The organism is Kiloniella sp. EL199 (assembly GCF_900313065.1).
GTDB lineage: Bacteria > Pseudomonadota > Alphaproteobacteria > Kiloniellales > Kiloniellaceae > Kiloniella.
This window is the reverse complement of the sequence record NZ_OMPU01000006.1, coordinates 517,469-575,139: the sequence shown is the minus strand read 5'-3', so window position 1 is coordinate 575,139 and position 57,671 is coordinate 517,469. Positions and strand designations below refer to the sequence as shown.

Annotated in this window: 57 protein-coding genes (2 of these 57 running past the window's edge); 24 read left to right on the top strand and 33 right to left on the bottom strand. The window is 45.0% G+C overall.

Annotation, left to right across the window (positions count from 1 at the left end):
• The 3 genes from D9A03_RS06015 to argE all read right to left on the bottom strand — a co-directional run.
• A protein-coding gene (locus D9A03_RS06015; protein ID WP_120496285.1) for an ABC transporter substrate-binding protein crosses the window boundary here: on the bottom strand, positions 1-969 show its 5' portion. Its footprint begins 627 nt before the window's first position; only the first 969 of its 1,596 coding nucleotides appear in the window; the start codon lies at positions 967-969; its stop codon lies beyond the left edge, outside the window.
• 64 nt (positions 970-1,033) lie between these two features.
• A complete protein-coding gene (locus D9A03_RS06010) occupies positions 1,034-2,206 on the bottom strand; it encodes a M20 aminoacylase family protein (RefSeq protein WP_120496284.1) in 1,173 nt (390 codons plus the stop codon).
• A gap of 65 nt (positions 2,207-2,271) precedes the next feature.
• Entirely contained in the window at positions 2,272-3,435 is a 1,164-nt protein-coding gene (argE, locus tag D9A03_RS06005; protein ID WP_120496283.1) for an acetylornithine deacetylase, read from the bottom strand.
• 157 nt (positions 3,436-3,592) lie between these two features.
• Between argE and D9A03_RS06000 the strand changes: the two genes are divergently transcribed.
• Complete coding sequence (locus tag D9A03_RS06000; RefSeq protein WP_162937991.1) at positions 3,593-4,501, top strand: LysR family transcriptional regulator; 909 nt, start codon at positions 3,593-3,595, stop codon at positions 4,499-4,501.
• A 41-nt stretch (positions 4,502-4,542) separates the two neighbouring features.
• Here the strand turns inward: D9A03_RS06000 and D9A03_RS05995 are convergent, their stop codons facing one another.
• Positions 4,543-5,772 carry an ROK family transcriptional regulator gene (locus tag D9A03_RS05995; protein ID WP_120496281.1) on the bottom strand — a complete coding sequence of 410 codons (1,230 nt, stop codon included), beginning with the start codon at positions 5,770-5,772 and terminating at the stop codon, positions 4,543-4,545.
• Between the two features lie 141 nt (positions 5,773-5,913).
• Between D9A03_RS05995 and D9A03_RS05990 the strand changes: the two genes are divergently transcribed.
• Genes D9A03_RS05990 through D9A03_RS05970 form a run of 5 tightly spaced genes read left to right on the top strand, consistent with a single transcriptional unit; the run spans position 5,914 to position 11,006 of the window.
• Positions 5,914-7,158 carry an extracellular solute-binding protein gene (locus D9A03_RS05990; protein ID WP_120496280.1) on the top strand — a complete coding sequence of 415 codons (1,245 nt, stop codon included), beginning with the start codon at positions 5,914-5,916 and terminating at the stop codon, positions 7,156-7,158.
• 14 nt (positions 7,159-7,172) lie between these two features.
• Positions 7,173-8,060: a carbohydrate ABC transporter permease gene (locus tag D9A03_RS05985; RefSeq protein WP_254054978.1), complete on the top strand. Its 888-nt coding sequence runs from the start codon at positions 7,173-7,175 to the stop codon at positions 8,058-8,060.
• Entirely contained in the window at positions 8,057-8,908 is an 852-nt protein-coding gene (locus D9A03_RS05980) for a carbohydrate ABC transporter permease (RefSeq protein WP_120496279.1), read from the top strand. Before D9A03_RS05985 ends, D9A03_RS05980 begins: the two co-directional genes overlap by 4 nt.
• A complete protein-coding gene (locus D9A03_RS05975; protein WP_120496278.1) occupies positions 8,905-9,939 on the top strand; it encodes a carbohydrate kinase family protein in 1,035 nt (344 codons plus the stop codon). The genes D9A03_RS05980 and D9A03_RS05975 overlap by 4 nt, the downstream gene beginning before the upstream one ends.
• On the top strand, positions 9,936-11,006 hold the full coding sequence (locus D9A03_RS05970) for an ABC transporter ATP-binding protein (RefSeq protein WP_120496277.1): 1,071 nt from the start codon (positions 9,936-9,938) through the stop codon (positions 11,004-11,006). The genes D9A03_RS05975 and D9A03_RS05970 overlap by 4 nt, the downstream gene beginning before the upstream one ends.
• 164 nt (positions 11,007-11,170) lie before the next feature.
• On the opposite strand, the gene D9A03_RS05965 is transcribed toward D9A03_RS05970, so the two are convergent.
• From D9A03_RS05965 to D9A03_RS05935, 7 genes are all read right to left on the bottom strand, one after another.
• Positions 11,171-12,151, bottom strand: a complete 981-nt coding sequence (locus tag D9A03_RS05965; protein ID WP_120496276.1) for a peptide ABC transporter ATP-binding protein — start codon at positions 12,149-12,151, stop codon at positions 11,171-11,173.
• Positions 12,151-13,164 carry an ABC transporter ATP-binding protein gene (locus D9A03_RS05960; protein WP_120496275.1) on the bottom strand — a complete coding sequence of 338 codons (1,014 nt, stop codon included), beginning with the start codon at positions 13,162-13,164 and terminating at the stop codon, positions 12,151-12,153. Before D9A03_RS05960 ends, D9A03_RS05965 begins: the two co-directional genes overlap by 1 nt.
• A gap of 4 nt (positions 13,165-13,168) precedes the next feature.
• Positions 13,169-14,089, bottom strand: a complete 921-nt coding sequence (locus D9A03_RS05955) for an ABC transporter permease subunit (protein ID WP_120496274.1) — start codon at positions 14,087-14,089, stop codon at positions 13,169-13,171.
• Positions 14,090-14,091: 2 nt separating this feature from the next.
• A complete protein-coding gene (locus D9A03_RS05950) occupies positions 14,092-15,108 on the bottom strand; it encodes an ABC transporter permease subunit (RefSeq protein ID WP_120496273.1) in 1,017 nt (338 codons plus the stop codon).
• A gap of 81 nt (positions 15,109-15,189) precedes the next feature.
• Positions 15,190-16,785, bottom strand: a complete 1,596-nt coding sequence (locus tag D9A03_RS05945; protein WP_120496403.1) for an ABC transporter substrate-binding protein — start codon at positions 16,783-16,785, stop codon at positions 15,190-15,192.
• Between the two features lie 589 nt (positions 16,786-17,374).
• The gene (locus D9A03_RS05940; RefSeq protein WP_120496272.1) at positions 17,375-17,740 is read right to left on the bottom strand and encodes a PilZ domain-containing protein; all 366 of its coding nucleotides are present in this window, start codon (positions 17,738-17,740) and stop codon (positions 17,375-17,377) included.
• Positions 17,741-17,958: 218 nt separating this feature from the next.
• Positions 17,959-18,336 carry a hypothetical protein gene (locus tag D9A03_RS05935; RefSeq protein ID WP_120496271.1) on the bottom strand — a complete coding sequence of 126 codons (378 nt, stop codon included), beginning with the start codon at positions 18,334-18,336 and terminating at the stop codon, positions 17,959-17,961.
• 303 nt (positions 18,337-18,639) lie between these two features.
• Between D9A03_RS05935 and D9A03_RS05930 the strand changes: the two genes are divergently transcribed.
• The 3 genes from D9A03_RS05930 to D9A03_RS05920 are packed head-to-tail and all read left to right on the top strand — an operon-like array spanning position 18,640 to position 23,617.
• A complete protein-coding gene (locus tag D9A03_RS05930; RefSeq protein WP_120496270.1) occupies positions 18,640-19,248 on the top strand; it encodes a PadR family transcriptional regulator in 609 nt (202 codons plus the stop codon).
• Positions 19,245-20,402 (top strand): efflux RND transporter periplasmic adaptor subunit, encoded by a 1,158-nt coding sequence (locus D9A03_RS05925; protein ID WP_120496269.1) that lies wholly within the window; start codon positions 19,245-19,247, stop codon positions 20,400-20,402. Before D9A03_RS05930 ends, D9A03_RS05925 begins: the two co-directional genes overlap by 4 nt.
• The gene (locus D9A03_RS05920; protein ID WP_120496268.1) at positions 20,399-23,617 is read left to right on the top strand and encodes an efflux RND transporter permease subunit; all 3,219 of its coding nucleotides are present in this window, start codon (positions 20,399-20,401) and stop codon (positions 23,615-23,617) included. Before D9A03_RS05925 ends, D9A03_RS05920 begins: the two co-directional genes overlap by 4 nt.
• A 58-nt stretch (positions 23,618-23,675) precedes the next feature.
• On the opposite strand, the gene D9A03_RS05915 is transcribed toward D9A03_RS05920, so the two are convergent.
• The 4 genes from D9A03_RS05915 to D9A03_RS05900 all read right to left on the bottom strand — a co-directional run bounded on the left by D9A03_RS05915 (position 23,676) and on the right by D9A03_RS05900 (position 27,132).
• Positions 23,676-24,284 carry a CDP-alcohol phosphatidyltransferase family protein gene (locus tag D9A03_RS05915; RefSeq protein WP_120496267.1) on the bottom strand — a complete coding sequence of 203 codons (609 nt, stop codon included), beginning with the start codon at positions 24,282-24,284 and terminating at the stop codon, positions 23,676-23,678.
• Between the two features lie 14 nt (positions 24,285-24,298).
• Positions 24,299-25,123, bottom strand: coding sequence for a phosphatidylcholine/phosphatidylserine synthase (locus tag D9A03_RS05910; RefSeq protein ID WP_120496266.1), 825 nt, complete (start codon positions 25,121-25,123; stop codon positions 24,299-24,301).
• Positions 25,123-25,821 carry a phosphatidylserine decarboxylase gene (locus tag D9A03_RS05905; RefSeq protein WP_120496265.1) on the bottom strand — a complete coding sequence of 233 codons (699 nt, stop codon included), beginning with the start codon at positions 25,819-25,821 and terminating at the stop codon, positions 25,123-25,125. Before D9A03_RS05905 ends, D9A03_RS05910 begins: the two co-directional genes overlap by 1 nt.
• A 141-nt stretch (positions 25,822-25,962) precedes the next feature.
• Entirely contained in the window at positions 25,963-27,132 is a 1,170-nt protein-coding gene (locus D9A03_RS05900) for a LysM peptidoglycan-binding domain-containing protein (RefSeq protein WP_120496264.1), read from the bottom strand.
• Between the two features lie 325 nt (positions 27,133-27,457).
• Here D9A03_RS05900 and D9A03_RS05895 point away from each other — a divergent pair, with 325 nt between their 5' ends.
• The 6 genes from D9A03_RS05895 to D9A03_RS05870 all read left to right on the top strand — a co-directional run bounded on the left by D9A03_RS05895 (position 27,458) and on the right by D9A03_RS05870 (position 33,115).
• Positions 27,458-28,042: a TIGR00730 family Rossman fold protein gene (locus D9A03_RS05895; protein ID WP_120496263.1), complete on the top strand. Its 585-nt coding sequence runs from the start codon at positions 27,458-27,460 to the stop codon at positions 28,040-28,042.
• 106 nt (positions 28,043-28,148) lie between these two features.
• Positions 28,149-29,363 carry an NADP-dependent isocitrate dehydrogenase gene (locus D9A03_RS05890; RefSeq protein WP_120496262.1) on the top strand — a complete coding sequence of 405 codons (1,215 nt, stop codon included), beginning with the start codon at positions 28,149-28,151 and terminating at the stop codon, positions 29,361-29,363.
• 5 nt (positions 29,364-29,368) lie between these two features.
• Complete coding sequence (locus tag D9A03_RS05885) at positions 29,369-29,914, top strand: peptidylprolyl isomerase (protein WP_174233629.1); 546 nt, start codon at positions 29,369-29,371, stop codon at positions 29,912-29,914.
• 187 nt (positions 29,915-30,101) lie between these two features.
• Complete coding sequence (locus D9A03_RS05880; RefSeq protein ID WP_120496261.1) at positions 30,102-30,593, top strand: peptidylprolyl isomerase; 492 nt, start codon at positions 30,102-30,104, stop codon at positions 30,591-30,593.
• A gap of 162 nt (positions 30,594-30,755) precedes the next feature.
• Positions 30,756-31,598 carry a mechanosensitive ion channel family protein gene (locus tag D9A03_RS05875; RefSeq protein WP_254054977.1) on the top strand — a complete coding sequence of 281 codons (843 nt, stop codon included), beginning with the start codon at positions 30,756-30,758 and terminating at the stop codon, positions 31,596-31,598.
• A 311-nt stretch (positions 31,599-31,909) separates the two neighbouring features.
• Entirely contained in the window at positions 31,910-33,115 is a 1,206-nt protein-coding gene (locus D9A03_RS05870; RefSeq protein WP_120496260.1) for an MFS transporter, read from the top strand.
• A 79-nt stretch (positions 33,116-33,194) separates the two neighbouring features.
• Here the strand turns inward: D9A03_RS05870 and alaS are convergent, their stop codons facing one another.
• Positions 33,195-35,849, bottom strand: a complete 2,655-nt coding sequence (gene alaS / locus D9A03_RS05865; RefSeq protein WP_120496259.1) for an alanine--tRNA ligase — start codon at positions 35,847-35,849, stop codon at positions 33,195-33,197.
• A 261-nt stretch (positions 35,850-36,110) separates the two neighbouring features.
• Between alaS and D9A03_RS05860 the strand changes: the two genes are divergently transcribed.
• Positions 36,111-36,638, top strand: a complete 528-nt coding sequence (locus D9A03_RS05860; RefSeq protein ID WP_120496258.1) for an invasion associated locus B family protein — start codon at positions 36,111-36,113, stop codon at positions 36,636-36,638.
• 76 nt (positions 36,639-36,714) lie between these two features.
• Here the strand turns inward: D9A03_RS05860 and recA are convergent, their stop codons facing one another.
• From recA to D9A03_RS05820, 8 genes are all read right to left on the bottom strand, one after another.
• Complete coding sequence (gene recA, locus D9A03_RS05855) at positions 36,715-37,785, bottom strand: recombinase RecA (protein WP_120496257.1); 1,071 nt, start codon at positions 37,783-37,785, stop codon at positions 36,715-36,717.
• Positions 37,786-37,977: 192 nt separating this feature from the next.
• Positions 37,978-40,329 (bottom strand): PAS domain S-box protein, encoded by a 2,352-nt coding sequence (locus D9A03_RS05850; protein WP_162937990.1) that lies wholly within the window; start codon positions 40,327-40,329, stop codon positions 37,978-37,980.
• Positions 40,330-40,458: 129 nt separating this feature from the next.
• The gene (flhB, locus tag D9A03_RS05845) at positions 40,459-41,520 is read right to left on the bottom strand and encodes a flagellar biosynthesis protein FlhB (protein ID WP_120496255.1); all 1,062 of its coding nucleotides are present in this window, start codon (positions 41,518-41,520) and stop codon (positions 40,459-40,461) included.
• A 42-nt stretch (positions 41,521-41,562) separates the two neighbouring features.
• The gene (locus D9A03_RS05840; protein WP_120496254.1) at positions 41,563-42,321 is read right to left on the bottom strand and encodes a flagellar biosynthetic protein FliR; all 759 of its coding nucleotides are present in this window, start codon (positions 42,319-42,321) and stop codon (positions 41,563-41,565) included.
• Positions 42,322-42,324: 3 nt separating this feature from the next.
• Positions 42,325-42,591, bottom strand: a complete 267-nt coding sequence (gene fliQ, locus D9A03_RS05835; protein WP_120496253.1) for a flagellar biosynthesis protein FliQ — start codon at positions 42,589-42,591, stop codon at positions 42,325-42,327.
• Between the two features lie 61 nt (positions 42,592-42,652).
• Positions 42,653-42,961: a flagellar hook-basal body complex protein FliE gene (gene fliE, locus D9A03_RS05830; protein WP_120496252.1), complete on the bottom strand. Its 309-nt coding sequence runs from the start codon at positions 42,959-42,961 to the stop codon at positions 42,653-42,655.
• Between the two features lie 23 nt (positions 42,962-42,984).
• The gene (gene flgC, locus D9A03_RS05825) at positions 42,985-43,395 is read right to left on the bottom strand and encodes a flagellar basal body rod protein FlgC (RefSeq protein ID WP_120496251.1); all 411 of its coding nucleotides are present in this window, start codon (positions 43,393-43,395) and stop codon (positions 42,985-42,987) included.
• 58 nt (positions 43,396-43,453) lie between these two features.
• Positions 43,454-43,855 carry a hypothetical protein gene (locus tag D9A03_RS05820; protein ID WP_216825388.1) on the bottom strand — a complete coding sequence of 134 codons (402 nt, stop codon included), beginning with the start codon at positions 43,853-43,855 and terminating at the stop codon, positions 43,454-43,456.
• A gap of 231 nt (positions 43,856-44,086) precedes the next feature.
• On the opposite strand from D9A03_RS05820, the gene csrA reads away from it, so the two are divergent.
• The 5 genes from csrA (at position 44,087) to fliP (ending at position 46,224) form a co-directional block, all read left to right on the top strand.
• Entirely contained in the window at positions 44,087-44,320 is a 234-nt protein-coding gene (gene csrA / locus D9A03_RS05815) for a carbon storage regulator CsrA (protein ID WP_120496250.1), read from the top strand.
• 111 nt (positions 44,321-44,431) lie between these two features.
• Positions 44,432-44,806: an EscU/YscU/HrcU family type III secretion system export apparatus switch protein gene (locus D9A03_RS05810; RefSeq protein ID WP_120496249.1), complete on the top strand. Its 375-nt coding sequence runs from the start codon at positions 44,432-44,434 to the stop codon at positions 44,804-44,806.
• Positions 44,803-45,132, top strand: a complete 330-nt coding sequence (locus tag D9A03_RS05805) for a hypothetical protein (RefSeq protein ID WP_120496248.1) — start codon at positions 44,803-44,805, stop codon at positions 45,130-45,132. Before D9A03_RS05810 ends, D9A03_RS05805 begins: the two co-directional genes overlap by 4 nt.
• A gap of 4 nt (positions 45,133-45,136) precedes the next feature.
• Positions 45,137-45,475: a flagellar biosynthetic protein FliO gene (locus D9A03_RS05800; protein WP_120496247.1), complete on the top strand. Its 339-nt coding sequence runs from the start codon at positions 45,137-45,139 to the stop codon at positions 45,473-45,475.
• Positions 45,472-46,224 (top strand): flagellar type III secretion system pore protein FliP, encoded by a 753-nt coding sequence (fliP, locus tag D9A03_RS05795; RefSeq protein WP_120496246.1) that lies wholly within the window; start codon positions 45,472-45,474, stop codon positions 46,222-46,224. Before D9A03_RS05800 ends, fliP begins: the two co-directional genes overlap by 4 nt.
• Positions 46,225-46,284: 60 nt before the next feature.
• Here fliP and D9A03_RS05790 read toward each other — a convergent pair whose 3' ends face one another.
• The 9 genes from D9A03_RS05790 to D9A03_RS05750 all read right to left on the bottom strand — a co-directional run bounded on the left by D9A03_RS05790 (position 46,285) and on the right by D9A03_RS05750 (position 55,654).
• Positions 46,285-49,893 (bottom strand): lipopolysaccharide assembly protein LapB, encoded by a 3,609-nt coding sequence (locus tag D9A03_RS05790; protein ID WP_162937989.1) that lies wholly within the window; start codon positions 49,891-49,893, stop codon positions 46,285-46,287.
• A 41-nt stretch (positions 49,894-49,934) separates the two neighbouring features.
• The gene (locus tag D9A03_RS05785; protein ID WP_120496244.1) at positions 49,935-50,840 is read right to left on the bottom strand and encodes a flagellar motor protein MotB; all 906 of its coding nucleotides are present in this window, start codon (positions 50,838-50,840) and stop codon (positions 49,935-49,937) included.
• On the bottom strand, positions 50,840-51,529 hold the full coding sequence (locus tag D9A03_RS05780) for a flagellar motor protein MotB (RefSeq protein ID WP_120496243.1): 690 nt from the start codon (positions 51,527-51,529) through the stop codon (positions 50,840-50,842). The genes D9A03_RS05785 and D9A03_RS05780 overlap by 1 nt, the downstream gene beginning before the upstream one ends.
• A 5-nt stretch (positions 51,530-51,534) precedes the next feature.
• Complete coding sequence (locus D9A03_RS05775) at positions 51,535-52,185, bottom strand: protein phosphatase CheZ (RefSeq protein WP_120496242.1); 651 nt, start codon at positions 52,183-52,185, stop codon at positions 51,535-51,537.
• 12 nt (positions 52,186-52,197) lie between these two features.
• Positions 52,198-52,587: a response regulator gene (locus D9A03_RS05770; RefSeq protein WP_046507440.1), complete on the bottom strand. Its 390-nt coding sequence runs from the start codon at positions 52,585-52,587 to the stop codon at positions 52,198-52,200.
• 240 nt (positions 52,588-52,827) lie between these two features.
• Positions 52,828-53,526, bottom strand: coding sequence for a MotE family protein (locus D9A03_RS05765; protein WP_120496241.1), 699 nt, complete (start codon positions 53,524-53,526; stop codon positions 52,828-52,830).
• Positions 53,527-53,536: 10 nt separating this feature from the next.
• Positions 53,537-54,022 (bottom strand): DUF6468 domain-containing protein, encoded by a 486-nt coding sequence (locus D9A03_RS05760; protein ID WP_120496240.1) that lies wholly within the window; start codon positions 54,020-54,022, stop codon positions 53,537-53,539.
• 3 nt (positions 54,023-54,025) lie between these two features.
• Positions 54,026-55,114, bottom strand: coding sequence for a flagellar motor switch protein FliM (fliM, locus tag D9A03_RS05755; protein ID WP_120496239.1), 1,089 nt, complete (start codon positions 55,112-55,114; stop codon positions 54,026-54,028).
• 15 nt (positions 55,115-55,129) lie between these two features.
• Entirely contained in the window at positions 55,130-55,654 is a 525-nt protein-coding gene (locus tag D9A03_RS05750) for a flagellar basal body-associated FliL family protein (protein WP_120496238.1), read from the bottom strand.
• 453 nt (positions 55,655-56,107) lie between these two features.
• Here D9A03_RS05750 and flgF point away from each other — a divergent pair, with 453 nt between their 5' ends.
• The 3 genes in view from flgF to flgA are tightly spaced (at most 22 nt apart) and all read left to right on the top strand, a layout consistent with a single transcriptional unit that may run on beyond the window.
• Positions 56,108-56,836 carry a flagellar basal-body rod protein FlgF gene (gene flgF, locus D9A03_RS05745; protein ID WP_120496237.1) on the top strand — a complete coding sequence of 243 codons (729 nt, stop codon included), beginning with the start codon at positions 56,108-56,110 and terminating at the stop codon, positions 56,834-56,836.
• A 13-nt stretch (positions 56,837-56,849) separates the two neighbouring features.
• Positions 56,850-57,635 carry a flagellar basal-body rod protein FlgG gene (flgG, locus tag D9A03_RS05740; protein WP_120496236.1) on the top strand — a complete coding sequence of 262 codons (786 nt, stop codon included), beginning with the start codon at positions 56,850-56,852 and terminating at the stop codon, positions 57,633-57,635.
• Positions 57,636-57,657: 22 nt separating this feature from the next.
• On the top strand, positions 57,658-57,671 hold the 5' end (the start) of the coding sequence (gene flgA, locus D9A03_RS05735) for a flagellar basal body P-ring formation chaperone FlgA (protein WP_120496235.1). The gene runs 976 nt beyond the window's last position; 14 of the gene's 990 nt are visible here — the first part of the coding sequence; it begins with the start codon at positions 57,658-57,660; the stop codon falls past the right edge of the window.

Below are 57,671 nucleotides of genomic sequence, written 5' to 3'. Positions count from 1 at the left end.
AGCGGCGCCACGCATGATTTTCTTGTCAATTGCATTCAGGTCAATCGCATGCGCCATAGCAGCACGAACGCGTTTGTCTTTAAGTGGATTTTTGCCCTTGATGTTGGAGTAGAGCAACTCGTCACGCCACTGATCCATACCCAAGAAGATGGTACGTGCTTCAGGACCAGTCAAAGGACGGACACCATCGGCATCTTCCAGACGGTTCCAGTCCTGTACAGGAACCGGGTAAACCAGATCAAGCTCACCAGAAATAAGAGCGGCAACACGGGTTGCACCCTGCGCGATTGGTGTGAAGTGAACTTCTTTGACGTTTGTTGGAATATCTTTCCAGTAGCCGTCAAAACGCTTGAAGGTAGAACGGACGTCAGGTTGACGCTCAGCAAGGATGAATGGGCCTGTACCGTTTGCATTCTGAGCAGCAAAAGTAGCTGTGGAATCAGCTGCTTTCGGGCTAGTTGCTTCTGTCGCACCATTTGCTTCTGACCACTCTTTGTCCATCATGTAATAGAACACGAGTTCACGTGGCAGAATTGGGTTTGGAGCTGGTGTTTCAACTTCAATGGTGTAGTCATCAATTTTCTTGATATCTTTCATACGACCACCATAACCCTTCATGTCAGAGCCATCAGTAAGTGTACGCTTCCAAGAGAAGATCACATCATCTGCGTTGAAGTCGTTGCCGTTGTGGAACTTAACACCTTCACGAAGTTTGAAAATCCAGGTTGTTGGACCTGTATTTTCCCAACTGACAGCCAGACCAGGCTTGAGCTCAAGGTTATTATCGTAATAGGTCAGACCTTCATAGACATTCCCAAGATAACCTAATGTAAAGGTCTCATTCAAACCGTGCGGATCAAGTGACTGAACATCCCCCTGGAATGACCACTTGAAAGTTTCGGCATTCGCCACCCCTGCACCAAGAGCAAGTACACATGCACTTGCTGCGAGAAAAGTTTTAATCTTCATATTGATACTCCCTGTATTTTTACTCTACTAGTTTTTATAACTCTACTGCTGATCTTTTTTATTTTTAACGATTTATCGGCATCGCTGTTTCAACAAGTTTAGCCCAATAAGAACATCCTATGGGAATTATTTCGTCGTTAAAGTTGTATTTTGGGTGATGAACCGGGGCGGTATCCCCGTTGCCCAGGAAAATAAAGGATCCCGGACGCGCATTGAGCATAAAGGCAAAGTCCTCGCCCCCCATAGTCGGATTTGCATCCGTATCCACTTTGTCTTCGCCTGAAATGCCAGATGCAATATCCACAGCAAAAGCTGTTTCTTTCTCGTGGTTCATCACCACAGGATAGTTACGTGTGTAATCAAGAACAGCCGTCGCACCATGTGCCTTTGCAGTGTGCTCAACGATTTCCTGAATTCGTTTTTCAGTCTGATCACGAACAGACTCACTCAAAGTACGGACAGTACCATTCAGACTTGCCGTGTCCGGGATAACGTTGAAGGCCGTTCCGGCATTACAGGTTGTTACGGAAACAACCACAGACTCTATCGGATCCACATTGCGCGAAGCAATAGACTGCAAAGCCAGAATGATATGGCTGGCAATAACAATCGGATCAATGGTTTCATGAGGTTTTGCCGCATGACCACCAGAAGCCTGAATATCAATGGTAAAGATATCAGTTGCGGCCATCAGGGCGCCCGGGCGTGTTCCAAAACTTCCCACAGGAACACCCGGCCAGTTGTGCAAACCGTAAACTTCCTGAATATCAAAACGATCCATCATGCCATCATCAACCATTTCACGGCCGCCGCCGCCGCCTTCTTCAGCAGGTTGAAAGATAACAGCAACAGAACCGTCAAAATTTCTTGTCTCAGCTAGATACTTGGCAGCCCCCAGTAGCATTGCGGTATGACCATCATGACCACAAGCATGCATTTTACCATCTACTTTGGAAGCATACTCCAGACCTGTTTCTTCATGAATTGGCAAAGCATCCATATCGGCACGCAAGCCAATAACTTTACCAGATGCAGTCTGGTTACCTTTGATAATTCCGACAACACCAGTACGACCAATACCGGTAACAACTTCATCCAGCCCGAATTCTTTAAGCTTTTCAGTTACAAAGCTTGCAGTTTCTTCAACATCAAACAAAAGTTCAGGGTTCGAGTGGATCTCACGACGCCACCCCGTAATTTCATCATGAAGTTCAGCAAACCTGTTTATAATCGGCATTTATTATTCCTTAATTTGGTATCTCTACTGTACGTGCTTAAATTATTCTAATTTACTTCAATAGGCTAACTGGCCAGTCGCTCAATTAAACGGCGCTGAAAATCAACCCCGGCATTTAGTTGTTCAACGGACAGGTATTCATTGGCAGCATGCGCCTGAGCAATATCACCAGGACCGCAAACAATTGTCGAATAACCACCATCCTGAAATTGTCCAGCTTCCGTACCATATGATACAACGTGTTCCGCATTATCACCTGTTATCTGGCGGACCAGTCTTTCAGCTTGGCCATCATTTTCCCGACGGCAGCCCGGCACATTCCCTGTTATTTCGATCTCAATTCGTGCAGATGGGGCAACACGCTTCATCTCTGCTTCCAACTCTTCAGCATAGGCACGATAAGCATCCAGATAAGCCATCGGGTCTTCTTGAGGCAAAGCACGAATATCTGTCGTAAAAGAGCAATCTTTCGCAGTTATATTACTGGCGGTCCCGCCTTCTATGACACCACAGTGCAAAGTGGTATAGGCCGGATCAAACAAAGCATTCTCGGGTAGCTTTTCTGTTCGTGCTTTATTTTCCAGCATTTTTTTCTCGTGCCAGACAACAAGCTTAGCTGCAACAAGCACTGCGGATACACCAGTGTGAACAAGGCTGGAATGGACTTCAAACCCTCGGACTCGTGTTATCAGTCCCAAAGCACCTTTATGACCGGATACCACCTTCATCATCGTTGGTTCACCAACAATGACGGCTTCAGCTTTAACCTTTGGTGCCATATCAGCAATCATAAACGGCGCCCCAAGACACCCGACTTCCTCATCATAAGAAAGTGCAAGGTGTATCGGACGGTTCATTTTAGCCTCGATCATATCAGGTACCAGCGATAAGGCTATGGCCGAAAAAGCTTTCATATCAGCAGTTCCCCGACCATAGAGAAGACCATCTTTTTCAACGACCTCAAAGGGGTCAGTATCCCAAGGTTGTCCTTCGACAGGCACAACATCTGTATGCCCAGATAAAACCACGCCGCCATCTGTATCAGGGCCAATGGTTGCCCATAAATTGGTCTTGGAGCCATCAGCATTTGGAACGCGTTTGGAGGCAATACCGTGTGAGCTTAAATACTCTTCAACAAACTCTATAAGAGGAATATTGCTGTTTCGCGATACAGTATCAAACGAAACCAGCTTGGTAAGCATTTCTTTTGCCGAGTAATAATCAGCCACAGGCAACTCCCTCAAGCCACTTATGAGAATCATTTGAAAAGCAAGCAGCCAACAAAACGTATCTGTGCAGGTGGGTAAGAAGGCCACGATCCAGGAATTGAATCAACGTATAATGATGTATATAGGTATACAAAAAAAGCATAATGGATATTTACTCATGCGAATGCGACAACTTGAGGCTTTCCGGGCCACAATTCTGAATGGCACTATTTCTTCTGCTGCCAAAAGCTTGAAAACAACGCAGCCTACGATCAGCAGACTCCTCGCAGATCTGGAATACTCTCTTCAGCTAAATTTGCTACACCGCCGCAAAGGACGTGTTGTTCCAACGCCCGAAGGAATGGCTTTTTACCGTAAACTTGATGAAGTCTTTGATGCTTTCTCAAAACTCAAAACTGTAGCCGAAGATATCTCACGAGATAAACAACAGGAAATACGGATTATTTCACTTGGTGCCATCTCTGTCAGTGTCGTACCCGAGATCATCGAAGAGTTTACAGCAAATCATCCCGACATAAATATTACCCTTAACACAATGGATGTCGAAAGCTATTTCAAAACGCTTATGGACGACGATCTCGACATTGCCTTTGGCAACCAGATGGGGCAACAGCCAGGTGTCGAACAAGTCACCCTGGCCAAAGTTGATTATATCTGCGCACTCACCCCTCAACATCCTTTGCGCGAGAAGACGATTATTTACGAAGAAGATTTAATCGGCGAAAGGCTCATTGCACTGGACAGTGATGATGTTCTCGCCTTTCATCAGCATACCGACCTCTACAAACGGATAAAGCCTGTCACCCAGTTCAGTACCCGACATTCTGCAAATGCCTATTCACTTGTAAATAAAGGCCTGTGCTGCGGCGTGCTGGAACCCTTCTCTGCCCCGATCTGGGCAACAATGGGAGTAAACATCAGGCCCTTTAGACCCGTCATATCCTATAAATATTCCGCATACTTCAAGAAAGACAGAAAGCAAAGCTGGGTTGTCAGAGAGCTTTTGGAAATTGCAGGGCGCAAGTTCAAAAAATATGAAACAACGCCACAACAAAAAGTCGACTAAAATCAACAAGAAAAATAGAGGAGTATGAGCATTTTATACGTCTATTTCACAGATGCTTTCGACTGGCTGTAAAGCTCGGCATTAAATTCGTAGAAAATAGGCACACTTGCAGCACCGTGAGCTGGCGCGGACGGAGCACTAACACCCAAAAGTACACGTTGTTCAATTGGTTTCAACTGTGTCACAACAGATGGCAACAAAGGCATCATCTCTTCAAGTAAGGCTTCTGCAATTTTGGGCGGTAACAGCCCCCCGATAAAAATCACTTCAGGATCAAAAGAGCTTTCTAGCGCCAAAATGCCTACACGCAATTTTTCCGCTGCTTCTTTGAGCCAACTCATAAAAGCAGGGTTCCTTTGTTCATACAAATCCATCAGATGATCCGGCGAACTATGATCTGTATCTCCTTCGCCCAAAGCTTGATAGGCAGCGCGTAAAGAAACATATCGTTCGAAACAACCGCTGTTCCCACATTCGCATTGCTTCCCATCTGTCTCAACAAGAATATGACCTATTTCACCTGCAGCGCCCCTTGCGCCATGATAGACCTGACCATTTAAAAACAGGCCTGCGCCCAGTCCCATACCAATAAAAACATAGACAAAATTATCAAATCGCTTGCCAGCACCATGCAAGCGTTCAGCAATTGCCGCAGCATTTGCGTCATTCTCGACAATAACAGGCAAACCCAAGTGCGCAGATAACTTTTCTTCCAGTGGAAAATTCACCCACCCGGGGCCAACACCCGTTGGGCCACTGATATCAAAAGGCCCAGGAATAGCGACCCCGACACCAAATACCCGTTCTTTTTCAACCCCCGCGGTTTCGATTACCTGATCAACAAGTCTGGCCAGAATCTCTACGCCTTCTTCAGGTGATGGACGAGATACATCCTGTTGTATTCTGGCAATTTCTTCACCGGCAAGATTAACAACAATGGCCAGGGCAAGTTGATGATCCATCTGCATGCCAACAGAAAATCCCCCCTGAGAATTCAACCGATAGGGACGTGCAGGCTGCCCTCTTTTTGCTTTCTGTGGTTCACCCGCAATCAGCAATCCACGTTGCTCCAATTCGGCAACAAGATTTGAAATTGTCTGTACGGAAAGGGCCGTTACCCGGGTGATTTCTGCACGTGTTAATTCACCATGACGGCGCACTGCATCTATCACCGCCCTGAGATTATGCTCTTTGGCGTGCTCCAGATTCGTCCCCAAAACGCCGGACTTAACAGCATGATTTTCACCACTTTTATTTTTTTCCGTTGCCATATGACAATTCCATGCTAGATTAATTAAATCAAATTGAGTTAATAAATAACACTATCCACTCAAACTGCCACAGACAAATAAAAACTACAAACTTTTGCGTACCCGTCTTAGTGGCAATAACCTTGAAACAGGGAGGTTAATATGAAGAAAACTAAATTACTTATGGCCGCAGCTCTTGGTACATTTGTTGCTACATCTCCGGCTAGTGCGGAAAAAACCCAGCTAAGTGCCCTCTTCATGGCGCAAGCGGCGTATAGTGAACAAGACATTGAAAACATGACGGAAGCCTTTGAAAAGGTAAATCCAGGTGTTGATGTTAAGATGGAATTTGTCCCCTACGAGGCACTTCACGATAAAATCGTACTCTCTCATAATGCTTCCGAAGGTTATGACGTTGTTCTCTTCGATGTTATCTGGCCTGCTGAATTTGCGCAGTATGGGCTGTTGACTGACGTCAGTGACAAAATCAACTCTGCGACAAAAGAAGAAATCCTGGAAGGTGCCTGGACCACGGTTGAGTATGGTGGGAAATATTACGGTATGCCATGGATCGTAGATACCAAATACCTTTTTTATAATGAGAAGATGCTAAAAGAAGCTGGCATATCAAAACCGCCCGTTACCTGGTCAGAGCTCACCACTCAGGCGCAACTCATTAAAGACAAGGGTATCGTAGATTACCCCTTGGTTTGGAGTTGGTCCCAATCGGAGGCTGTAATTTGTGACTACGCGACTTTCTTGTCAGCTATGGGCGGCGAGTTCCTCGACACGGATGGCAAACCCGTCTTCCAACAGGGAGGTGGCCTCAAGGCTTTGGAGTACATGGTTGATACCATTAAACTTGGCCTGACGAACCCCAATTCACGTGAATATTCCGAAGAAGATGTGCGCCGTACTTTCTCTAGCGGGCAAGCAGCCTTCGCAGTGAACTGGACCTACATGTATAACCTTGCCAATGATCCAAAAGAATCATCTGTTGCCGGACATGTGGGCATTGCCCCAGCCCCCGGAGCAAAGGGAATCAGCACTGCATCCGCTGTTAATGGGTCCATGGGTCTTGGCATTACATCCAAAAGCAAGAACAAAGAACTGGCGTGGAAATATATTGAACATCTGACATCCAAGCCTGTTCAAGAAGACTTTGCAAAACTCAGCCTGCCCGTTTGGAAAGATTCCTATAATAATCCTGCGGTAACCAAAGGTCAGGAAGAGCTATTGAAAGCCGCAAAAGTCGGTTTGGCAGCAATGTATCCACGCCCGACAAAAGCGTCCTATCAGGAAATGTCTTCTGCACTGCAGGTAGCAATTCAGGAAGCTCTTCTGGGCTCAAAGGCCCCGGCAGAGGCGTTGAATGAAGCCGCTGATGTTGCTGCTGGTTTGGACTAGAGTAGTAAAATTCAATGGTGCGTTTTCCCAAAGCCACAACTGCGTGGCTCCTGCTGACCCCGATGATGACAATCATCATCGGGGTGGTCGGATACCCCCTGATAAAAACGGTTTATTACAGCTTTACCGCCGCCCATCTTGCATCCCCCGCCACAACAGACAGATGGGTTGGTTTTAAAAACTACCTAAAAGCACTCGGTAATACGAAGTTTTTGGATTCAATAGAAAACACAGCATATTTTGTGTCTGTTTCCGTCTCGGCTGAAATTGTCATCGGTGTCCTTGTCGCTTTGCTGTTAAATCAGGCTTTCAAGGGAAGAACTCTGTTAAGAGCGCTTTTGATACTGCCATTGGCCCTGCCGACTGTGGTCAACGCAATGATGTGGCGACTTATCTATGGCCCCGATTTTGGTGCATTGAATGCTCTTCTCAGTCAACTTGGTCTCATGGCAGAATATCAAAGCTGGTTAGGCGACCCTGATCTTGCGCTTTGGATGGTCGCAATAGCTGATATCTGGAAGAACTTCCCTCTGGTCGCTCTCATTACCCTTGCGGCTTTACAAACAATTTCGAAAGACTTGATCGAAGCAGCAACCCTGGATGGGGCAAATGCTTGGCAACGCTTTTGGGCAGTTGTTTTCCCCGCTATTATCGCCCCCGTTTCTGTTGCCCTCGTCCTGCGTACGATCGAAGCATTTAAAGTCTTTGACATTATTTATGTCATGACCCGTGGCGGCCCGGCAGATAGTACAAAAACAGTCAGTTTTCATGTCTATCAAGAAGCCTTCGCCTATATGCGCATAGGCTCTGGTGCCTCTTATGCACTCATCGTCGTTCTTATAAGCGCCCTTCTGATAGCCACCTATCTATGGCTTATCAAAAAACAGGGGAATACAGCATGATTCAACGTAGTAAAACACAGACAGTCATCGTTTATAGTTCAGCGATTATACTCGGCCTTATTCTTCTCTGTCCTGTATTATGGCTGTTTATTATGAGTGTCAGCTCTACCAAAGATCTGACCACACTCCCTTTACAATGGACACCCGAAGACATTTCTTTTGAAAACTATATCAACCTGATTGGTGACGTTGACAGTACGAGCGCAGAATCCTTCCTCTATGCCCTCCGTAATAGTTTGATTGTCGCTCTATCCGCAACCTTCCTGTCCCTTTGCGCTGCGATACCAGCAGCATACAGCCTTTCCAGACTGCCAGGTAAACGCAGGAAGAGTCTGTTATTTATAGCCATTGCAACCTTTATGATGCCGCCTGTCGCTCTTGTCTTGCCTCTCTATTCTGCCATGGCATCTTTCGGGCTTCTCAACACCCATGTTGCCCTGATTGCTATATATTGCGGCATTCTTGTTCCCTTCACCACATGGCTACTGAAAAGTAACTTTGATGCAATCCCGATAGATCTGGACGAGGCCCCTCTCATAGATGGCGCTAATCGTCTTCAGATTATTTGGCACATCACCCTTCCCGTCGCCAAACCGGCACTAGGTGCAGCTGCGTTAATGGCTGTATTAATGGCGTGGGATGAATTCTTCTATGCCCTTTTGTTCACAAACGATGTCCGGGCCAAAACCCTTCCAGTTACCATCGCAGACTTTGCCGCCGGGCGTGTTGCAGACTATGGCCTTATCTCTGCCGCAGGAATCTTGGCCACTATTCCACCAGTATCAATGGCTTATTTTCTACAAAAATCGCTCGTATCCGGGTTAATGAGCGGGAGTGTTAAAGGATGATAGAAGCTCCTAATCCAAAAGATAAACTAAAGAACCCAGAGATTATTACAGTCGGAACAGTGAATGTTGATTTGATCATGGGACCACAAGCTCCCTGGCCAACACCTGGGACCGAAGTTATCTTGCCTGATGCAAATCTACGCGAAGGTGGTGGGGCAGGTATAACAGCCAAAGCACTCACTGCATTGGGTATTCGCCACCGCATGGTCGTCAATATTGGCAACGATCTCTTTGGTGATTGGCTTATGAAGCAGTATCCAGATCTCGTCGATGACTGGATTATAGACAGTGTGGATACAGCCTTGACCGTAGGCATTACCCACCCTGATGGAGAGCGAACTTTTTTCAGTACACCGGGCCACGTCGCCCAGTTTCAGCCGCTCGAACTACAAAACAGACTTGCCGGGATGGATCTCAATAATGTTGTTGTTCTATTCGTCGGCACATCTCTGATGCCAACAATTCGCCCCGCTCTGACAAAAATATTTAAATTTGTTAAATCCAAAGGTGGCTTAATTGCATTAGATACAGCGTGGCCAACAAATGGATGGACGAACAGTATACGTGCTGAAGTCCTAAGCTGGCTCCTCTATACAGATATTGTTTTACTCAATGAAGCAGAAGCTCGGGGTCTTTTAGCTACTGAAAGATCACAACAGTCAGAAAAAACCGAGCTTGATTATCAATCTATCTTAAAGCAAATGCCCCAAAATTCCTTGTTTGTTACCAAGCTTGGAAAGCAAGGCGCAAGAGTGGACAGGTTTGGTTCTCCTGCTTTGGTAAAAAGATCAACAGAAACCATCGTCAAAGATACAATCGGGGCTGGCGATTCCTTTAATGCAGGGTTTCTTGCAGCTTACGCAAGATCTCAATCCATAGAAACATGCCTCAAAATCGCTATTGATACGGCAAGGCACGCTATTTCTTCACATCCAAGGTCTTACCCAAACAATCAAGATGTCGGTTTAAAAGAATGCCCCGATCAACGATCAGCACAAAAGATCTTCAAGAAAAGGAAGCAGGCAATATGACCGCTCTTTCACTTAAAAACATTGATAAAAATTTCGACGACATCCAGGTAATCCGCAATATAAATCTTGATATCCAGCCCGGCGAGTTTGTTGTTTTTGTCGGCCCTTCGGGCTGTGGGAAATCCACTCTGCTACGCATGGTTGCAGGTCTGGAAGAAATCAGTTCAGGAGAATTCTGGATCGGTGATCGGCGTGCAGATCAACTGCCCGCTTCTGAACGGGACATCGCAATGGTTTTTCAATCATATGCACTTTATCCCCACATGACGCTTGCTGAAAACATTGGCTTTCCGCTTCGCTTGGGAAAACAACCAAAAGAAATAATAGACAAAAAGGTACAGGATATTGCCTCTATCCTTCGCCTTGAGCAGCTCCTCGACAGGAAACCCGGGCAAATTTCTGGTGGGCAACGTCAACGTGTTGCCATAGGGCGCGCACTTGCCCGGGATCCAAAGGTTATTTTACTGGATGAACCTCTTTCCAATCTGGATGCGGCTCTACGATTAGAAATGCGTATAGAACTGGCGAAACTGCACAAGCAACTTGAAGCCACAATGATTTACGTTACTCATGATCAAGTTGAAGCAATGACCTTGGCTGATCGAATTGTTATCCTCAATAACGGGGAAATTGTACAGATTGGTTCGCCACTCGACCTCTACACAAAACCGGTGAATACCTTTGTTGCCGAGTTTATTGGTTCGCCAAAAATGAATCTGTTTCCAGCAATGGTCGCCGACAATCTAACCAACGGAACCAAGATCAATTTAATTGGATCATCCGACAAGTTGATGATCAACACAGCGGTCAATTCCAATCAGGGGTTACAGCTGGGTATTCGCCCGGAACACATGACGCCCTCAAACGAAGGGGCAATAAAAGGTATTGTTACAAGCGCCGAACAACTTGGATCAGATACTTATATTTATTTCAATTCAGAGGCCAAAGATCAAGCTGTTGCAAGGCTCGACGGCATATCAGCAGTGCGAACGGGGGAAAACATTTCGTTCAATGCCTCGCAAGACCATTATCACCTATTTACCTCTGAAGGGAACCGAATTAATTGAAGGTGAAATACTTCTGAACAAGAGGGTTAGCATTCGCTTGCCGCGTAGAAATATCATCAGAATAATTAGGTACAAGGGCAATATTAAGTAGTCTCAAGTTTGTATAGAAAAATGCGCCCAACAGAGTTGAGCGCATTTGCAACTATAACAAATCAAAGCCAGATTCAACTTCGTCCTTCTTCAACAGCATGACATGAAACAAGAGCACTGCTTGTAGATGTCAAAACAGGGCGCTCTGCTTTGCAGCGATCATTTGCGAGAGGACAGCGAGGATGGAAAGAGCAACCCGATGGCGGGTTTAATGGAGACGGAAGCTCCCCGACCAGCTTGATACGCTCTTTCTTTCTGTTCGGATCAGCAACAGGTGTCGCAGACAACAATGCACGTGTATAGGGATGTTGCGGGTTACTGAAGATTTCATCCCGTGTTCCGTGCTCGACGGGCTGCCCCAAATACATCACCAGAACGTCATCCGCGATGTGCTTAACGACTGACAAATCATGCGAAATGAAGAGATAGGCCAAGTCCATTTCTTCTTGTAGATCTGTCAGCAAGTTCAGCACTTGCGCCTGAATGGAAACATCCAACGCAGAAACAGGTTCATCCAAGATGACAATCTTTGGGCGTAACATCAGCGCGCGAGCAACAGCAATACGCTGACGCTGTCCGCCAGAGAACATATGCGGATAGCGATCAGCCTGTTCAGGACGAAGGCCAACACGTGACATCATAGAAAGCACTTCTTCGCGTCTTTCAGATGCTGACATCTTTGTATTGATTTTCAAAGGCTCGGCCAGAATATCACTGATTTTCTGGCGCGGGTTCAAAGAACCATAGGGATCCTGAAAAACAATCTGCACCATTTGGCGCAGCGTAATCATATCTTCTTTGCTATGGACAGATGCAATATCCATCCCGCCAAGAAGAAGTTCACCTTGTGTTGGCTTTTCAATCAACGTCACCAAACGCGCAAGTGTGGACTTACCACAACCTGATTCACCAACCACTGCCAGTGTTTTGCCCGCCTCCAACTGAAAAGTAGCTCCGTCAAGCGCCTTGACAGTGCCGCCTTTGGAGAACATGCCCCCTTTAACCTCGTAATAACGCTTGAGATTATCGGCTTTTAATACGGTCTCAACACCCATTATGCAGCTCCCCCTGAAACAGCGACATCCGAAGTAGCAACACCTGGATGATTGTTTGTTGGCTTGCCATCAACCAAAGGATAGTGACACAAAACCTTGTTGGCATGATCCGGTGCTTCTTTTCTGCATTTATCCGTGGCAAACTGACAACGCGGATTGAAAAGACACCCCGTTGGTCTATCCAGTAGTCCGGGAACAACGCCGGGAATTGATGGTAGACGTTTACTTGTTGCTCGTTCTGGCAAAGCATTAAGCAAGGCATAGGTATAGGGGTGTTGCGGCTTGTCAAACAAACCAACCACATCCTGACGCTCAACTTGTTGACCTGCATACTGAACATTCACGACTTCAGCAGTTTCGGCAACAACACCCATATCATGAGTAATAAGAACCAAGGCCATGCCTTGTTCTTTCTGTAACTCGCCCAGAAGCTCAAGAATTTGCGCCTGAATTGTCACATCCAAAGCCGTTGTTGGTTCATCAGCAATCAGCAAGCGCGGATTACAGGCAATCATCATCGCAATCATTACACGCTGGTTCATGCCACCAGACATTTGGTGCGGAAAAGCGCGCAATCTTGTTTCCGGAGCAGGAATACCAACCATTCCCAGAAGTTCGATTGCTCTTTTTTCCAGCTCTTTCCTTGTGCCACCCAAATGCTCTTTGATCACTTCCATGATCTGATAACCAACGGTAAAGCAGGGATTCAAGCTGGTCATCGGCTCCTGAAAAATCATGGAAATATCTTTACCAATGATTTGACGACGTTCTTTTTTTGAAATTGACAATAGATCGATGCCATCGAAAAACATCCGATCAGCCGTGATGTTAGCCGTCCAGGGAAGTAAGCCCATCAACGCCAGCATGGAAACAGATTTACCTGATCCGGATTCACCCACGATCGCGACCATTTCACCCTGATCAATTTCCAAATCAACTCCATCAACAGCACGGAACAAACCATGCGCCGTCTGGAACTCGACAGAGAGATTTTTAATATCCAATAAACTCATGGGATCAAGACCTCTTCATCTTAGGATCAAGGGCATCGCGCAGACCATCACCCATCAGGTTGATAGCGAGAACGGTCAAGAGAATAGCAATACCCGGGAAGGTAACAACCCACCATGCACTGAGAATAAATTCACGTGCTTCGGCCAACATTGTTCCCCACTCTGATGCAGGCGGCTGCGCGCCCATACCAAGGAACCCAAGTGCTGCTGTATCCAGAATAGCAGTAGAGAAACTTAACGAAGCCTGAACAATCAATGGTGCCATACAGTTTGGCAAGATTGTTACAAGCATTAGCCTCATAGTACCTGCCCCAGCAACTTTACTCGCAGTCACATAATCTCTGGCAGATTCAGCAACAGCAGAAGCACGCGCGAGACGCACATAATGCGGCAGATAAGTAATGGAAATCGCGATCATCGCATTCCTGAGACCAGGGCCAAGCATAGCAACAAGAACCAACGCCATCAGAAGGCTTGGGATGGACAGGATCACATCCATGATCCGCATTACAATAACTTCATAGAAGCCTCTGAAATATCCGGCAGACAAACCGAGCAAAACACCAAATGTCAAACTGATGACAATCACAATACATCCGGCAAACAGAGAAAAGCGTGATCCATGCATAAGGCGAGACAAAAGATCACGACCAACAGCATCGGTGCCCAACAAGAACTCAATGCTACCGCCATCCTGCCAAAACGGCGGGATCAGAATAAAATCGCGGTTTTGTTGATCTGGCGAATGTGGTGCAATCACATCAGCAAAAAGAGCAACAAAAACGACAAACAGGAAGAAAAACAGGCCAACGACGGCACCTTTGTTTTCCGAAAAATAGAACCAGAACTCTCTGAACTGTTGACGCAGAGGACTGATCTGTTCAGGTGCCGAAGACTGTTCGGCTGTATTTTGAACTTGGCTCATCATTACCTCCGATGCAGAATTCTTGGATTGATCAGACCGTACATGAAGTCAACCAACAGGTTCACCATCATGACAATCGATGCAATCAGGACAATACCACCCTGAACCGCGAAATAATCACGTCTAGAAATGGAATCAATCATCCACTTACCAATGCCGGGCCAAGAGAAAATTGTTTCCGTCAGGATAGCACCGGCCAAAAGAACACCGACCTGCAGACCGATCACGGTAACGACAGTGATCAGAGCATTACGAAGAGCGTGAACGCCCACAATACGCATGGGAGAAAGCCCCTTGGCTCTGGCGGTACGAACATAATCTTCACCAAGAACTTCCAGCATCGCAGAACGTGTCTGACGTGCGATGATGGCCATCGGTATGGTTCCCAAAACAATCGTCGGCAAAATAAGATGCGAAACCGCTGACTTAAACGCGCCTTTTTCATCACTGACAAAAGCATCGATCAGCATGAATCCTGTATCCTGATCGATCCAGAACAATGCCGACAGACGACCAGAAACTGGCGTCAACCCAAGCATATCAGGGCTGGAGAACAAGATAATCAAGAGAAGTCCCCACCAGAAAATCGGCATGGAATACCCGGTCAGCGAAATACCCATCAAGGTATGATCAAAAGCTGATCCACGTTTTACAGCAGCGATGATACCAGCTGGTAAACCGATCAGCGCAGCAAAAATAATTGCGCACCCAGCGAGCTCAACCGTCGCAGGAAACCGCGTCAGGAACTCTTCTAGAACTGGTGTACGACTGGTAAAGGAGACACCAAAGTCCCCCTGTAAAATTCCCCAAAGGAATGAAAAATACTGTTCCCAAATCGGGCGATCAAATCCGAGATCTGCCATAAGCTGGGCATGCCGTTCTGCGGAAACACCGCGTTCCCCGGCGAGTAGCTCAATTGGGTCTCCTGGTAACATCCTGATGAAACTGAATGCAATCAGAGTAACACCAAGAAACGTTGGGATAAGCACTCCCAACTTTGATAAAATAAAGCGTAACATCGCGATCCTGACTTCGCTTATAAGAAAAGCGGGGAAGGTTTACACCCTCCCCGTTTCATATTTAGCTATAAGATTTATCTCTTATTCTTCTAAATCAACGCCGTAGAATACATGACCACCAAGTGGATCAATACGGAAATCAACAACTTTGTTGCTCATAGCTTTGTGAACAACAGAGTGAGCAACAGTTACCCAAGGAGCTTCTTCTTTGAAGACAGCCTGAGCCTGTTCATAAAGTTGAGTACGCTTATCCGGGTCAGATACTTTCACAGCTTCCTGGAAAAGATCGTCAAATTCTTTGTGACACCAGCGCGCACGGTTACCACCGGACTTGGCAGATGCACAGTTCAGAAGTGACAGGAAGTTATCCGGATCCGGATAATCCGCAGTCCAACCTAGAAGTACCGTGTCGTGATCGCCTTTCTGTGAACGGGAAAGATACTCACCCCATTCCATGGAAACGATCTCGGCATTCACACCAACGTTTGCCCAGTCAGCCTGAATAAGCTCAGCCATACGACGAGCATTCGGGTTGTATGGACGTTTCACAGGCATTGCCCAGATGTTTGTGCTTAGGTCTGTTACACCAGCTTCAGCCAAGAGAGCTTTTGCTTTTGCAGGATCGTAAGGATAATCCTGGATCTCTTCGTTATAGCCCCAAAGTGTTGGTGGAAGCGGGTTTTTAGCCGCATTACCAGCGCCTTGGAAAACAGCTTTGATGATAGACTCTTTGTTCATGGCATAGTTAAGAGCCTGACGAACACGCTTGTCATCAAATGGTTTTTTCTCGGTGTTGAACGCAAGGTAACCAACGTTCATGCCTTCCTGACTATCCACAGTCAGATCTTTGTTTGCTTCAATCGCAGCAAGATCAGCCTGATTTGGATAAGGAACAAGATGGCACTCGCCAGCAGCTAGCTTCTGATACGCAACTTGCGCGTCAGGTGTAATCGCAAACACGAGCTTGTCTAGTGGTGCACGACCAGACCAGTAGGTTTCATTAGCCTGATAGCGAATGAAAGCATCTTTCTGATAAGACACGAACTGGAAAGGACCTGTACCGATTGGCTCTTGGTCAAATTTCTCAGGTGTACCAGCATCCATCATCTGCTGAGCGTATTCTGCAGAGTGAATAGAAGCAAAATCGATAGCGATTTTGGAAATGAAAGCAGCATCTGGCTTCTGCAGAGTAAACTTGACTGTTAGGTCGTCAACTTTCTCGATTGTTTGCAGAATGTCAGGGAAACTAACATAACCGGTGAAGTATTCATAAGTACCACCAGATACTTTGTGATACGGATGATCTGCTTTCCACTGACGGTTAAAGCTGAAGAGTACATCATCAGCATTCAATTCACGTGATGGTGTGAAATATTTTGTCGTGTGGAACTTAACACCTGGACGTAGTTTAAAGGTGTAAGAAAGACCATCTTCGGAAACTTCCCAGGATTCAGCCAAACCAGGTTGCATGATGGTTGAGCCTCTTTCGAACTCTACAAGACGGTTGTAGATGTTACGAGAGCTGGCATCGAATGAAGTACCTGATGTATACAGAGCAGGTGTGAAACCTTCCGGGCTACCTTCAGAACAGTAAACAAAAGTTTTTGCTTCTGCTGTTACAGCACCCATTGAAAGCATACTGGCGAAAGCCGCAGTAGCTAAAAGTCCTCTTTTAATCACGATATCCTCCCAAATGTCGCAAATAAGCGCAGGATGCGCCTCTTTTTATTAATTAGTGTTGTAGTTACCTAATCAAATAAGGATGGTTTTAAGCTATCCATCTGGAGTTGCATAGTCAATTTACAGTTGGATAGTACAATAAAATTGTATACAAAGTTCGCGCCTTATTGAAGATAAGAATCATACAAGAACATTACAGAATTATATATTTAAATTCAATTGGATAAAATTATTTTCCTTAGCATTTCACCAACACGGAAGCAACATTATCAAACACTAAAGCGCCTAAAAAAGCAATAAAATTTCACACCTTTTCCAAAGAAGTAATAGCATAAAGCACATGACCCACCTCCCTAAACAACCCAAAGATGAGAACAATTGAAGATTCGTGTTCACAAAATACAAAAGTTAAAAATACAAACAATCATTTAAAGAACTTAGCCTCACCTCTCATTGTAGAAGCACACTCCTTATAGAAACGATGTCCCTTACAAAAAATGAATAGCAATAAAAAAGGCGCTCAAAAACCAGAGCACCTTAATAAACTATCCATGAACCAGACATATGAACAGAAATTGCGTTTGTGCTACGCAAACTCCAAACACTTCCTTGGCAAAACCCCGGCCATGATACTGGCAAGTTTATTCGGATTATCCCTAAATCGCAGCCCAACAGTTTGGCCCCGGGACCAGACCACTTCTATCATTAACTGAACCCCGCCAGCAATTTTCAAAACAAACTGCGTTCCAATTTCAAGAGCCTGATCAAATTTTGCCCGGACCCCATTTACTGAAACATCAAAAATAACACATTGCTGTTCCGCCCCTTGGTCATCTGCATACTCGCCTGACCAAAGAACCGAAACCCGCTGGAAACGACGTTTGTCATCGCTTACTTCGGCATGATTATCTTCTATCGTGTGTTTTTTAACAGTTAGTTTTTTTTCAGACATAGGACTTCAGAGTACTCAACCATCACACGGAAAGGACTAAATATTTCCGTATTTAATTCATATTAAACTGGCAACAGGTACAAAGATTGCCGAATAAATCTTACTAAATTATGAATAGAATTTAGTCAAAACCACAATCAAAAAACCATGAAACAGCTAACAAATTACAATAATTTATTTTTTATGGTTAATGACTGCAATAGGGCTCCATTACTATTTTAGTCCTTAATCGTATCAAGGAGCGTCTCATCCAGTTCAGTAAAGGTTTTAATCACAGCCGCATTTGCCTTATAAGCAACAGAAGCCAGTTTTTGATCAACCAATTCTCTCTCTATATTTACGCCCGTTGCAGAAAAAACCTCTGCAAAACCAGCACTCTGCCCAGGCTCAGACAAAGGTGCATTTGGTCCCAGCTGCTGTAAACTTCCAGATACACCAGGTTCACGGCTTACCGCATCCAATCTGCTTGGCGCAAAAGGAACACGCTCTGGCAAGCGCGAAGAATCAAGTGATCCCGCGTTTACAATATTATTTGCAGACACTGAAATACGCTGTGCCTGATACTGTAGTCCCGACAGAGGGATAGAATAGTCCATATAATAAATCCTTTTCCCTATAATACTCTATCTCAAACTCGATTACAATTTCGGGTATTTTAGATAAATCCCATTTAAATGACCTTTAAAGCAATCATTTAAAGCACTCATTCAAAATCTCTTTTATTCACTGCATCTCTTTGTCAGAAATAAATAATATATATCGACTTGATATATATTGAATTGATGTATATCTGTCCTACATAAGTCAATGACTCCTCTATGAGATACAAAAGCTGCGAGATACAAAAGATCAAATCTTTTGATCTTCAATGAGAAAACGAATTCAGGTAATTATTAATTATGGATGTCAGAACACTATGCCTTGCAGTCCTGTACCAAGGAGAAGCAAGCGGATATGAAATCAAAAAAGCGTTCAAAGAAGGAGCCTTCAGCCACTTTCAGGACGCGAGTTTTGGTTCTATCTACCCAGCTCTTGGGCGGCTTTCTTCAGAAGGTCTTGTTGAATGCACTCAGATGGCCCAGGAAAAAAGGCCCGATAAAAAGGTGTATAAACTGACGCAAAGCGGCGAAGACACACTTATCACAAGTCTTTTGACACCTCCCACACCAGATAGATTTACATCTGACTTTTTCTTTGTTCTTTATTTTGCTGAACTCTTGCCTTTACCACAGGTCATAAAACTACTGGATCAAAGAATTTCTTTTTACCAAGAAACCATTGAGCGCATGACACAGTGTGACCCAGCTCTGTTACCCACCGGGCGGCGACTTTGCCACGGTTTGGGATTAACAGTTTATCAAAATTCCCTCACCTACCTGGAAGAAAACAAAGAACGTTTCATTGCTGAACTTCGCTCTCAGCACGAAGCAACTTCTTCTTCTACATCGAAGACAAATACCCAAGATACAAATCTCAAGCAGATAGATACAAGCAGGCACGCATCATGAAAGTTTCCTATTTACTCGCATTCGTACTCGCCGTCGGAACTGCTGGCTGGGTTATGTCTGGGCAATTGTCAGATAGCTCTGAAGCAGGTGAGACCGGACAGCCAGAAATCAAGAAACCTCCGGTCAACCTTTCACGCGAAACCAAGATCCCCTCAGTTCGCGTACAGACTCAAGCCGCGGTTCCTTACACTCGCTACCTGACAGTACGTGGGAGAACAGAAGCACTACGCACTGTGGAAATAAAAAGCGAAGCCAGTGGAAAGATCATTGAGTTGGCGATCAATAAAGGTGATGCCGTTGAATCTGGAAAGCTAATTGCCAAGCTTGACGTCAATGAACGCTCAGCCAAGGTACAGGAATTCAAAGCTTTGAAAGAACAACGCGCTATTGAATATAAAGCTGCAAAACGCCTTTCACAAAAAGGCTTTAAAGCTGAAACAAAACTTGCCGCCAGTAAAGCAGCCCTCGAATCAGCACAGGCAGAATTAAGACGTGCACAGGTTGCTCTTTCCAACACACTCATTCCTGCCCCCTTTACAGGCGTATTGAACAGTCGCGCTGTTGAAATTGGTGAGTATGTCGATGTTGGTGACAAGATCGGAACGATCGTTGATCTATCAACAATCCTTGTTGTGTCAGACGTTAGTGAAAGACTGGTTCCCTTCATATCAGTCGGGCACACTGCCAAGGTTCGTTTGATCACAGGCCAAACGGTCGAAGGCAAGGTTAAGTATATTGCTTCAATGGCTGATGCTGGCACCCGTACCTTTCGCATTGAAGTCGCAGTCCCTAACCCGGATATGAAAATTGCTGATGGTATCACAGCCGAAACAGTTCTCACCCTTAATGACATGCAGGCTCATAAAGTTTCACCCGGAATTCTGACGATTGATGCCAACGGCACTATTGGTGTGAAAACACTCGGCGAAAACAACAGGATTGAATTTAAAGAAGCCAGCATTCTTGAGAACACAACTGACGGCCTATGGCTTGGTGGTTTACCAAAAGAAGTAACCTTTGTTGTTATCGGCCAAGAATTGATCAAAGACGGGCAAGAAGTGAAGGCAATTGATGCTGACACTTTAAAAGAACTGAATCCGGACGTTCCTGCTGGGGAAACACAAGAAACAACATCGGGAGCACCTCAGTCATGACAAATATCATCTCAGGTGCTCTTGGACGCTCACGTACCGTAATACTTGGATTAATCCTTATTCTCATTGCCGGTGCGGTGTCTTACGTCACCATCCCCAAAGAAGATAACCCGGACATCACCATACCGATCATTTACGTCAGTATGCACCACGAAGGAATTTCCCCGGTTGATGCCGAACGCCTGTTACTAAAACCGATGGAAAAAGAACTTCGAAGCATTGAAGGCGTGAAAGAAATGAGCTCCAGTTCATTTCTTGGCGGTGGCAACGTCGTCATGGAATTCGATGCTGGTTCAGACATTGATCTCGCGTTGACAGATGTCAGGGAAAAGGTCGATATCGCCAAAGCCGAGCTGCCTGATGATGCGGATGAGCCAACAGTACATGAGGTTAACCTCAGCCTGTTCCCTATTCTTGTCGTTAACCTGTCCGGTGATGTTCCGGAAAGAGCTCTGCTTGCCATTGCAAAGGACCTTCAAAATAAACTGGAGGCCATTCCCAACGTTCTGGAAGCCAAGCTGGTTGGTGACAGGGACGAGTTGATCGAGATTGTCGTCGATCCTCTTATTCTGGAAAGCTATAGCCTTGATGCCAACGATATTATCACTGCTGTTGGCAAATCAAATCTTGTCGTTGCCGCAGGATCTTTGGATACAGGCCAAGGACGTTTTGCAATTCAGGTTCCCGGCCTGTTCGAAGATACAACAGACATTTTGAACATGCCGGTTAAAGTCAATGGCGATGCTGTTGTTCGCGTAAAAGATATCGGAATTTTGCGCAAAACCTTTAAAGACACAACAGAGTATGCCCGCGTAAACAATAAACCCGCCTTAACCATGGAGATATCCAAACGAACAGGCACAAACATTATTGAAACAATTGAACAGGTACGTGCAGTCGTCAGTCAACAACAGATCCTCTGGCCCGATGCAATTGACGTTTCCTATAGTCAGGATCAGTCAACAGGTATTCGTACCATGCTCCAAGATCTGCAAAACAATGTTCTGTCAGCTATCATTCTGGTGATGATTGTCGTAGTTGCCGCCCTGGGCTTTAGATCTTCCATCCTTGTGGGCATTGCAATACCGGGTTCTTTCCTTGCCTCCATTATGATCCTGCACGCCGCAGGATTAACAGTAAACGTTGTTGTTCTCTTTAGCTTGATTCTGTCTGTCGGTATGCTCGTGGACGGTGCCATTGTCGTTACTGAATTCGCAGATCGAAAAATGAGCGAAGGCCTGCACAGAAGAGAAGCTTACAAACAAGCAAGTCTTCGTATGGCCTGGCCGATCATTGCGTCAACCGCGACCACACTGGCGGCTTTTGCTCCCCTGATCTTCTGGCCCGGTATTATGGGTGAATTCATGAAGTTCATGCCTATTACCCTTATCGCGACACTAAGTGCCTCACTTGTCATGGCTTTGATTGTGGTTCCAACAATTGGGGGCCTGATCGGGAAAGCTGGCGGTGCTGCAGATAAAAAATCGATGGAAAATCTGGCCGCATCAGAGACCGGTGATCTAAGGGCCGTTACAGGCTTTACAGGCCTTTACATCAAGCTGATGCATGTGGTTCTGAAAATCCCGGGAACTATCGCCACCCTGACCTTTGCTTCTCTCATCGGCGTTATCATGCTCTACAGTAATTTTGGTAGAGGCGTTGAATTTTTCCCGGATATTGAGCCTGACAATGCAGTTCTGCAAGTACGTGCACAAGGTAACATGTCTATTGATGAACGCGATCATCTTGTCAGACAGGTAGAACAGATTGTTCTTGATCTCCAGAATGAAAAGCATGAACTGCATAACATCTATGTCAGTACAAATGCAGAGAGTACAACAAACAAGGATCAGCCTGAAGACGTGATCGGTAACATTCAGATGGAATTTACTGACTGGTTCAATCGTCGTCCGGCTGATGAAATTCTTACTGAAATTCGTGAAAGAACAGCAGTTCTGGGCGGTATTTCAGTCGAACCGAGGAAAGAGGATAAGGGGCCATCATCCGGTAAACCCATTCAAATAGAGATTGCGTCCGTTGAACCCAGCCTTGTTTATCCTTGGGCAACAAAAGTTGCCAACCATCTGAGAGAGGCAAACGGTTTTGTCGATATCGAAGATGGTTTACCCGTCCCCGGCATAGAATGGCGTATTGATGTTGATCGTGCCCAAGCGGCAAAATTCGGTGCTGACATTGCCCTGATCGGCAGTTACATTAGAATGATCACAAACGGCATGAAGCTGGGCAGCTATCGTCCCGACGATAGCGATGAAGAAATTGATCTTGTTGTCCGTCTTCCCCGAAGCAACCGAAATATTGAGCACCTTGATCAAATCAAAATTCAAACCAATGTTGGCTTGATCCCCATATCCAACTTCATCACACGAACAGCGGCCCCGAAGGTTGGTGTTATCAACCGTGTTGATGGGCAGCGTGTTGCAACAGTGAAATCCGACATCGCCCCGGGCATTCTCGCAGATGATAAAGTCAAGGAACTGACGGAATGGATGTCATCTCAGGAACTTGACCCGAGGGTTACAATTCAATTCAAAGGAGAAAACGAAGATCAGAAGGAATCTCAGGACTTCCTTGTAAAAGCCTTTGGCGTCGCTCTCTTTATGATCGCGATAATTCTGGTCACCCAGTTCAACAGTTTTTACAGTGCATTCCTGATCCTGTCCGCTGTAATCATGTCAACAATCGGGGTTTTGATTGGTCTTCTTATTACAGATCAACCCTTTGGTATTGTGATGTCCGGGATCGGTGTCATTGCGCTGGCTGGTATTGTTGTGAACAACAACATCGTTCTGATAGATACCTTTGATTATGTTTCAACAAAGTTCAAAGATCAGAAAGAGGCAATTATCCGGACAGGTGCGCAACGCCTAAGACCCGTGATGCTAACAACAATCACGACCATCCTCGGTTTGATGCCTATGGTTCTGGCGACCAATATTGATTTGATCAACAGAACCATTCAGGTTGGTGCCCCCTCTACTCAATGGTGGACACAACTTGCCACGGCGATTGCATTTGGTCTTTGCTTTGCGACCATACTCACACTTGTGATTACCCCCTGCTCTTTAATGGTAAGGGTAAACAGTCGCAATCTTGTTAAGCGGATAAAAGCAAGATTTAAAAAAGATGACACACCATCTGAACCACCATCATCTGACCCCGTACAAGATGATGAAAAGGTTATACCAGCCGAATAAAAGGGATGAGTATTTATCTTATGAAGAAGTCGGCATTTTCTGTTGCCGGCTTTTTTATTTAATCGTCAAAAAGACTCAACGCAGCGTGTATTCTGAAACTAGTGGTCAACCAGCACAGGGCACCGAAAACCCAAGCCATTAAAGCAAATTTATCAGGCCAAAGACATAGCGCGAGGAAAAGCAGAATAGTCTCTGTTCCCTCGGTCAAACCACCAAGGTAATAAATGCTTTTTTTACCGCGAATTTCAGTAGATATATTTTTTTTGGCCGCAACAATTGCAAAAGATAAAAACGACGCCCCGGTTCCCATAAACGAGAAAATCAGAAAGGCTGCCGCCAAACTATTTTCTTCAGGCATTGCCAAGGCAAAACCAAAAACAACTGCAGAATAAAAGATAAAATCGAGCGTGATATCAAGGTACCCGCCCAGATCAGTAATACCTCTCTTTCTGGCAACAGCACCGTCCAGACCATCACATAACCGATTAAAGGCTATCGCAGCAATAGCAAGGTAATAAGACTGAGTCGCTAACGCAGGAACAACGAACATCCCACCGATAAATCCCGCCCAGGTTATCTGGTTAGCACTCAATCCAGATCGCGAAAGAACCTCCCCTATTTTATCGAGAGGAGGATCAATTTTTGTTCTCATCCAGGCATCAAACATAACGTGCCTGAAACTTATTCTTTTTCAGATGTCGTATCGTCAACAGGCATGTTTGCAGTCTCGGCTTCCTTGCCTTCCTGAACCAGCATCTTCTTACGCGTTGCCTGATAAGAAAACTGAGCCAGAATAATAGAAACCAGATATCCGATACCTGCAACACTCAGGGAAACCCAAGGCGTGCTGTACAGAAGCATAATGCAAACAGCAAAGCCCAGAAGTACGAGACCAACATAACGTCTTGGGATACGAATACGTTTGGATGAATAGGTCGGGATCGTGCTGACAAAAAGTCCCCCAACGACAACCAGCATAACGCCATTCAAAATAGAAGAGCGAAGGATATCATCGCCCAGTTCAAATGACAGAACAACAGGGATAAGTACTAACCCGGCACCACAGGGTGCAGGAATACCGGTAAAAAATTTAGATGCCCAGGGAGGCGGATTTTCATCAAGTAAGCTGGTGTTAAACCGAGCAAGACGCATACCGCAACAGATTGCAAAGAAAAGTGATACAGCCCACGCCAAACCACCTGTGCCATCCATTGCCCAGAGATAAATCACCAGTGAAGGAACAACACCAAAGTTTACAAAATCAGCCAGTGAATCAAGCTGCGCACCAAACTCACTTGTCCCTTTCATCAAGCGGGCAACCGGACCATCCAAACCATCAAGGATCATCGCAACAACGATGCCAATAACAGCTAGCTTCCAGTTACTTTCAAGCGCCGCACGGATTGCAGACAAGCCTGAACACAACGCCATCAACGTAATGGCATTTGGTATCAGACGATTTACAGAAAAACCGTGAAGTCGGCGGCGGCGCTTGAAACCTGGCATTACCGTACCTCTGTTTCGCGTTGTGCTTCATCAGACAGAAGATCAGCGATCACAGTCTCGCCACCAACCATTTGCTGTCCAACAGCGACGAGAGGAGCAACACCATTTGGCAGATAAATATCTGTACGACTACCAAAGCGGATCAGACCAAAGCGTTCGCCGGTTTTAACTTCCTGATCCAGTGTGAGATTGCAAATGATACGACGGGCAATTAAACCTGCGATCTGAACGAACGCAATTTCTTTACCGTCATTTGTTTCCATTTTAACGGACATACGTTCGTTTAACTCGGAAGCTTTATCAAGAGCAGCGTTCAGAAAAGCACCATGATGATATGCCAGTTCAGTAATCTTACCTGTCGCAGGAACGCGATTTACGTGCACATCAAAGACACTCAAGAAAACGGAAACCCGCATCAGAGGTTCTGTGCCCATATTCAATTCTGCTGGTGGTACAGCAGTTTCAACTGCACTGATATGACCATCTGCCGGACTAACAACAAGTCCTTCCCGTAGAGGTGTTTGTCTTTCCGGATCGCGGAAAAAATAAGTACAGAAGGCTGCAATGATTAGTCCAACAATCGCCAGTGGCTTCCATATCAGCGCAAACCCGACACTCAGCGCAAGTGCGCCACCGACAAAAGGCCAACCAGCTTTATTAATAGGCACCAGAATGTGCTTCAGCACTGCCGTCTCCATTCAATAATTTTGACAATCAATGGCATAGCTCAACAATTAATGTCATGAACTATGTATAACATGTGGGCTGTAATACTGTATTACAAAGATCAATGTAAGGTATTTTCCACAAAAATCTTAATTTAACATCAGAACAATTGCTTAATTATTCTTGGGCAACACAAAAATTTGCCCGGGATAAATCAAATCCGGGTTTCTGATTTGATCTTTGTTTCGGTCAAATATGACTGCATAACGCGCCCCCTCACCATAAATGGCACGGGAAATTCGCCATAAACTGTTTCCCGGTTGCACGGTTACAACTCGCTCATCAGGCCGGGATTCTATTTTACCAGACCTGGAGAAAGGAATTTCAACACGTGCAATAACCTTTCCCTTATCATCTACCTGATCGATACGCAATTGATGCAGGCCTTCTTCTACCTTGTCTTCCGCTTCAACCGTCCAGCGTCCGGCATCATCTGTCACGCCCTGCCCTATGAATTCGTTGTTCAGATACCCCACGACCTTTTGCCCCGGTTGCGATGTTCCCCCGATCACGGTTTGTCCGGCATCATCATAATCAACACTATCAAGCGCCAGTTCCCCATCTTTTATGCCGTGATCTTCAACCTTTTCGGGGCGTTGAATAATCTTTGAAGAACCGCCGACATCGTCGGGGACCAAAACGGCAAGGGCAGATTGATTCCCGACCGGGACATCAACAATTGCAACGTCTTTTGACTTTAATTTCACACCGTCTTCTTTATTGATTAGCAACCCCAGTTCGTGCGTGCCTGGTTCCAGAGGCGTTTCCAAAACATATGCCCATTGACCATTTTGATCCGCTTCGACACTTCCCAACAGCGTTGTACCATCAACAATACGCACATCACTCCCTGCCGGTGCTCTGCCTGCAAGCACAGTATCCCCGGTTTTCTCAACTCTGATCACATCAAATGAAAGGGATGGCTCAACAATAAAAGAAGCCTTCTGTTCATCATCTGAAACCTGCTCTTCAGCACTGACAGCTTCACCTTCAACATTTTGCTCGGCAGAGCTTTGACTTTGTTCTGAAACAACAGGAGCAGAAGGGTCAACTTCATCCTTCTGTTCCGCTATATTCGACGCCTCTTCATTCTCGGATGTTTCTGCTCTTGTATCCGAACTTTTCCCGTTAAGTTTCTTCACAATCGTCTTAGGAGCATTCGTTGAAGAGCTTGAATTATCAGCCACAACAACAGAATCATCGTCCAAGGCATACCAAACCGAGACGCTTCCACCAATCAGGATGAGCACAGCGAGAAGAGAAAGAATGAGGGTACGGCTCAAAAATGCCTCCTTAGGGCTTTATAGTGGCTGACAGGTTTATAGCGTCCACGTTTCTATTGTCGAGGCAGCTGGGAAATTATTCCCGCAGACTAACATTCTTATGACTCTAGGTTAAGTCCTTATGGGAAAAGAACAAGAGTTATGACAAATTTTAGGTGAGAAAAATTCCTGGGTAATTCATGCTCTTCTATTTATTCCTGATTATTGCCATTATCCGAGCTAAAGATATAATAAGGTCGTCGGCACGTTGGATAGGGGTCAAATCTCGCTATCTGCGTGCCGTTTTGCAAATTTGCACAAAAACAATAATAAAAGGAATTCAACAATGACCAAAATTAAATCCATCTGTATTTACTGTGGTTCTTCCAATGCGGTTAGTGAAAAACATTTGGCAAGCGCCAATCAACTCGGAAAATTAGCCGCAGAAAACAACATAGAAGTTATATATGGCGGCGGCCGGGTTGGGTCCATGGGACAGGTTGCCGACGGGGCACTGGCTCATAACGGAAAGGTAACTGGTATTATACCAGAGTATCTCGATAAATTTGAAGTTGGTCACAAAGAAGTTAATGAACTTATCGTTGTTGATTCCATGCACACACGAAAAATGGCGATGTTTGAACGCTCTGATGCATTTTGTATTCTTCCCGGCGGTCTTGGAACACTGGACGAATTTTTCGAAATTGCGACCTGGAAACAATTGGGGATGCATGACAAACCCATTATTATTATCAATCTGGAAAATTTTTGGACCCCGCTTCTGGAGCTGATAAACCATCAAATATCAGCCGGGTATTTAAGACAAAACCCCGATGATATATACAGCATTGTCAACAACATAGATGACGTATTCACCCGGATTCAAAGCATGCCTGAATCACATATCAAAGCAGACATCAAACTGCTTTGATATCAATTGTTACCCCGAGTTATCTTGCACTGCAGCGAAAGACTGTTATTTTCCTCTGTGAGTTTCCCAAATTATATTAAACAAGCCGACAAACAAGGAGGCGAACATGTCCAAAATTAAGGTTAAAAATCCAGTTGTCGAACTAGATGGCGATGAGATGACTCGCATCATCTGGGAAAAAATCAAACAAAAATTCATTCTTCCCTATCTTGATGTTGATTTGAAATACTTTGATCTTTCTATCGAAAGCCGTGATGCAACAGATGATCAAATCACTATTGATGCCGCCAACGCAATCAAAGAACATCGCGTTGGCGTCAAGTGTGCGACGATCACGCCTGATGAAGCACGTGTTGAAGAGTTTGATCTGAAAAAAATGTGGCGTTCGCCAAACGGAACTATTCGTAACATTCTTGGTGGTACAGTTTTCCGCCAACCAATTATTATGGAAAATGTTCCACGGCTTGTTCCTGGCTGGACACAACCTATTGTTATTGGCCGTCACGCTTTCGGCGATCAGTATAAAGCAACTGATTTCCTTGTCCCCGGCGCAGGTAAACTGACCATGACCTTCCAGCCGGAAGATGGTGGAGAGCCAATTACCCGTGAGATCTTTGAATTTCCGGAAGCTGGTGTCGCAATGGGCATGTATAATCTGGATGAATCAATTCGCGGTTTCGCCCGTGCCTGTATGAACTACGGTCTTGATCTTGGCTGGCCTGTATACCTATCAACAAAAAACACTATCCTGAAAGCTTACGATGGTCGCTTTAAAGATCTATTCGAAGAAGTTTATCAGACTGAGTTCGCCGACAAGTTTGCTGCCAAAGGTATTTCATATGAGCATCGTCTAATTGATGACATGGTTGCTGCAGCTATGAAATGGTCCGGTGGTTTTGTTTGGGCTTGTAAAAACTATGATGGCGATGTTCAGTCAGATACTGTTGCACAGGGCTTTGGCTCTCTCGGTCTGATGACATCTGTTCTGATGACACCCGATGGACAGACCGTAGAAGCAGAAGCAGCACACGGTACAGTAACACGTCATTATCGTCTGCATCAGCAAGGTAAAGACACATCAACAAACCCAATTGCCTCTATTTTTGCATGGTCACGCGGCCTCAAATTCCGCGGACAATTTGACGAAACTCCAGAAGTTGTCAAGTTCGCAGAAACACTTGAAAAAGTATGTATTGATACAGTTGAATCCGGTCAAATGACAAAAGATCTGGCGCTCCTGATCAGTCCAAATCAGGACTGGTTGACTACAGATCAATTCCTCGATGCAATTGATGCAAATCTACAGAAAGCAATGGGCTAATAAAGATGCCAAAGATCCTACGTAATTTACTCGCTGGCCTACTTGCCCTGACCTTCGCATCAGCCAGTTCACAGGCTGCTGACCCTGAAAACACACTGGTGATTGAGCTTAAAACCGGCAAAGTCTTCATTGAGATGCTTCCCAATCTTGCCCCTAACCACGTGGCAAGGATAAAAGAACTGACCCGCGATGGCTTTTATGACGGGATTGTTTTCCATCGGGTGATTGACGGGTTTATGGCACAGACAGGTGATCCCAAAGGCCTTGGTACAGGTGGATCAGGCAAAAAACTGAAGGCTGAGTTTTCTCGCGAACCTTATGCACGCGGTACAGTTGGCATGGCACGTTCCCAGAATATCAATTCCGGGGACAGCCAGTTCTTTATCATGTTCAAAAGAACACCGTCACTAGATGGTCAATACACTGTATGGGGTAAAGTCATTCAAGGTATGGAACATGTTGATGCCATTAAAAAGGGTCAGCCCAGCAGCGGTAAAGTTAGCAATCCAGATAAAATGATTTCTGTACGCGTTCTTGCTGATATCCAGTAAAACACGGTAAGCAGGATATAGAAAAGGCGCTGTACTCTTTTGAATTACGGCGCCTTTTCTTTTTTTGGAAACAACCATCACACGAAGCTTTCCAAAATTTCCGACTTCTCACAGATGCCGCCTTGCAAAAACACATTCCGATACTTATTTTGCTGATAGTTTATCACACTGATTTAAGGCCTAAGCCATGACAGAAGAAACAACACCCGATCTGGAAAACACCCTCGTTATCGAGTTGGAAACCGGAAAAGTGACGATTGAAATGCTACCAGATCTGGCCCCGACACATGTTGCACGCATTAAAGAACTCACACGTGAAGGCTTTTACGATGGTATAGTATTCCACCGTGTTATTGACGGCTTCATGGCTCAAACAGGTGACCCAACAGGAACAGGCACAAGCGGTTCAGGCAAAAAGCTACGGGCTGAATTTACCCAGGAACCATTTGTTCGTGGTGTCGTAGGTATGGCACGTGCGCAAAATCCGCATTCTGGTGACAGCCAGTTCTTTATCATGTTCGACAGTGCACCATCACTCAATGGTCAATACACCGTTTGGGGACGTGTCACGGATGGTATGGATTTGGTTGATGGTATAAAAAAAGGTGCCCCGGGTAGCGGTGCTGTTGACGATCCTGATCGTATGGTATCAGTTAAAGTTCTTGCTGATATAGACTAGTTTGATCACGAATTCTCCATACCGAATATCACGTTGAATAAGGTTGGTATTATTACTAGGTGATTTTTTATAGCCCTCGCTGTATTATCTGCAGCGGGGGTTTTGTCCAATGAGGGTTTATCCGGGGGACAGCCTGTAACCTAAAAAAGAGGAACTTTGGTTGTGACAATCACCGAAGAATATACACAGCTTGTAGAGCAACTGACACAGACGGCGCTGGATTTCTCGTTGGAAATTCTGGCTGCGCTGGCCATTCTTATTGTCGGTATTTTTATCGCAGGACGTATTGCGAAATATACTGACAAACTACTCACCAATTCCGGCAAAATAGATTCAACATTGAAGCCTGTTATCGTTAAGATCGTCCGCTATACGATTATGGTTTTCGTGCTCATTGCAGTTCTGGCACGTTTTGGTGTTGAAACCACAAGCATCATAGCCGTTCTTGGTGCTGCCGGTCTGGCCATCGGCCTTGCCTTGCAAGGGACAATGCAAAATATTGCCGCCGGCTTCATGCTTTTGTTTCTCCGCCCCTTGAAAGTTGGTGAGTTTGTTGATGCAGACGGTATTTCAGGTACTGTTGAAGAAATCAGCCTGTTTATCACACATATGACAACAGTTGATGGTCTGTACCTTTCCGTACCCAATTCCAAGCTATGGTCTGCAACAGTCACGAATTACAGCAGAAACAACACACGACGGACTGATCTGGCTATTGGTATCGGCTATGGGGATGACATTGCAAAAGCAGAGAAAGTCGCACTCGCCGTTCTCTCTGGCGACGCACGTATCCATAAAGATCCTGCCGCACAGGTAATCACCAATGGATTGGGTGAAAGCTCTGTAGATCTGAATATCCGCTATTGGACTGACAGCGGTGATTACTGGCCTGCGCTGAGTGATAATCGTCGGGCAATAAAAGAAGCCTTTGACAAAGAAGGCATTTCTATCCCATTCCCACAACGTGATTTACATATTATCTCTGACGTAAAAGCAAAAACTTGATATCAGCGCATACAGCACAACAAGGAAAGGCCGCAAAAAAATGCGGCCTTATACATTGAGAGGCAGAAAGATTTGTTATGATCTTTCTGCCTCTTTTGTTTGTATTTAGAGATTGTCAAAATTCAAGTCTCTTCATGAATAATGAAGCGTTTAATGAATACATACTGAGACATCATATTCAGTAACGCCCCCTATCTGATCTAAACACGAGATCGTGATTTTTCAGATCAAATTCCTATTCGACAAATCCTGATCTGCTCCATACCTTGTAAATCATTCTTCTTGCATCGCATCAGAGCAATACGACGTCTATGTATGATAAATGGCTTTCTTTGAGTATACTGGCGCTTTGTCAGGTCGCAGCTATGGCACTCTGGTTCTCGGCCTCAGCAGTTTTGCCATCCCTTATCTCTGAGTACGGCCTGAACTCTTTCCAACAAGCCCTGTTTACCTCGACCGTTCAGATTGGCTTTGTTATCGGTAGTCTGTCCTCTGCACTGTTCGGATTTGCGGATCGCTTGCCACCGAAATTATTTTTCCTAAGTTCAGCGATCATTGCAGCTATAGCCAACGCCCTGTTACTCGTCATTGAACCAACCGATGTGATTGTCCCCATACTTCGTTTTATCACCGGCGTTTGCATGGCTGGTATATATCCAGTGGGCATGCGAATGGCTGCAACGTGGGCAAAAGGTGACATGGGACTGCTTGTTGGTATTCTGGTCGGCGCTCTAACTCTGGGGTCGGCTTCTCCACACTTTTTTAACGCAATCGGTGGCATTGACTGGCGCTTTACAATTGCAACGGCATCTATTTGTGCCATTGCTGCAGCTATCGGTATCCTCTTTTTTAAAATAGGCCCTGCTTATACAAAGGCACCGAAGTTTCACCCCCTCCACATTCTCTCTGCCTGGAAAATCAAATCTGTCCGTCTGGCAAATCTTGGCTATCTGGGACATATGTGGGAACTGTACGCTATGTGGGCCTGGATTGGCATATTCCTGACAGCCAGCTTTTCGCTATCTATGCAAAGCTCCGAAGCAAATGATTTTGCCAAGCTGGCAACCTTTGCAACAATGGCCGCGGGTGCCATTGGCTGTTTGGCAGCTGGTTATCTCGCAGATAAACTTGGCAGGACCACCTTAACCATCATCGCAATGTTGACGAGTGGTATCTGTGCCTTGTCAGTAGGTTTTCTATTTGGCGCGTCACCTCTGTGGCTGACATTACTTTGTATTTTGTGGGGCATCAGCATCATTGCTGATTCTGCTCAATTTTCAGCATCCGTCGCTGAACTATCCCCGCCTGGAATTGTCGGAACAATGCTAACATTACAAACGTCATTAGGCTTTACACTCACCCTAATAACTATTCACTTGATGCCATACGCTGTTGATCTTTTGAGTTGGCACTATGCTTTTGCGCCCCTGGCCATTGGTCCGTTCCTTGGCGTTTGGGCCATGACAAAATTACGAAAGCACCCCGACGCACGAAAACTTGCCAACGGTAAAAGATAATTCTTGAAAATATCACCTTCACAAAAAAGCTCCGCAGTTTTCATAAACGCGGAGCTTTTTATCTTTGATCAAATGTTAATCAGCCAAGCAAAGCTTCGATTGCCTCGATTGCCTCTTGGGCTTTCGAAGCATCTGGACCACCTGCCTGTGCCATATCCGGGCGCCCACCGCCGCCCTTTCCACCAAGTGCTGCGGAACCAGCACGAACAAGGTCAACTGCTGAGATCTTGGCAGTAAGATCATCCGTCACAGCAACAACAATAGAAGCTTTGCCATCGGTATCTGCGATTAGAACAATCACGCCCGTGCCGATCTGTTTCTTCAATTCATCTGCCGTTGGCTTCAGATCTTTTGGTAAAACACCTTCGAGAACCCGAGCAGCAACTTTAATCCCGTTTACATCCTTGAATTCGGCCTCACCAGTTGTACCGCCACCGCCAGCAGCCAGTTTACGACGCGCATCAGTCAAATCACGCTCCAGTCGTTTTCTTTCTTCCAGAAGCGATGTAACCCTTGCTTCCAACTCAGCAGGCGATGCCTTCATTGCCGCTGCTGCTGCTGCCAGTTGATTTTCCTGTACCGATACGTATTCCAGTGCAGCTTGGCCTGTAACAGCTTCAACACGACGAACGCCAGAAGCAAGTGCCGCTTCGGACACAATCTTAAAGAAACCGATATCTCCGGTTCTTCTGACATGGGTGCCACCACACAACTCTGTCGAATAATAGCCGCTTCCCGTAGAGCTATCTGAGCCGCCCATGGAGACAACGCGGACTTCTTCTCCGTACTTCTCACCAAAGAGAGCCATCGCCCCTTCTTTGATTGCCTCATCCGGAGTCATCAAACGCGTTATAACCGGATCATTGCGACGAATGTATTCATTTACCTCACGTTCAACAGCCACAATATCATCTGCTTCCAAAGGTTTTGGCTGACTGATGTCAAAACGAAGACGTTCCTTCGCCACCAAAGAGCCTTTTTGGGTTACATGTGTTCCCAAACGCCGACGAAGGGCTTCGTGCAACAGATGTGTGGCAGAGTGATGGGCACGCAGAGCAGATCGACGAGACACATCGACCTTCATTTCCAGTGCAAGATCAACCGCGATCTCACCACGGGTAACTTCACCTATATGAACAAACAAATTGCCTAGCTTTTTTTGCGTATCCTTAACCGTAACTTCTGCACCTTCGGCTGAGAACAACAAACCATGATCGCCTTGTTGACCACCACTTTCGCCGTAAAATGGCGTCTGATTGGTGATAATCATCACCTGATCACCAGCCTTTGCAGCAGAAACTTCGTCTCCGTCTTTCAAAATTGCCAGAATTTGACCTTCGGCTGTCTCGGTATCGTAGCCAAGAAATTCTGTCCCTCCGACACGTTCTTGGATTTCAAACCAAACTTTTTCCGTTGCTGCATCTCCGGACCCACTCCATGCTTTACGCGCAGCAGCACGCTGCTGTTCCATGGCTGCATTGAAACCTTCAGTATCAACAGATTGTCCCTGCCCACGCAAAACATCTTGCGTCAAATCAAGCGGGAAGCCATAGGTATCATAAAGCTTAAAGGCAACTTCACCATTAAGCGTTCCCTTGTCGCCCAACTTGTCCGTTTCCGCTGAAAGTAATTTCATACCGCGATCCAGTGTTTGGCCGAACCGATTTTCTTCCAGTTTGAGAGTTTCCGTGATGAGAGCTTCAGCACGAGACAACTCTGGGAAGGCAGTTCCCATCATCCCCACCAAAGAAGGAACCAGCTTGTAAATCGCCGGATCTTTCACACCAAGTTTGTGAACATGGCGCATGGCACGTCGCATAATACGACGCAGAACATAACCACGTCCTTCGTTAGACGGTAAAACACCATCAGCAATCAAGAATGCAGTCGAACGAAGATGATCGGCAATAACACGGTGAGAAACCGCATGATCCCCGTCTGCATCAACACCTGTTTCGTGTGCTGAAGCTTCAATGATCGTGCGAAGCAAATCAACATCGTAGTTATCGTGTTTTCCTTGAAGCACTGCGGTAATACGCTCCAGGCCCATTCCGGTGTCAATTGATGGCTTGGGCAGGTCGACCCGTGTCTGTGCATCAATTTGCTCATATTGCATAAACACGAGATTCCAGATTTCAATAAATCTGTCGCCATCTTCATCCGGACTTCCCGGAGGACCCCCAAAGATATGATCTCCGTGATCGTAAAAAATTTCGGAACAAGGTCCACAAGGTCCCGTCGGCCCCATTGACCAGAAATTATCACTCGTGGAAATCCGGATGATACGATCATCACTAAGGCCAGCAATTTTACGCCAGAGAGCAGCAGCTTCTTCGTCTTTGGAATAGACTGTAACCAATAGCTTCTCTTCTGGAACACCATATTCTTTTGTGATCAGGTTCCAGGCATGTTCAATAGCCACATCCTTGAAATAATCTCCAAAGGAAAAGTTTCCCATCATTTCAAAGAATGTGTGATGCCTTGCTGTATAGCCGACGTTTTCCAGATCGTTATGCTTACCACCTGCACGTACACATTTCTGCGAGGTTGCCGCTCGGTTATAGGGACGTGTTTCGTTACCAGTAAAAACGTTTTTAAATTGCACCATCCCCGCATTGGTAAACATCAACGTCGGGTCATTTCGCGGCACCAGCGGCGAAGATTCTACGGTTTGATGACCATGTTTTGCAAAATAGTCGAGAAAGACCCTACGGATCTCATTACCGGTAATCATTTTAATCACTTACCCTAAAACTTGGACAGGACGCATTCTTTTCACAACAGAATACGGGAAATCTTATCTGCGGTTTTAACGTGCTGCCAAGGCTCTGTCTAGACTTCGCTTACAGCATTACGATTTACCCGCCCCACCCTTAACACAGCGCTTGTGATAACTTGCCTTTAATTTTCCACGATTATTCGATATAGCTAGAAGCCATATCTTATAAATCAACGTTCACGTCCATCTATTTACTAAACTGACAAGCTTGAAATCATGGCCTTTATAAATCTCCTAAATATTTTTAAATTTGTTGCGAGTTGTAGTCTGTTTCTCATTGCAATGTCTTCAATTGCAACAGCACAGCAACAACCGCCACAAAGATCAACAGAACGTTTTGGAGATTGGTCAGCATTATGCACTGTTAACGAGCCTCTGAGTTGTCATATAAAGCACCAAATACTCCTCGGAAACAGCTCTAAACCAGCTTTGGAAATAAACATTGGCAGACCAAATACAAATCCTTCAAATGTGATCATGATTGTGACCTTACCATTGGGAATTAGATTACCCGAAGGTTTCAGGATTCAGGTAGGAGATAAAATAGATCGGCAATACCCCTTCATTCGATGCATCCATTCAGGATGCCAATCAGAGTTAAGTTTTGATGAAGAACTTCTCGATAGCTTTAAAAAAGGAAATGAAGGTCGCATCATTATCTCTGATGCAATAAATAAAAAAGTTGCTATCCCCTTTTCTCTTAAAGGTTTCACAAAAGCTTTTGGACGAGTCACTAATCCATGATTCCATATTCAAATTAAAATCATGCAAAAAAGGAGCCGTAAAACGGCTCCTTTTATATTCTTAAAAGAGAAGACTATTAAGCGTCTTCCGTTTCATCTTCTTCTTTTCCTTCAAGCATTGCATTCGCAACAATTCCCGCATTTTTACGGACAGCCGTTTCAATTTTTGCAGCTACTTCAGGGTTTTCCATCAGGAATTTTTTGGCATTTTCACGTCCTTGACCAATGCGTTGACCATCACAAGAGAACCAGGCACCCGCTTTTTCAACAACACCGGCCTGAACCCCGAGATCCAGCATTTCACCTGTTTTGGAAATACCTTCACCGTACATGATATCAAATTCAATCACGCGGAATGGAGGGGCCATTTTATTCTTAACAACTTTCACCCGGGTTTGATTACCGGTAATATTTTCGCGATCTTTAATCGCGCCAATACGACGAATGTCCAGACGCACAGAAGAATAGAATTTAAGGGCGTTACCACCTGTTGTTGTTTCCGGATTGCCAAACATCACCCCGATTTTCATGCGGATCTGATTGATAAAGATCACCAATGTACGGGATTTGGAAATTGAGCTCGTCAATTTACGCATCGCCTGGCTCATCAAACGAGCCTGCAAACCAGGAAGAGAGTCCCCCATATCGCCTTCAAGTTCAGCCTTGGGAACCAAGGCAGCCACGGAATCCACAACCAACACATCCAGTGCACCTGAACGCACCAATGTATCTGTAATTTCCAATGCCTGTTCTCCAGCATCTGGCTGAGAGATCAACAACTCGTTTACGTCAACACCAAGCTTGTTTGCATAGGCAGGATCAAGAGCATGCTCGGCATCAATAAAAGCACATGTGCCACCCGCTTTTTGCGCTTCGGCAACAACATGCAAAGCCAAAGTTGTTTTACCGGATGATTCCGGGCCGTAAACTTCGACAATACGTCCACGCGGCAAGCCACCAATACCAAGGCCAATATCCAATCCCAAAGATCCTGTGGAAATAACTTCGGTCTCTACTGTCGTGCCTTCGCCCAACTTCATAACCGAGCCTTTACCAAAAGCGCGTTCAATCTGTCCCAGGGCTGCATCTAATGCCTTTTGTTTGTCCACCGTGCTATTCTCCACTAACTGTAAGACGTTTTGTGCCATCGTTGCCTCCCTTATCCCACAGGCTCACACTTGCTGCAACGAGAACAACGTACCCCTTTTGTTCTCAATACGCAATAAAAAAGAACATTAAGAGAACAAGTATATATAAAAAGGCAAACGCTCTACAAATCATTCACCGTAAATTATTGTTATTTAAGTAAATACACCTGAATGTAAACTCGCAAGGCAACGTCACTGTGCGGCAAGAACGTCCTTCACCTTGGACGCCAATTGCTTCAGACTGAAAGGCTTTGGCAGGAATTCAATTGCAGAATCTACATCCAGCGTTTTCCGAAAAGAATCTTCCGTGTAACCAGAAATAAAAATAACTTTTAAGCTCGGATGTGTTTCATAAAGCTTCTTGATTAAAGTCGGGCCATCCATCTTTGGCATCACAACATCTGTTATGACCAAATCAATAGTTTCCCCGTCTTGCTGAAGGATCTCAAGTGCCGCTTCACCTGAGTTTGCTTCAAGCACCTTATATCCTTTGTTCTCCAAAGCCCGCGCACTAAAAGATCGCACGGCATCTTCATCTTCAACCAAAAGAATATTGCCACGACCTGTCAAATCCTGTGCCTTCGGTGCGTCAGCTGCAAGCTCTTCCTGATCTTGCGCATCTTCCTGAAAGTGTGGCAACAACAAAGAGAAGACCGTTCCTTCATCTGCAGTTGAATCAACAAAAACAAACCCACCAGACTGTTTAACAATACCATAGACCGTTGATAGACCAAGACCAGTGCCTGCTCCCACCTCTTTTGTCGAGAAAAAGGGATCAAAAATGCGGTCAATAATTTCTGTCGGAATGCCATGTCCTGTGTCTTGAACCTTGACCAAGACATAATCACCAGGGGGGATTTCTTCCCCTTTAACCTTGTATGGCGCATCAACCATCACATTCGACGTGATAATCTCCAAAACACCACCTTGATCCATAGCATCACGGGCGTTCACGGCAAGATTAATAATAACCTGCTCTAACTGTCCCTGATCTGCCTTGACATCTCCCAGATCCCGGCCATGCGTAATACGCAATTCAATCGTTTCCCCGATAAGGCGACGCAAAAGGTGAGCAAGCTCTGCAATAATATCCGTTACATTCAAACGCCTGGGCTGGAGCGTTTGCTGACGAGAAAAAGCCAATAATTGACGAACAAGGTTTGCAGCGCGATTGGCGTTTTGCTTAATCTGCATAATATCTGCAAAAGATTGATCCCCCGGACGGTGACGTAGAAGCAATAGATCAGAAAACCCGATCATGGCTGTCAGCAGATTATTAAAATCGTGTGCAATACCCCCGGCCAACTGCCCAACCGCCTGCATTTTTTGAGATTGCGCGAACTGAGCTTCCAGACTGCGCTGTTCTGTCGTGTCCGTGAAATTCAGGATATACCCACTCGGCAGTCCGGAGTTTTCGTCGACATGCGTCACGTTCATATTACAGACAATATCTGCATTTCCCGTGAGATGCACTTCCATGGCTTTGCGTTCATAGGTCGTTGCTGAAACCAAAGCCTCTCGCACGCCTTCTCTTTCCTGATCACCAATCAAGGAAAGAAGGGGTTTGCCCTTAACTTCTCCTGCTGTCGCCAAAAGTTCTTGGAATGCTCTGTTATTTTCCGTAATAACGCCCCGTTCATTCAGCAAGACAATACCAACCGGGGCTTCGTTAAAAAACTTGCGGAATCGCTTTTCGGACTGTTCCAGTGCTGTTGCCATCTCCCGTTCAAGTGTCAGGTTTCGCACAACAGACCTTGTTCTAAAGCCTTTATCACCACCACCTTCGGCGATGTGCTGACTGATAACAGCAAGAATGCGTTTCTCCCCATCCGCAGTTTTGAGGAAAACCTCTCCTGATCGACTCTCGACATCTTCAAAGGGATGATAGGCCGGAACTTCATCCAAGGATGCATCAGCCACAATATCATGAAGCTTTGTTTGCCCACTTTCCAACTCAGACGATGAATAACCCAGCCAGTCTGTTAATGTTTGATTCGCAAAAAGAAACGCGCCATCCGCATCTACAGAGAAGAAACCGATCGGTGCATTTTCCAAAAGATCAACAAAACGTTGTTGTTGATCATTAATGACCTTCTCCATCTGTCGACGCATTGTAATGTCATCAACAAACCAGAATACGTACCCAGGACGGTTTGGCAAAGGATAGGCCGCGACATGACGCCACTGTACATCATTATATCCGGGTCCCGCCCCCGGTATCTCAATCTCAACATGTCCAGAAACACCGTTTTTTGCATTTAGCTGAAGGGTTTCCAGTTTACGGCCGATCTCTTCATTTCCATTACTCTCATCAAGAATCAAGTCGGGAACGGCTCTTAAGTCTCCGCCAAAGAAATCTTCAAACGCAGGATTTGCAAAAAGGCATTTTCCGTTAGGGTCCACAATTTGTCGAGGACGGGGAACTGCAGCAAAAGCATACTGACGCAAGGCAAGTGTTTTTCTGTACCGCCAGATAACGAAGCCAAGAAAAAATATGATCAACGCTAAAAAACTACAAATAGCGATCCAGATGGTAGGTGACACTTCCCTGTTTCCCCCACGAAATGCCTCCTTTTCCCGTCGCAAATCTGGCACGAGAAAAGAGATAAAAGACAGTAAATGAAAGATTAACCTGAAAATCGTTTAAAAACAAACCAGATAGCTTAAGTTTGGTTATTTTTTCAGTTTCATGATGTAGCCAATGATTTCAGCCACTGCTTTATAGTGTTCCGGCGGGATCTCTTGATCAATTTCAACACCTGCATAAAGCGCTCTGGCGAGCGGTGGATTTTCGATTATCGGAACTTTATTCTCTTCTGCAACATTACGAATACGAAAAGCAACAGCATCTACACCTTTAGCCGTTAGTTTTGGCGCTTCCATCATCATCCCATTGTACTCTAAGGCAACAGCAAAGTGCGTTGGGTTTGTTATAACCACATCGGCATTAGGTACAGCTGCCATCATTCGTTGACGTGCTTTCTCCATACGCAACTGGCGCAAGCGCCCCTTGATCATCGGGTCACCTTCACTTTGCTTGGACTCATCCTTTACTTCCTGTTTCGTCATTCGAAGTTTTTTCATGTATTCGAAATATTGATACAGGTAATCCAGTCCAGCAATCACAGCCATGACAGCAACCACAGCAATGACAATAAGCGTCGCCCAATCTAACAACATCATTGTCATTTGTGTCACATCAAGTTCTGAGAGTTGAGGCACGACAGAGCGTTTAGGCCACAAAACAAAGCCAATAATGCCACCAACAATAATAAGCTTTGCCAAGCCTTTGACCAGATTCATGACAGATTGAAGAGAAAAAAGTCGCTTGAATCCTGCAAGAGGCGAAATTTTACTTAATTTTGGTGTCAAAGATTCAGATGACAATAAAAATCCGTGCTGCATTAACCCCGATGCAATCGCAAAAGCGACCATGATAATCGCAGGTGCGATAAAAAGAATACCTACATCTTTGACAAGAGAAATCATTGCCTCGTAGATATGACCGGTTTCAAACCGTATTGTATCAGGACGTTCAAAGAATGTAGCAAAGGTTGATCCCAATTCCTGACTAATCCAGACTGCGAAAAAAGACAGAAACAACAAAAACCCAAAAAACGAAAACCATGAGTTCATTTCCTGAGATTTAGGAACATCCCCTTTTTCACGTGCGTCAGCCAGCTTCTTTGCGGTTGGCTCTTCTGTTTTCTGGGACTCATCACTCTCATCTGACATGATGCGCCCCTTCTAAAAATGTGAAATCAACGGGTACATCCATCATTTCACAAATGCCATCCAATGCTCTTCCAGGCTAATCATGTAAACCTTGATCATAACAGGCACACACAAAAATAGCACCGTAATCCCCATAGCAACCTGAAGAGGCATGGCCACAAAAAATACCTGCATCTGAGGCATCAACTTCGCGAGTAACCCTAAACCCAGAAAGAAAATCATCCCAACAACAATAAAAGGCGCAGCCATTCGTGTCGCCAATATAAAGGTGTCACCGACAACACGGGCAATCATGTTTGAAAAATCACCCGTAGGTAATATCTGTCCCGGGACAAAAAGTTCATAACTATCCACCAGCCCCAGAATGAAAAGGTGATGAATATCCAAAACCATAATTAACACGATGGCAATCGCCGTTAAGAATGTTCCCATAATAGAAGCTTGTTGGGCTGAAACCGGGTCTTGAATCAATGCATTTGCCAACGAAGACATTGTCGCCGCTATCATGCCCGCTGACGCAGCCGCGCTTAAAAACATACGCGCGACTGTGCCCATAAAAAAGCCGATGATAGCTTCGCTAAAAACTAAAAGTCCAAGCCCAGAAACTTCATCAGGCATAGCAGGAATACTGGATGCCAGAATTGGGGCAACCAGAATACTGATCAACATAGATAAAGCTAATCTGGTACGTGGTGATACATATGACTCACCAAATCCCGGCAATAATATCATCGCACTGCCGATACGTGTAAACACAATTAAAACAATGTAAACACTGGAAGGGAGTAAATCATAGAGCATGACCTATCCTAAGGCGACAATCCTGTCCATGAGCTCTTCAGTAAATGTACCTAGAGTTTGCGCCATAAACGGGGCAGTTGCAACAAGCGTCAAGCTAATGATAATGAGCTTGGGCACAAAGGTAAGTGTCATTTCCTGAAGTTGTGTCAAAGCCTGAAATAAAGAAATGATCAAACCAACAAGCAACGCAATCGACAGCACGGGCGCACTCATTTTCAACATCACCCATACTGCTTCTTTACCATATTCGATGACGTCGGTTTCACTCATGCCCCACCTGTAAATTTCAATTCTTGATATATAGCCAGCCTAGAACATCAGCAAAGCCAGATCAAATAGGCATCCGCAAAATTTCCTGATAGGCCTGAACAACCTTATCCCTGACTGCAACAACTGTTTGCAACGTCACTTCGGCTTCGGACATCGCCGTCACCACATCTGTGACATCTGCTTTGCCTGCCGCTGCCATTAATGTTTTATTTTCAGCGGTTTGCATTGTAGCCAAGGTGTCCGTCGCAACATCACGCAAGGTTGAAGCAAAGTCTTCACCTACCGGATCAGCTGTCCCTTTTTTACCAGCCAGCCCTTTCTCAGCAGCTTGATTATAAGCGTTTACTGCATCAACAAAATTTACAGCCATAATTAAATCCTCTCACGCCTATTCTACTGAAGTATTTCCAAGGTACGCTGCAACATACTTTTCGATGCTTGTATCGCTTGTAAGTTGGCTTCAAAGCTTCGTTGAGCTTCACGCATGTCCGTCATCTCAACCAGAGAGTTAACATTCGGTTGAAGCACGTATCCATCCTCATCAGCTGCTGGATGTCCAGGTAAGTATTCTCTTTTAAACTCAGATTTATCTGTCAGGACATCCTTAACGACGACTTTTTCGACGCCCAGCTCTCGGTTTAATTCAGCACCAAAAGAGACCATTTTACGTCGATAAGGCGCGCCGCCCGGTTCCTGAGCAACAGAATCAGCATTGGCGATATTTTCAGAAATTATGCGCAACCTGGTTCCCTGGGCTCGCATCCCGGAAGCAGAAACCTGCATCGATTTATATAGATCAGACATCGCGTTTTTCCTAATTTATCGCCAATTCTTTACGTACAAGATTTATGCCAAGTTTTCCTTATGGCCCTTTGAGAACCATCTTAAACATATCCTGATGCTTTTTATAAAGACGCACCATGCCCTGATAATCCAGTTGCGTCTGTGACATCTTGATCATCTGCTCTTCCAGAATAACAGCGTTTCCCGCCGGAGCAGTTTCATAAATATCTTTAGCCTTGTTTGCCCTTGCCTGATCCCCTTTGAGCGGATTATTTGACAGATGCCCTTCGTGGCTGGATCGCTGTGCCATCACAGGCGCAGATCGGCTAACAAGAGACTTGAAATGGTTATCTTTCAAATCAAGCGGGACGTAGTTCAGAGTGTCCGAATTGGCAATATTCTTGGAGATCACAGCCTGCCGCTGCGTCAACCAATCCATTTTTCTGGCTAAAACATCTGTAATTTTCAGCTTATCTGCCAATACCAGTTCTCCTCACATTACAATAAGGTCCGCAACCCTCGAAATAATACGCTTGCTCACTTAATAACCTGTTAACGAATTCCAGATCTAGTAAAAAATGATCAAAAATACCAAGTTTGGCTCGACCTAAGTAAAAAATGCACGTATAAATACGTGGACAGAACAGGTAGTTAATTAAAAATCCTTCCAGTCAGCACTTGGCATATAGGGACAGGGAGTCCAAAGTCCACGATGTTATACCTTACCCGGAAAATTGGTGAATCAGTCATCATTAACAATGACATAGAGGTCAAGGTTGTTGATATACGTGGAAAATCAGTAAAAATTGGCTTTACCTTTCCCGAAGATGCAACCGTTCTACGGCAGGAACTTCACGAACGTATTCAGGAAGAAAATAAAGCTGCAGTAGCTGGGTCTCTCGACATGCTAGGTATCGACATTGATCTTACCGCAGAAGAAGACTAACCCCTGCTCCGCCTACACAACCCTATAATATAAATTGCTTTTATAACCTTTCATTAAGCATAATCAGTGCAGACTGTATGCAGGCTTTCTGATTTCATTAGAGAAGACAGAATGAGTGTAACTGACGAAGATCCTGAAAAAAAATTAGCGCCTTCGTTTTCAGACACGCAAAACGGATTAATATCTGATGTCAGTGAGGAAAAAACAGAAGATACGCCACAGCTTTCGATTGCTGTAAAAAGGAATACCGCAGGACAGACCAAGGTAATCGCGAAGGGAACAGGGGAAATTGCAGAACAAATACTGCAAATAGCCTTTGACCAAGGCGTTAAAGTCAGAACAGATTCAGACTTGGCCCAAATACTTGCAAATGTTGAATTAGAAAGCGAAATTCCTCTGGAAGCATTAACAGCTGTAGCCACAATCCTAAACTATGTTTATGATGAACAAAAACAACCTTTTGATGAAACACTTAAGCAGTCATGACAACGTTTGAAGAACTTAAGGAACAGATAACTCATCTTTCCCGACAAATTGCTTTAGCCAATTCGACAATCAAGTCCGGCGAAGACTTTGACGTAACTGATTTGCCCAAGGTTACAGATTTCTTGTGCCAGGAACTACAACACCTTCCGTCAAAAGAGCGGTCAAAATTATCTCCCAAGTTGTTAGCCTTGATTGAGGAACTAGATAATTTGACAATTACCATCAACAGTAATCTAGACAGAGTTCGCGTTGAAATAAAAGAAACGACCAGTCACAATAAAGCTGCGCGCGCATATACCAGCGCCAACATACCCGGTAAAAAATAACCCGATGGAATATGGCAACTATTTCCAGTTTTTCCTTAGCCTGATCTTCATTATCGGCCTTATTTTTGCCTTTTCACTGATCGCCAAAAAGCTAGGCTTAGGCCATGGCCCGGCAATAACCGGAAACAAACAAAAACGCCTTCAAATCAAAGAAGTTCGACCGCTTGATGCAAAAAGAAAAGTAGTCATTGTACAATGCGACAACAAAGAACACGTTGTTTTAGTTGGCGGAACAAACGACCTCCATATTGATACTATTCCTTGCGATCCATCTTCAAATCAGGCGGACAGCCCGGAAGATGTTATTGACTTCAAAAAAGCGGACGAAAGTTCAAGGGTATGACAAAATATTTTACCCCTAGAGTTGTTACTGTTGCGGCACTGGTGGCAGGTTTATCATTCATTCCAGACCACAGTTGGGCCCAGGCTCTTACTCTTGATTTGAATAACGAAATACTTGGTTCAGGCAGTGGTCGCATATTACAGATGCTGGCCCTGCTCACCATCCTCAGTCTAGCTCCGGCTATACTTATGATGGTAACCTCTTTTACCAGAATTATCGTCGTCCTATCCTTCATTCGTACCGCGATGGGTATTCAACAAGCCCCACCCAATACTGTTTTAATCAGCCTAGCGCTCTTCCTAACTGCTTTTATCATGACCCCGACAATGGAAAAGGTTTACGAAGGTGCAATAAAACCTCTTGTTGATGAAGAAATATCCGAAATAGAGGCATGGGATAGAGGCACGGGACCGATCAGGGATTTTATGCTACAGCACGTTCGGGAAAAAGATCTGCGCCTTTTCCTTGATTTGGCAGAGACGGGGGAAGTAGCGGAACCTTCTACAACACCTCTTCGAGCACTTATACCTGCCTTTATGATCAGTGAGCTAAGAAGAGCTTTTGAAATAGGTTTCCTGATCTTCCTTCCCTTTCTGATTATAGACATGGTCGTGGCTTCAGTTCTCATGTCTATGGGAATGATGATGTTACCACCAATTATGCTTTCACTGCCCTTTAAACTGATTTTCTTTGTGATGGTTGATGGTTGGTATCTGATTGCCGGAAGTCTGGTTCGAAGTTTCGGATAGCCCCTTAACTCATGCAAATATAAGCTCTTTATTGATTTCAGAACCTGGCTTTCACAAATCTTAATTTATTTCACTCAGAGGGGATGACTTAAGTTTACTACGATACTGATCCATAAAGGCCTGAACCTGAGAAACTTGTTTTAACTCATCTGCGATCGATGTTACAGAACCGGAATTCAAGCTATTGGTTAAAAGCTTGAAGGTATCGCTATGTGTCCCCTTACTCATAATAGAACTATAACTGTCTCTCAAGAGCTTAAGCCCCTCGTTATCACCAGACAGAGTTTGTGCAATAGCAAGATTAATAACAGCCTGACTTTCTTTGTCACCCAAAATACGATCTGTAGGTGGAGAGGCCGGAATCAGTTTCCCAAGCATCTTTCCTGCCTCATCCCATTTTCGTTGTTTCCAGAGAATATCCGCTTTTAAACGTAAAGCATCCAGACTTTGATCTTTAGCCAGTAAATCCAACGCTTCTTTTTCCTGTGAGAGTTCAGCCAAAGCCCGTGCACGCAAGTGTAAGCGTTGTTGAATCAAATCCTTTGGTAAATTATCACTACTCGTTTTATCCAGAGCAGCAAGGCTTTCTTCCGCGTCCTTTTCAAGCAAACGAATAAGGGCCAAACGACTTCCAACACGAGCTTTTTCTTCGCCTTCAAGGCGGAATTCAACCTGCTCTTCCAACAAGTTACCTGCTTGTTCAAGCAGATCAACATCAACAAGACGATCCGCCAGCTTGGTAATCATGGTATCCCCCTTGTCACCCAAAGGGGTCAGTTCTTTAAATTCTTCATAAAGGGCAATGGAAGACAGCGGAGGTATTCTTTCCCCTCCATCTTCAATATACATACCTTCAAAGATTTCTTGCATCCGCTTTGCAATTTTATCGGCACGCTCAGAATGCGGAAAATAAGATGCTGCCTGTCGTAATGAGTGCAAACTTTTTCTAAAATCCAGAATATCAGCGTAACGGTCCCCCAACTCACTCAGAATAGCAAACTCAAATTTATCACCTCGCCATGCAAATCTGAGTTGTTCAAGCTGCTCAATACCTTCTTCCTGCGTAATGGTTCCTTCGTCTATTCCCAATTTTGTAAGGGCATGCCGCGCCCTGGCACTTGTAGGACGGTGCCTGTTATATTTCAGGCCTTTCCATATTGCTCGCGCTTCTTCAGGAAAACCATCTTGAAGTAACCTTTGGCCCTCAAGGAAATCAGCCTGAGCTTTTTCAAACTCGGTTGGATTTCCCGATAAAGCCTTCCCGATGAACAGGCTTGCACTTCCTGTATCTCCCACATGAAGTTTCGAATCAGCAGCAAGCAAATAGAGTTTATTTCGGATGTTCCGAGGGAAATCTTCTATCAAGGCCTCGGTTTCAGTGAAACCAATCGCCGCAGGTCCCCAATCCTGCCCCGATGCAGCAAGCGCAGCCTGCCACAGATTAGCTTCCCATTCACCTGCCAAGACCGGACTTGAGAGTGTCTTTTGTGCCTCGTCAAATTTATCACTTAAAAACTGAGACGCACCCAACAGAAGTTGATAGGAAGGATCATCACTCAGGCGGCGATTTTCCTGACCTATAAGCTTAAGCATGCCGGCCGCTTCTGCAACACGACCATGTGCAAAAAAGAACCGTGCCAAATCCAAACGTGCCAGGCCTTGCTGCATCCCTGTTGTTTCAACAGCTGCTTGCTGAAGATCCTGGAGGTTTCTTAGGTAATCATCTTCACTGCCCAATCGATCGGCACCCAGATTAAGCATACGTACAGGTATTGAAGGAGTAATCTCACCACTACGCGGGAGTGACCGGGCTGTTTCGTCTGAAACAATCAACTGGTCACGACTGCGAACAACGACAGCACGGGGCGTCAGAGCAACAACGAGCCCCTCAGCCGTCGGCTGCAAAACAACTCCCTGATAAGAGGGTAAGGATCTGAACTGTGGAAACTCATCAATATTCGATGATCCAAGATTAGGCTCTCCTATAGGGGCAACAATCAGTCGATCCCCAAGTTCAGGATGAGAAAGCGATAGTAAACGACTAACTGATTTAACAAGGAAACGAACTTCTGGCCCATCTTCGCCCTCGCCCAAGACATTTGAAATAGACTGGACAGGCAAAGGAGAACGACGGCGAATATCGACAGTCCACGTATTATCTGCCTTACTTAACCTTGGGACCTGTGTACCCGGGGCACTAAGGCGAATTACAGTCGCCCCCGCAACCTCCTGGGTATCAACGGGCGCAAAGTGCGGCACCATTGCTTCGATGGCTTCGGCCAAATTGTCCGGCCCTTCACGATCAAAAACAAGCCAGAGGTGTTCTCCGCGCCGAAAGACAACAGCCCCAGTTGGTTGATCCCAGTTGAAATTCAAAATTGTCGGAGGCAACAAATTGGCGGTACGTCCGGGTGGAGGAACAAGGTTTGGAATTTCCAAGGGCTCAGTCAGAGTAACAAGATCCTGTTCAACTCCAACTTCTGCACTTTCACCAATAGTGTCATCATCCTCCAATTTGAACTCTGACAACCTTACAGGACCAGAGTTACTCCCCTGTGGTTTGGAAAGTCTCTTTTTATTCCCTGTGCTTACTTTATTACCTGTGCTTGGTTTTACTGGATCATTGCTCTCATTTGAGATTACAGCCTGATCATTACCGCCGTTCTCTTCCACTGCAGAATTACCAGCCGGCTTTGCACGATCTTCTGTCTCTACTGTTTCTTCTACAGCCTGGGTGGCCTCAGAACCCACCGGTTTTGGCAAGAGAGATAAAGGTCCAGGCCCTGCGAGTTCTTGTAGTTCAGGCAAGGTGATTGAAGCTCCCTCGTTTGCATTCTCAATCTTCTTGTCGAGAGCCTGAGTGGCTTTTACCTCTGGGACATCTTCTTCTTTTTTTGGTTGTGAATTCTTTGAATTGATTGTATTAGCAGCAGCCTTTTTCTCATCAACCTTGTTTGAGTTAGCTACTTTCTGTTCCCCGTTTGGCTTTGCCCCAACTGGCTTTTCTGGGACAGTCTGAACATCAATAACGGATTTAGGACCAACATTAAAAAGACGCGCTTGTGTTTGCGGGACTAGCCCAAACTCAATGATCAACTTTGGTTCCGTTGCAATAACCCGACCTTTTTGCACAAAAGGCATTTTTTGTTTGTTCAATTTCCGAAGGTCAACGGTCGCATCTTTGTCAAAACGAACAGTCAGCGAACTTCCTGACTGAGAAAGAGCCCCTTTGATCTTTTCAGGCCAATCAAAAACAAGTCTGTTATAATCAGGATGTTCGGCAAAACGAAAGCCAACACTCTGCACAGACGGACTTTTGTTTTTTCCAATTGATTGGCTTTGAGGTTGATTCACGTCAACCCTTAGATCGACAATAACTTTTGTCCCCGCCTTGAAAGTCTTGAGTGAAAAATCATCAAGCAAAGGAAAAGTCAGAACCTTTTTATCGGGACCAATAGATGGCTTGCCCGTAAAACCCTTAACGCCTTGAAGCACTTTATCTAATCGATAGTCAGCAGCATTATCAAATTCTATTATCAGCTGTTCATTATCTATTCTCGCGCTATAGGATACCTGCCGCGGCCAGTCAAAAACAATCCGGCCATAGCCAGGATGAATTCCTGCCCTGACAGGAATTTCCTGAGCATCAGGAGCAGAAGAAAAAAACAACAAAAACGCTCCTGCCAGAAATGTTTGGCATAACGCTTTAATCAACCATTTTCTCCTGCATAGGAATGCACAATAATATCAACACGGCGCGCGAGTTTTTTCCTTTGATCTTCGGGTAAGCTATCGGCTATCTCATCATAACGCGAATCACCATACCCACGCGATAGAATTGTACTCTTATACCCAGTTTTTTCCAATAAACCAGCAACATAGTCAGCTCTGGCAACAGATAGTGGCCAGTTTGTTTGAAACTTCTGCTGCCCTAACGGAATCGCCGGATCTGCATGACCTGCAATTTCAATGCGGTTATCAATGTTCTGAAATATCCGGCCCAGCCTTTTCAAAACAGGTTTAGCCTCTTCCAAAGGTTCGCTAGCGCCCGTTGGAAACAGAATATCACCGGGAACAGAAACCACAATACTATCTTCCAATCGAGTAAGAATGGCCTGAGATAACCCCTCATCTTCTTTGAACTTTTCTGATAACAAGGCTTGGAGATAATCCAAATCTTCACCTGGAATAAAATCAACAGGTTCCATTGTCAGGCTTTTTGCTGGTTTGGGTTCTGCAATAATTCTTTCAATTTTCAAGTTACTTGCGAGAGAATCAATCAAGTTTCTCCATTGCTTCTCTTCCATAACAGACATGGAATACAATAGAACGAAAAAGGTCAGCATCAATGCAACGAGATCGGTGAAAGTCACCATCCAGCTAGAACTGTAATTCACAGCAACAGTTTGCTCATTTTGCCTTCTGCTCATCCAAGGTTTGATCTTTGGCATAACCCGGGCAATAGCTTTTTGTTCCTTAGTCTCTTGGCCGCTATCCTTAGAGGCACCCTTGCTATTTTCATAAACCTTATCAGCACGAGTAGAAGTTTGTTCGTCAGCCCGCTTTCCATTCCCACTATTATTTGTGTTTCTATTTGTGTTTCCGGGATCAGACATTACCTTTCCTCCCGATAAGAGCTGAAAGTGATATTTGGCGGAGCTTTATCATATATGCGAATAACGACAAAAACAGAACCAGCTCTATTGGGTTGCAAACCTACGACCAGCCTGTTTTTGAGAATACCCGCAGCAACGATCTCGTTTGCAACAGCTTCCAAACGCTTGAGTATCAAGTCAGATAATTCGGCTTGAGAGTCTGTATTACGTGCAGCAGTCCCATAGAGAAATTCAAATTCATAGTAACGCTCTTCAAGATCAAGTTTCTGTAGAGACTGGGCCAACCTTTTCAAGAGAAGTTCTCGTCCTGAGGCAAGGTCGACTTCATCTTCGAGAAACATTGCCCGAACAGGTAATCTTAACCGTAAAAAGTTCTGAGTACTCCCCTGCTCTCTTTCAACGGCAGGAATCGTGGTTTCAAACAATCGTTCGATTTCTACAACGAGATCAGATTTATCATCAATATTATCAAGCGCTTGATCAAAAGAAGCATGGCGCTCCATATGACTTGCATCACCCTGGAAAGTATTATTCACTGATTCCAAAACTGCTCTGGCTTTTTCTTCTTCATAGGAAGAAAGTGCATTGAGCATAATGAAAAAAGCCAAAAGCAGGAGCTTAAGGCTTAATAAAGCGACATAATTTCGATCACCATCGTCTCGGCGTCTGCGAAATAGAAGGCCAAGCATATCAACTAATCAAATCCCATTAAGGCATCAATATCATCTTGGCTAACACCTTCGCCCGGTAATTGAGGTCCATTGAGAAGGTCTTCATCAGGCCTCTCCACCCCGTCAGCACGTTTAGGTGTCGGTTTCGCGTCTGTATTATCCGGTAGAAATTCCTCACCACCAAATGCGCCGAGCAATTTATCTACTTTAATTTCCACGTGTTGAAGAGCATTTACTACTCTTGAAATACGTTGGCCCGTAATATCCTGAAAACTGCAGGCTTCATAAACTTGAGTCACCGCATCATTTACTTTGTCAGTAAGAGGAGAATCTTCAAGCTTTTCAGATACTTCTTCTAAGGTTTCCATAGCGGACAAGATGTTGTGGGTGGCTTGTTCAGTAGCCCCCACAATAGCATCCAGTTCATCCGCCGCGGTAGGAAGAAAGTCACTTTTAATCTCATCAGGCCTCAAGGAAGCCAGTTGCGTTTTCATATCGTGAATATAACTTGCAACAGATCCAATCTCAGCTAAAAGCTTATGATTGGTTTCAACTGCATCTTCACCAAAGTTTTGCAACAAACTGTCCACCAATGCTTCAAGGTCTGCATCTTGTGCATTACTTTCAAAGGTCTTTAGTTTTTCGAGCAACTCTTCTCTGACCGGGTTGGCCATAACATTAACCTCTTAGAAGTTCCCAAGTACCGCGATTAACTTCTTCTTGAGGGTCGCAGCATTAAATGGTTTCACAATATAATTGTTCACACCCGCCTGTTTTGCAGCGATAACGTTTTCTGTTTTACTCTCAGCGGTGACCATAATGAAAGACAGATCTTTCAAATGTGCATCTGCACGGCACTCTTTAAGTAACTGAAGACCACTCATTGGCTCCATATTCCAGTCAGAAATAACCAGACTATACTGCTTGCCACGCAATTTTTGTAACGCACTGCTGCCGTCTGTCGCTTCATCAACATTGTTGAAGCCTAGCTGCTTGAGCAAATTGCGCACAATACGCAACATGGTTTTATAATCATCCACGATGAGGATTGGCATATTCATGTCGACATCCGACATCAGCAACTCCTTAACTATCTCTCTTGCACACACATTCGCTTAAATTGTGATTTCAAGCTACCAGCATAGAATTAACGCAGTGTAAACAAACCACAGTTTTTCAAGATCTTAGACTTTTAGGTTTGTAAAAAAACCAACTTTAAGAAAAAGAAAGCCCCATATCCCAACGGATACAGGGCATATTTGGTGTTTCGAGTTCTGCCTAAAGAAAATTAACCATAATTCTCATTAGGGATTCGATTACTCTTTTGATAGGGGTAATTCTCTTCTTTGTGCCAATTCAAGCGTAATGGCTTTTGCTCTTTTCGGATTCATACTTGCCAGAATCGGAGCTGTCTTTCTTTCTTTCATCCGCTCGACAACATCAAGAAGTACAATCATATCCAGTTCTTCAAAAATCCGGGCAGCATCTTTCGGTTTCATACTTTCGTATATCTTTACGAGACTAAGCATTTGCTTCTCACTCTGCTCGTCATGCTTAACAATTAGTCCTTCAATCGTATTTTGAAGTTTGCCCAGTTCTGCAATTTTTTCATCTATACGGCGTTCTGCTGCAAGTAAAAGAGTTTCCCGTTGCTCGACATCACGCTCGCGGGTTTCTAGCTGTTCTCTTCTGGCAGACAAAGATTGGAGTAACTCAATTTCTTCGTCCGTCATTGAAAAAGGATCCGCTTCAATTCCTTGGACTTTAGGAACTTCTTTTACATCTTCACTCACCGAGGCTGTCTCAGGTTCACTTTCCTGATCAATTACCTCAGCAGCCTCACCTTCTTCATTATTCGGAGCCTCAGTTTCAGCTTGCTCTTCTGTCTTATCCTCAACTTCCGGCGAAGCCTGCGCAAAGGCTTCACCCGATTGATTAAACCCTTCCCAGACCCCCCCGGCCTTAACAAGCAAAGTCAATGAAGACACAGCAATTAATACAGGCAGCAAACGCATCTTATTCTCCTTAACGCATGCCTTTGAGGGTTTTCAAAAGGTCTTCTGCAGCAGGTGACAAATCTTTTTTTGCCTCCCCTTTTTGATTAACGGGCTTGACCTTGTTCTGTTTGATATCTCCTGGTTTCACGCCTTTGGGGAGTACAGTTTCAGGAGATTTTTCCCGGGCCAGACCAAGGTCTTCTTCCAAACGATCCGCGACAACCTCGGCCCGATCAACCAAATAGCTCAAGTCAGATAATATTCCATCAGCTTTAACAGTATTCTCCTTGAGGCCTGATCCAGTATCAGAAGCATGGGCCTTAAATTCAGCAAGGCTTTTTTCCGCCTTTGCCGTTGTATCAGCAAAGGAGACAATCAACCCTTCCATCTCGGCCTTGGCTTCTCGTAAGGCATCCAGCTTTTTATTCAAGATCACGGCATACACAATCGTTGCGACCAGCAAGATCGCAACGAGGATATTAAATCCAAGCTCAATATTCGAGATATCCAACATCACTTATTCGCCATCATCACGAGCGATCTTATTGGCGATTTTCACCGCAATGTTACCACTCTTCCGGCCCATATTACCTTTAAACATGGAAACATCACCACATCTCAATTCCACCAGTGATTCCGGAGAAACAGTGAGATCCATCGTATCACCAACTTTCCAATTCATTACATCACCAAGAGAGATATTCACCTGCTCTAACACAGCCAAAATAGAAACATCTGTCTGCCATAACTCAGCAGTAAGATGCCCCTCCCAAATGGAATCCCGACCAAACTTTTCCCCCATAAACATCTGTAGTAACAGTTCACGAACTGGCTCAAGCGTTGCGTAGGGAATGAGGAGTTCAACACGCCCGCCTCGATCTTCCATGTCGACACGTAAGGTGATCACAATAGCAGCATTCTCATGCCGCGCGATTGTAGCAAACCGCGGATTTGTTTCCAGCCGATCAAACCTAAAAGTAACAGGAGAAAGAGGATCAAATGCACTGGACAGGTCCGCCAAAACAACATGGGCCAGCCTTTGAATCAGGTTTCGCTCAATTGTTGTATAGGGGCGCCCCTCAATTCTCATCGCTGCTGTACCTCGACGTCCGCCAAGCAACACATCAACGATTGAATATATCAACGCTGAATCAACAGTCATCAGACCGTAGTTATCCCACTCTTCAGCCTTGAAGACAGTCAACATTGCAGGCAGAGGGATTGAATTGAGATAATCACCAAATCGCGCTGATGTAATGTTATCCAAACTCACTTCAACATTATCGGAAGTAAAATTACGTAAAGACGTGGACATCATTCTGACCAGACGGTCAAAAACAATATCCAGCATTGGGAGACGCTCGTAAGATACCAGAGCAGAATTGAGAATTGCCTGAATTCCCGAATTGTCTCCACCATCATCATCTCCGGCGTCAACACCAAGGAGACTGTCAATTTCACTTTGGTCTAGAACACGCGTACCGCCAGGACCGTCATCGACTTCATCGAAAACATCATCAGCCTCATCCGCATCTTCATCCGCCATAGCCTCCCATTCGGCCATCATGGCTTCCTGATCGACTTCTTCTTCCGTTTCGTCAGCCATTTCTTACCTTACAGGTTACTGTACCAGCATTTCCTGAAACAATACATCTTTCACCTTAATAGGAGCAGCCGCAGCATTGACCCGAAGGAGTAACTCTTCTCTCAAACGCTGAATACCGGCTGACCCGCTCAAATCTTCAATTCTGAGTTCACGTAAATATACCTGAAAGTTGTCAACAATCCGCGGCATCACTGCTTCTATACCAGGAATATCTGTTTGCGCTTCCAGTTCCAGACTAATTGTAATCTTCAAAAAGTGTTTCTTGTTACCAGAAGAATTAAGATTAACCAGTAATTCCGGCACATCATAAAATGCTGCAGGGCCATGCGCAGGAATAACCTCCTCAACAACCTCTTCTTCAACGACTTCTTCTTTACCCAACAATGAATCAAGCATACCTGTAAAATAAGCGCCGGCACCTGCTATTAATATTAACAACAAAGGCAATATGAAAAAAAGAACGAGTTTCTTCCCCGACATCCCGCCTGTCGGTCGGGCTTCTACCTCTAGTTCTTCTTCGCCAACAGTTTCATCAGTCATACGCTGATATAAGCCTCCAATTAAAATACCCCACCTAATAAGGGGTCAAGATGGTTAAAAAGTCGTTAAGTAGTATAGATGTTAAATCAGATACTTATAAGTAAAAAGACCGGTTTAATAAGTAAACCTTTCGTTTAAATAATTTGTATCCGAAAGCAGTGTACTCGAAAAGTGTTAATATCTACTCTACAACCAGATAACATCCCATCGGAAAGCTTTCCTTGTATCGATACCAAGCCTGTTCACAATAAACCCAACGAAATACAAGCAAAGAATATCATAATTTTCCTGTCCAGCGGTAAATGTTTCCCCACGCCGGAAATTATTAGCCAGCGAAAGTCAGAATTATGCTGGCGATCTTTTCCGACACCCCTTGATATTCAAGTCATCACACAACTGGCACACATCATGCATTGATGAAGGCGAACACAAGATGGCAAGGAAGTATCCAGGATGGAAAATCCCAGTTATATAGCTCTTTCAAGACAGATGGCTCTCGGCAGAGAGATGGCTATTATTGCTAACAACGTTGCAAACATGAACACCAATGCCTACAAGAACGAAGGCATGATGTTTGTTGAGTATCTGAAGGATACAAAGACTGGTGAAAATCTTAGCTTTACACAAGACCTGCGACTGGTCAGAAATCTTGCCGAAGGTGAACTTCACACAACAAACAATCCTTTGGATGTTGCCATTTCCGGCAGAGGTTACTTTACAGTCGAAGTCGATGGTGAAAATCGCTACACAAGAAACGGTTCATTCAAACTAAGCCCTGATGGCGAACTCGTCACATCAGAAGGATATCTGGTACTTGGTGATGGTGACGCACCGATTACAATTCCAACGACAGCAACAGATATAACAATTACCCGTGATGGCACCATTGCATCTAGCGCCGGAACTGCGGGGCGTCTAAAAACTGTTGATTTTGAAGACGAGCAACTTCTCGTAAAGGGAGCCGGTAGCGTTTTCAGCCCGGCGGACAATCAAGAACCAATTGATCAGATAACCGGTGAAATCATTCAGGGGGCAATCGAGGGCTCTAACGTACAAGGCGTCATTGAGATGACCCGAATGATCGACACGACACGTAGCTATACCTCTATGGCTAAGTTTATAAAACAAGAGCATGATCGCCAGCTTCAAGCCATTCGGGCTCTGGCCAGTACAAAAGTCTAACAGGAGCCGTAACATGAGATCCTTAAACATCGGTGCAACTGGAATGCTGGCCCAACAGCTTAATGTTGAAGTCATTTCAAACAACATTGCTAACATCAATACTACAGGCTTTAAACGCCAGCGCGCTGAATTCAGTGACCTGCTTTATCAAAATCTACGCCGTGTCGGAACCAACTCTTCAGATACCGGTACTGTGGTTCCGACGGGTATTCAGCTCGGGTTGGGTGTGAAACCATCTGCAACCTACCGCATTACCAGCCAAGGGGAAATGAACATCACGGATAACTCTCTCGACGTTGCGATTAACGGAGAAGGTTACTTCAACGTTGAACTGCCAAGCGGAGAAACCGGCTATACACGTGCCGGAGCACTTCAACTGTCACCAACCGGAGACATTGTGACCCCGGATGGATACACAGTGCAGCCGGGCATCAATGTACCCACAAACGCAGTATCCATTTCTATCAACTCTGCAGGAGAAGTTTACGTAAAACTTGATGGTCAGGTTAACGCAGCATTAGCTGGACAGTTCGACCTTGCAATATTTGCCAATGAGGCAGGGCTGGAAGCCATTGGTGACAACTACTTTCTGGAAACGCCTGCATCAGGCGCTCCTACAAACGGCGCACCGAACTCAATCGGGTTCGGCAGCCTTCTCCAAGGTGCACTGGAAACATCAAACGTCAATGCCGTTTCCGAGATTACAAATCTGATCACTGCACAACGCGCCTATGAAATGAATTCGAAGATTCTGACAGCATCCGACGAAATGATGCGTTCTGTTGCGAACTTGAGATAATTGAGATCCGGTGGAGAAGAAAATGCGTCTATTCAA

What these genes read in the sequence shown, in the direction of transcription:
- D9A03_RS06010 (WP_120496284.1), bottom strand. Translation starts at nt 2,206, where the DNA reads ATGCCGATTATAAACAGGTTTGCTGAACTTCATGATGAAATTACGGGG.
- D9A03_RS06000 (WP_162937991.1), top strand. Translation starts at nt 3,593, where the DNA reads ATGCGAATGCGACAACTTGAGGCTTTCCGGGCCACAATTCTGAATGGC.
- D9A03_RS05995 (WP_120496281.1), bottom strand. Translation starts at nt 5,772, where the DNA reads ATGGCAACGGAAAAAAATAAAAGTGGTGAAAATCATGCTGTTAAGTCC.
- D9A03_RS05990 (WP_120496280.1), top strand. Translation starts at nt 5,914, where the DNA reads ATGAAGAAAACTAAATTACTTATGGCCGCAGCTCTTGGTACATTTGTT.
- D9A03_RS05985 (WP_254054978.1), top strand. Translation starts at nt 7,173, where the DNA reads ATGGTGCGTTTTCCCAAAGCCACAACTGCGTGGCTCCTGCTGACCCCG.
- D9A03_RS05980 (WP_120496279.1), top strand. Translation starts at nt 8,057, where the DNA reads ATGATTCAACGTAGTAAAACACAGACAGTCATCGTTTATAGTTCAGCG.
- D9A03_RS05975 (WP_120496278.1), top strand. Translation starts at nt 8,905, where the DNA reads ATGATAGAAGCTCCTAATCCAAAAGATAAACTAAAGAACCCAGAGATT.
- D9A03_RS05970 (WP_120496277.1), top strand. Translation starts at nt 9,936, where the DNA reads ATGACCGCTCTTTCACTTAAAAACATTGATAAAAATTTCGACGACATC.
- D9A03_RS05965 (WP_120496276.1), bottom strand. Translation starts at nt 12,151, where the DNA reads ATGGGTGTTGAGACCGTATTAAAAGCCGATAATCTCAAGCGTTATTAC.
- D9A03_RS05960 (WP_120496275.1), bottom strand. Translation starts at nt 13,164, where the DNA reads ATGAGTTTATTGGATATTAAAAATCTCTCTGTCGAGTTCCAGACGGCG.
- D9A03_RS05955 (WP_120496274.1), bottom strand. Translation starts at nt 14,089, where the DNA reads ATGAGCCAAGTTCAAAATACAGCCGAACAGTCTTCGGCACCTGAACAG.
- D9A03_RS05950 (WP_120496273.1), bottom strand. Translation starts at nt 15,108, where the DNA reads ATGTTACGCTTTATTTTATCAAAGTTGGGAGTGCTTATCCCAACGTTT.
- D9A03_RS05940 (WP_120496272.1), bottom strand. Translation starts at nt 17,740, where the DNA reads ATGTCTGAAAAAAAACTAACTGTTAAAAAACACACGATAGAAGATAAT.
- D9A03_RS05935 (WP_120496271.1), bottom strand. Translation starts at nt 18,336, where the DNA reads ATGGACTATTCTATCCCTCTGTCGGGACTACAGTATCAGGCACAGCGT.
- D9A03_RS05930 (WP_120496270.1), top strand. Translation starts at nt 18,640, where the DNA reads ATGGATGTCAGAACACTATGCCTTGCAGTCCTGTACCAAGGAGAAGCA.
- D9A03_RS05925 (WP_120496269.1), top strand. Translation starts at nt 19,245, where the DNA reads ATGAAAGTTTCCTATTTACTCGCATTCGTACTCGCCGTCGGAACTGCT.
- D9A03_RS05920 (WP_120496268.1), top strand. Translation starts at nt 20,399, where the DNA reads ATGACAAATATCATCTCAGGTGCTCTTGGACGCTCACGTACCGTAATA.
- D9A03_RS05915 (WP_120496267.1), bottom strand. Translation starts at nt 24,284, where the DNA reads ATGTTTGATGCCTGGATGAGAACAAAAATTGATCCTCCTCTCGATAAA.
- D9A03_RS05910 (WP_120496266.1), bottom strand. Translation starts at nt 25,123, where the DNA reads ATGCCAGGTTTCAAGCGCCGCCGCCGACTTCACGGTTTTTCTGTAAAT.
- D9A03_RS05905 (WP_120496265.1), bottom strand. Translation starts at nt 25,821, where the DNA reads ATGGAGACGGCAGTGCTGAAGCACATTCTGGTGCCTATTAATAAAGCT.
- D9A03_RS05895 (WP_120496263.1), top strand. Translation starts at nt 27,458, where the DNA reads ATGACCAAAATTAAATCCATCTGTATTTACTGTGGTTCTTCCAATGCG.
- D9A03_RS05890 (WP_120496262.1), top strand. Translation starts at nt 28,149, where the DNA reads ATGTCCAAAATTAAGGTTAAAAATCCAGTTGTCGAACTAGATGGCGAT.
- D9A03_RS05885 (WP_174233629.1), top strand. Translation starts at nt 29,369, where the DNA reads ATGCCAAAGATCCTACGTAATTTACTCGCTGGCCTACTTGCCCTGACC.
- D9A03_RS05880 (WP_120496261.1), top strand. Translation starts at nt 30,102, where the DNA reads ATGACAGAAGAAACAACACCCGATCTGGAAAACACCCTCGTTATCGAG.
- D9A03_RS05870 (WP_120496260.1), top strand. Translation starts at nt 31,910, where the DNA reads ATGTATGATAAATGGCTTTCTTTGAGTATACTGGCGCTTTGTCAGGTC.
- alaS (WP_120496259.1), bottom strand. Translation starts at nt 35,849, where the DNA reads ATGATTACCGGTAATGAGATCCGTAGGGTCTTTCTCGACTATTTTGCA.
- D9A03_RS05860 (WP_120496258.1), top strand. Translation starts at nt 36,111, where the DNA reads ATGGCCTTTATAAATCTCCTAAATATTTTTAAATTTGTTGCGAGTTGT.
- recA (WP_120496257.1), bottom strand. Translation starts at nt 37,785, where the DNA reads ATGGCACAAAACGTCTTACAGTTAGTGGAGAATAGCACGGTGGACAAA.
- flhB (WP_120496255.1), bottom strand. Translation starts at nt 41,520, where the DNA reads ATGTCAGATGAGAGTGATGAGTCCCAGAAAACAGAAGAGCCAACCGCA.
- D9A03_RS05840 (WP_120496254.1), bottom strand. Translation starts at nt 42,321, where the DNA reads ATGCTCTATGATTTACTCCCTTCCAGTGTTTACATTGTTTTAATTGTG.
- fliQ (WP_120496253.1), bottom strand. Translation starts at nt 42,591, where the DNA reads ATGAGTGAAACCGACGTCATCGAATATGGTAAAGAAGCAGTATGGGTG.
- fliE (WP_120496252.1), bottom strand. Translation starts at nt 42,961, where the DNA reads ATGGCTGTAAATTTTGTTGATGCAGTAAACGCTTATAATCAAGCTGCT.
- flgC (WP_120496251.1), bottom strand. Translation starts at nt 43,395, where the DNA reads ATGTCTGATCTATATAAATCGATGCAGGTTTCTGCTTCCGGGATGCGA.
- csrA (WP_120496250.1), top strand. Translation starts at nt 44,087, where the DNA reads ATGTTATACCTTACCCGGAAAATTGGTGAATCAGTCATCATTAACAAT.
- D9A03_RS05810 (WP_120496249.1), top strand. Translation starts at nt 44,432, where the DNA reads ATGAGTGTAACTGACGAAGATCCTGAAAAAAAATTAGCGCCTTCGTTT.
- D9A03_RS05805 (WP_120496248.1), top strand. Translation starts at nt 44,803, where the DNA reads ATGACAACGTTTGAAGAACTTAAGGAACAGATAACTCATCTTTCCCGA.
- D9A03_RS05800 (WP_120496247.1), top strand. Translation starts at nt 45,137, where the DNA reads ATGGAATATGGCAACTATTTCCAGTTTTTCCTTAGCCTGATCTTCATT.
- fliP (WP_120496246.1), top strand. Translation starts at nt 45,472, where the DNA reads ATGACAAAATATTTTACCCCTAGAGTTGTTACTGTTGCGGCACTGGTG.
- D9A03_RS05785 (WP_120496244.1), bottom strand. Translation starts at nt 50,840, where the DNA reads ATGTCTGATCCCGGAAACACAAATAGAAACACAAATAATAGTGGGAAT.
- D9A03_RS05780 (WP_120496243.1), bottom strand. Translation starts at nt 51,529, where the DNA reads ATGCTTGGCCTTCTATTTCGCAGACGCCGAGACGATGGTGATCGAAAT.
- D9A03_RS05775 (WP_120496242.1), bottom strand. Translation starts at nt 52,185, where the DNA reads ATGGCCAACCCGGTCAGAGAAGAGTTGCTCGAAAAACTAAAGACCTTT.
- D9A03_RS05770 (WP_046507440.1), bottom strand. Translation starts at nt 52,587, where the DNA reads ATGTCGGATGTCGACATGAATATGCCAATCCTCATCGTGGATGATTAT.
- D9A03_RS05765 (WP_120496241.1), bottom strand. Translation starts at nt 53,526, where the DNA reads ATGCGTTTGCTGCCTGTATTAATTGCTGTGTCTTCATTGACTTTGCTT.
- D9A03_RS05760 (WP_120496240.1), bottom strand. Translation starts at nt 54,022, where the DNA reads ATGTTGGATATCTCGAATATTGAGCTTGGATTTAATATCCTCGTTGCG.
- fliM (WP_120496239.1), bottom strand. Translation starts at nt 55,114, where the DNA reads ATGGCTGACGAAACGGAAGAAGAAGTCGATCAGGAAGCCATGATGGCC.
- D9A03_RS05750 (WP_120496238.1), bottom strand. Translation starts at nt 55,654, where the DNA reads ATGACTGATGAAACTGTTGGCGAAGAAGAACTAGAGGTAGAAGCCCGA.
- flgF (WP_120496237.1), top strand. Translation starts at nt 56,108, where the DNA reads ATGGAAAATCCCAGTTATATAGCTCTTTCAAGACAGATGGCTCTCGGC.
- flgG (WP_120496236.1), top strand. Translation starts at nt 56,850, where the DNA reads ATGAGATCCTTAAACATCGGTGCAACTGGAATGCTGGCCCAACAGCTT.